General features: G+C 57.2%; 51 protein-coding genes and 1 riboswitch (1 of these 52 cut by a window edge). Of the genes, 24 read left to right on the forward strand and 27 right to left on the reverse strand.

Annotated features, from left to right (window positions below; all coding sequences use genetic code 11):
• Positions 1-198 precede the first annotated feature (198 nt).
• The 4 genes from B3075_RS00210 to B3075_RS00225 all read left to right on the forward strand — a co-directional run bounded on the left by B3075_RS00210 (position 199) and on the right by B3075_RS00225 (position 4,065).
• The gene (locus B3075_RS00210; protein WP_094136559.1) at positions 199-954 is read left to right on the forward strand and encodes a PEP-CTERM sorting domain-containing protein; all 756 of its coding nucleotides are present in this window, start codon (positions 199-201) and stop codon (positions 952-954) included.
• Positions 955-1,284: 330 nt separating this feature from the next.
• Positions 1,285-2,778: a sialate O-acetylesterase gene (locus tag B3075_RS00215; RefSeq protein WP_290488133.1), complete on the forward strand. Its 1,494-nt coding sequence runs from the start codon at positions 1,285-1,287 to the stop codon at positions 2,776-2,778.
• A gap of 254 nt (positions 2,779-3,032) precedes the next feature.
• Positions 3,033-3,524, forward strand: coding sequence for a transcriptional regulator NrdR (nrdR, locus tag B3075_RS00220; protein WP_012419886.1), 492 nt, complete (start codon positions 3,033-3,035; stop codon positions 3,522-3,524).
• A gap of 13 nt (positions 3,525-3,537) precedes the next feature.
• Complete coding sequence (locus tag B3075_RS00225) at positions 3,538-4,065, forward strand: hypothetical protein (protein WP_094136557.1); 528 nt, start codon at positions 3,538-3,540, stop codon at positions 4,063-4,065.
• 281 nt (positions 4,066-4,346) lie between these two features.
• Here the strand turns inward: B3075_RS00225 and B3075_RS00230 are convergent, their stop codons facing one another.
• The gene (locus tag B3075_RS00230; RefSeq protein ID WP_094136556.1) at positions 4,347-6,026 is read right to left on the reverse strand and encodes a SulP family inorganic anion transporter; all 1,680 of its coding nucleotides are present in this window, start codon (positions 6,024-6,026) and stop codon (positions 4,347-4,349) included.
• A gap of 136 nt (positions 6,027-6,162) precedes the next feature.
• The gene (gene argH / locus B3075_RS00235) at positions 6,163-7,530 is read right to left on the reverse strand and encodes an argininosuccinate lyase (RefSeq protein WP_290488134.1); all 1,368 of its coding nucleotides are present in this window, start codon (positions 7,528-7,530) and stop codon (positions 6,163-6,165) included.
• Positions 7,531-7,720: 190 nt separating this feature from the next.
• Between argH and B3075_RS00240 the strand changes: the two genes are divergently transcribed.
• Entirely contained in the window at positions 7,721-8,410 is a 690-nt protein-coding gene (locus B3075_RS00240; protein WP_290488135.1) for an SWIM zinc finger family protein, read from the forward strand.
• On the opposite strand, the gene B3075_RS00245 is transcribed toward B3075_RS00240, so the two are convergent.
• Positions 8,411-9,910 (reverse strand): hypothetical protein, encoded by a 1,500-nt coding sequence (locus tag B3075_RS00245; RefSeq protein ID WP_290488136.1) that lies wholly within the window; start codon positions 9,908-9,910, stop codon positions 8,411-8,413. It lies immediately after the preceding gene.
• 231 nt (positions 9,911-10,141) lie between these two features.
• Positions 10,142-10,975, reverse strand: a complete 834-nt coding sequence (locus B3075_RS00250; protein WP_290488137.1) for a deoxyribonuclease IV — start codon at positions 10,973-10,975, stop codon at positions 10,142-10,144.
• A gap of 283 nt (positions 10,976-11,258) precedes the next feature.
• On the opposite strand from B3075_RS00250, the gene B3075_RS00255 reads away from it, so the two are divergent.
• Together B3075_RS00255 and B3075_RS00260 are read left to right on the forward strand one after the other, a co-directional pair.
• A complete protein-coding gene (locus B3075_RS00255) occupies positions 11,259-12,314 on the forward strand; it encodes a 3'-5' exoribonuclease YhaM family protein (protein WP_290488138.1) in 1,056 nt (351 codons plus the stop codon).
• 114 nt (positions 12,315-12,428) lie between these two features.
• Positions 12,429-14,438, forward strand: coding sequence for a ComEC/Rec2 family competence protein (locus B3075_RS00260; protein ID WP_290488139.1), 2,010 nt, complete (start codon positions 12,429-12,431; stop codon positions 14,436-14,438).
• Here B3075_RS00260 and miaB read toward each other — a convergent pair.
• From miaB to B3075_RS00275, 3 genes are read right to left on the reverse strand one after another with little or no spacing between them, the layout of a single operon-like run.
• Positions 14,401-15,777, reverse strand: a complete 1,377-nt coding sequence (gene miaB / locus B3075_RS00265; RefSeq protein WP_290488140.1) for a tRNA (N6-isopentenyl adenosine(37)-C2)-methylthiotransferase MiaB — start codon at positions 15,775-15,777, stop codon at positions 14,401-14,403. The two genes, B3075_RS00260 and miaB, sit on opposite strands and share 38 nt — an antisense overlap.
• A gap of 8 nt (positions 15,778-15,785) precedes the next feature.
• Positions 15,786-17,009 carry a class I SAM-dependent RNA methyltransferase gene (locus B3075_RS00270; RefSeq protein ID WP_290488141.1) on the reverse strand — a complete coding sequence of 408 codons (1,224 nt, stop codon included), beginning with the start codon at positions 17,007-17,009 and terminating at the stop codon, positions 15,786-15,788.
• A gap of 15 nt (positions 17,010-17,024) precedes the next feature.
• Entirely contained in the window at positions 17,025-17,348 is a 324-nt protein-coding gene (locus B3075_RS00275; RefSeq protein ID WP_290488142.1) for a hypothetical protein, read from the reverse strand.
• 144 nt (positions 17,349-17,492) lie between these two features.
• On the opposite strand from B3075_RS00275, the gene B3075_RS00280 reads away from it, so the two are divergent.
• Positions 17,493-18,065: a thioredoxin family protein gene (locus tag B3075_RS00280; protein WP_290488143.1), complete on the forward strand. Its 573-nt coding sequence runs from the start codon at positions 17,493-17,495 to the stop codon at positions 18,063-18,065.
• Positions 18,066-18,234: 169 nt separating this feature from the next.
• On the opposite strand, the gene B3075_RS00285 is transcribed toward B3075_RS00280, so the two are convergent.
• Positions 18,235-19,704: a hypothetical protein gene (locus B3075_RS00285; protein WP_290488144.1), complete on the reverse strand. Its 1,470-nt coding sequence runs from the start codon at positions 19,702-19,704 to the stop codon at positions 18,235-18,237.
• Between the two features lie 154 nt (positions 19,705-19,858).
• Between B3075_RS00285 and B3075_RS00290 the strand changes: the two genes are divergently transcribed.
• On the forward strand, positions 19,859-20,131 hold the full coding sequence (locus tag B3075_RS00290) for an HU family DNA-binding protein (protein ID WP_094136544.1): 273 nt from the start codon (positions 19,859-19,861) through the stop codon (positions 20,129-20,131).
• Between the two features lie 129 nt (positions 20,132-20,260).
• On the forward strand, positions 20,261-22,414 hold the full coding sequence (locus B3075_RS00295; RefSeq protein ID WP_290488145.1) for an alpha-galactosidase: 2,154 nt from the start codon (positions 20,261-20,263) through the stop codon (positions 22,412-22,414).
• A gap of 156 nt (positions 22,415-22,570) precedes the next feature.
• Here B3075_RS00295 and B3075_RS00300 read toward each other — a convergent pair whose 3' ends face one another.
• The 3 genes from B3075_RS00300 to B3075_RS00310 are packed head-to-tail and all read right to left on the reverse strand — an operon-like array spanning position 22,571 to position 24,651.
• A complete protein-coding gene (locus tag B3075_RS00300; protein WP_094136542.1) occupies positions 22,571-23,002 on the reverse strand; it encodes a hypothetical protein in 432 nt (143 codons plus the stop codon).
• A gap of 13 nt (positions 23,003-23,015) precedes the next feature.
• Positions 23,016-23,504: a hypothetical protein gene (locus B3075_RS00305; protein ID WP_143245631.1), complete on the reverse strand. Its 489-nt coding sequence runs from the start codon at positions 23,502-23,504 to the stop codon at positions 23,016-23,018.
• 1 nt (position 23,505) lies between these two features.
• Entirely contained in the window at positions 23,506-24,651 is a 1,146-nt protein-coding gene (locus B3075_RS00310; RefSeq protein WP_290488146.1) for a hypothetical protein, read from the reverse strand.
• 27 nt (positions 24,652-24,678) lie between these two features.
• Between B3075_RS00310 and B3075_RS00315 the strand changes: the two genes are divergently transcribed.
• Positions 24,679-25,104 (forward strand): hypothetical protein, encoded by a 426-nt coding sequence (locus B3075_RS00315; protein ID WP_128154707.1) that lies wholly within the window; start codon positions 24,679-24,681, stop codon positions 25,102-25,104.
• Positions 25,105-25,129: 25 nt separating this feature from the next.
• Here the strand turns inward: B3075_RS00315 and B3075_RS00320 are convergent, their stop codons facing one another.
• The 10 genes from B3075_RS00320 to B3075_RS00365 all read right to left on the reverse strand — a co-directional run bounded on the left by B3075_RS00320 (position 25,130) and on the right by B3075_RS00365 (position 37,357).
• On the reverse strand, positions 25,130-25,456 hold the full coding sequence (locus B3075_RS00320; RefSeq protein WP_218824883.1) for a hypothetical protein: 327 nt from the start codon (positions 25,454-25,456) through the stop codon (positions 25,130-25,132).
• Positions 25,457-25,534: 78 nt separating this feature from the next.
• Entirely contained in the window at positions 25,535-27,148 is a 1,614-nt protein-coding gene (locus B3075_RS00325; protein WP_290488147.1) for an aspartate:alanine exchanger family transporter, read from the reverse strand.
• Positions 27,149-27,261: 113 nt separating this feature from the next.
• Positions 27,262-27,741 (reverse strand): response regulator, encoded by a 480-nt coding sequence (locus B3075_RS00330; protein ID WP_094136538.1) that lies wholly within the window; start codon positions 27,739-27,741, stop codon positions 27,262-27,264.
• The gene (locus B3075_RS00335; protein WP_179218410.1) at positions 27,728-29,170 is read right to left on the reverse strand and encodes an ATP-binding protein; all 1,443 of its coding nucleotides are present in this window, start codon (positions 29,168-29,170) and stop codon (positions 27,728-27,730) included. Before B3075_RS00335 ends, B3075_RS00330 begins: the two co-directional genes overlap by 14 nt.
• 67 nt (positions 29,171-29,237) lie before the next feature.
• Positions 29,238-30,977, reverse strand: a complete 1,740-nt coding sequence (locus B3075_RS00340; RefSeq protein ID WP_094136536.1) for an SLC13 family permease — start codon at positions 30,975-30,977, stop codon at positions 29,238-29,240.
• Between the two features lie 95 nt (positions 30,978-31,072).
• Entirely contained in the window at positions 31,073-31,807 is a 735-nt protein-coding gene (locus tag B3075_RS00345; protein ID WP_094136535.1) for an anaerobic ribonucleoside-triphosphate reductase activating protein, read from the reverse strand.
• 26 nt (positions 31,808-31,833) lie between these two features.
• Entirely contained in the window at positions 31,834-32,028 is a 195-nt protein-coding gene (gene nrdD, locus B3075_RS00350; RefSeq protein WP_012419909.1) for an anaerobic ribonucleoside-triphosphate reductase, read from the reverse strand.
• 55 nt (positions 32,029-32,083) lie between these two features.
• On the reverse strand, positions 32,084-34,180 hold the full coding sequence (locus B3075_RS00355) for a ribonucleoside triphosphate reductase (RefSeq protein ID WP_290488148.1): 2,097 nt from the start codon (positions 34,178-34,180) through the stop codon (positions 32,084-32,086).
• A 155-nt stretch (positions 34,181-34,335) separates the two neighbouring features.
• Positions 34,336-34,520, reverse strand: a riboswitch (cobalamin riboswitch).
• Positions 34,521-34,859: 339 nt separating this feature from the next.
• Positions 34,860-36,584, reverse strand: coding sequence for a phosphoethanolamine transferase (locus B3075_RS00360; protein WP_290488149.1), 1,725 nt, complete (start codon positions 36,582-36,584; stop codon positions 34,860-34,862).
• A 224-nt stretch (positions 36,585-36,808) separates the two neighbouring features.
• The gene (locus tag B3075_RS00365) at positions 36,809-37,357 is read right to left on the reverse strand and encodes a rubrerythrin family protein (RefSeq protein WP_290488150.1); all 549 of its coding nucleotides are present in this window, start codon (positions 37,355-37,357) and stop codon (positions 36,809-36,811) included.
• A 150-nt stretch (positions 37,358-37,507) separates the two neighbouring features.
• Between B3075_RS00365 and B3075_RS00370 the strand changes: the two genes are divergently transcribed.
• Positions 37,508-38,062, forward strand: coding sequence for a hypothetical protein (locus B3075_RS00370; RefSeq protein ID WP_290491987.1), 555 nt, complete (start codon positions 37,508-37,510; stop codon positions 38,060-38,062).
• A 226-nt stretch (positions 38,063-38,288) separates the two neighbouring features.
• On the opposite strand, the gene B3075_RS00375 is transcribed toward B3075_RS00370, so the two are convergent.
• Positions 38,289-39,416 (reverse strand): M42 family metallopeptidase, encoded by a 1,128-nt coding sequence (locus B3075_RS00375; protein ID WP_290488152.1) that lies wholly within the window; start codon positions 39,414-39,416, stop codon positions 38,289-38,291.
• 91 nt (positions 39,417-39,507) lie between these two features.
• Positions 39,508-41,064, reverse strand: coding sequence for a beta-N-acetylhexosaminidase (locus tag B3075_RS00380; protein WP_290488153.1), 1,557 nt, complete (start codon positions 41,062-41,064; stop codon positions 39,508-39,510).
• A gap of 222 nt (positions 41,065-41,286) precedes the next feature.
• Between B3075_RS00380 and B3075_RS00385 the strand changes: the two genes are divergently transcribed.
• Complete coding sequence (locus B3075_RS00385) at positions 41,287-42,477, forward strand: MFS transporter (protein ID WP_022197718.1); 1,191 nt, start codon at positions 41,287-41,289, stop codon at positions 42,475-42,477.
• 8 nt (positions 42,478-42,485) lie between these two features.
• Here B3075_RS00385 and B3075_RS00390 read toward each other — a convergent pair whose 3' ends face one another.
• On the reverse strand, positions 42,486-43,631 hold the full coding sequence (locus B3075_RS00390) for an alkaline phosphatase (RefSeq protein ID WP_290488154.1): 1,146 nt from the start codon (positions 43,629-43,631) through the stop codon (positions 42,486-42,488).
• An 89-nt stretch (positions 43,632-43,720) separates the two neighbouring features.
• Entirely contained in the window at positions 43,721-44,134 is a 414-nt protein-coding gene (gene mscL / locus B3075_RS00395; protein ID WP_012419919.1) for a large conductance mechanosensitive channel protein MscL, read from the reverse strand.
• Positions 44,135-44,322: 188 nt separating this feature from the next.
• On the opposite strand from mscL, the gene B3075_RS00400 reads away from it, so the two are divergent.
• The 4 genes from B3075_RS00400 (at position 44,323) to B3075_RS00415 (ending at position 47,572) form a co-directional block, all read left to right on the forward strand.
• Complete coding sequence (locus B3075_RS00400) at positions 44,323-45,579, forward strand: aspartate aminotransferase family protein (RefSeq protein ID WP_290488155.1); 1,257 nt, start codon at positions 44,323-44,325, stop codon at positions 45,577-45,579.
• A gap of 27 nt (positions 45,580-45,606) precedes the next feature.
• Positions 45,607-46,065: a hypothetical protein gene (locus tag B3075_RS00405; protein WP_094136526.1), complete on the forward strand. Its 459-nt coding sequence runs from the start codon at positions 45,607-45,609 to the stop codon at positions 46,063-46,065.
• Between the two features lie 123 nt (positions 46,066-46,188).
• A complete protein-coding gene (efp, locus tag B3075_RS00410) occupies positions 46,189-46,755 on the forward strand; it encodes an elongation factor P (RefSeq protein ID WP_012419922.1) in 567 nt (188 codons plus the stop codon).
• Positions 46,756-46,918: 163 nt separating this feature from the next.
• Entirely contained in the window at positions 46,919-47,572 is a 654-nt protein-coding gene (locus B3075_RS00415) for a GDSL-type esterase/lipase family protein (protein ID WP_290488156.1), read from the forward strand.
• Between the two features lie 129 nt (positions 47,573-47,701).
• On the opposite strand, the gene B3075_RS00420 is transcribed toward B3075_RS00415, so the two are convergent.
• Positions 47,702-48,643 (reverse strand): glycoside hydrolase family 16 protein, encoded by a 942-nt coding sequence (locus B3075_RS00420; protein WP_094136524.1) that lies wholly within the window; start codon positions 48,641-48,643, stop codon positions 47,702-47,704.
• 173 nt (positions 48,644-48,816) lie between these two features.
• Between B3075_RS00420 and B3075_RS00425 the strand changes: the two genes are divergently transcribed.
• Positions 48,817-51,066 (forward strand): heavy metal translocating P-type ATPase, encoded by a 2,250-nt coding sequence (locus B3075_RS00425; RefSeq protein ID WP_290488157.1) that lies wholly within the window; start codon positions 48,817-48,819, stop codon positions 51,064-51,066.
• Positions 51,067-51,100: 34 nt separating this feature from the next.
• On the opposite strand, the gene recN is transcribed toward B3075_RS00425, so the two are convergent.
• Positions 51,101-52,759 carry a DNA repair protein RecN gene (recN, locus tag B3075_RS00430; protein ID WP_290488158.1) on the reverse strand — a complete coding sequence of 553 codons (1,659 nt, stop codon included), beginning with the start codon at positions 52,757-52,759 and terminating at the stop codon, positions 51,101-51,103.
• A 64-nt stretch (positions 52,760-52,823) separates the two neighbouring features.
• Between recN and B3075_RS00435 the strand changes: the two genes are divergently transcribed.
• From B3075_RS00435 to B3075_RS00460, 6 genes are all read left to right on the forward strand, one after another.
• Positions 52,824-53,597 (forward strand): MBL fold metallo-hydrolase, encoded by a 774-nt coding sequence (locus tag B3075_RS00435; protein ID WP_290488159.1) that lies wholly within the window; start codon positions 52,824-52,826, stop codon positions 53,595-53,597.
• 25 nt (positions 53,598-53,622) lie between these two features.
• Positions 53,623-54,417: a WecB/TagA/CpsF family glycosyltransferase gene (locus B3075_RS00440; RefSeq protein WP_290488160.1), complete on the forward strand. Its 795-nt coding sequence runs from the start codon at positions 53,623-53,625 to the stop codon at positions 54,415-54,417.
• A gap of 149 nt (positions 54,418-54,566) precedes the next feature.
• Entirely contained in the window at positions 54,567-55,271 is a 705-nt protein-coding gene (locus B3075_RS00445) for an MmcQ/YjbR family DNA-binding protein (RefSeq protein ID WP_290488161.1), read from the forward strand.
• 104 nt (positions 55,272-55,375) lie between these two features.
• Entirely contained in the window at positions 55,376-55,702 is a 327-nt protein-coding gene (locus B3075_RS00450; protein ID WP_094136518.1) for a hypothetical protein, read from the forward strand.
• A gap of 78 nt (positions 55,703-55,780) precedes the next feature.
• The gene (locus tag B3075_RS00455; RefSeq protein ID WP_290488162.1) at positions 55,781-56,110 is read left to right on the forward strand and encodes a hypothetical protein; all 330 of its coding nucleotides are present in this window, start codon (positions 55,781-55,783) and stop codon (positions 56,108-56,110) included.
• A 55-nt stretch (positions 56,111-56,165) separates the two neighbouring features.
• Positions 56,166-56,188: the 5' end (the start) of a hypothetical protein gene (locus tag B3075_RS00460; protein WP_164907846.1), read on the forward strand. The gene runs 145 nt beyond the window's last position; 23 of the gene's 168 nt are visible here — the first part of the coding sequence; its start codon is at positions 56,166-56,168; its stop codon lies beyond the right edge, outside the window.

Genomic DNA, 56,188 nt, shown 5'->3' on the forward strand with positions numbered 1-56,188 from the left:
GACGAATAGCGGTTTTTGAATCCGCTGTCGAGCTAATTTTTTGAAAGAGAGAAATATTAACAGTTTCAGACAGAGAAAATAGGAGTTCTTCTGCGAAGTGAAACGCACTTAAAGAATAATAGAAAACTCTTATACGCTACCTATTGCATCCTGTGGACAGAAACAACCGGATTCAAAAACCGCTATTCGTCATGCGTCATGACTAGAGTGTTTTTTTCTATTCTTGGAACTATAGCTGCTGCCGGAGCTGCGTTAGGCGACACTACCCTTACTTATGATGCATTGTTGCAATCTTCGGATGGATGGGAGTTGTCTGTAGGGAGAAGTGGCCGCAATACGATTCAAATAGCTAATGGAACAGCTTCCTGCCCTTCCTCTAACTGGGGACAGGCCGCTGCCGTCACCACGCTGAGTGAAGGTATCCTGCTGGCAAATGAACAGGATACATTTACATTTTCTTTTGATATTACCACTAATGGAACTACAAATGCTGCCGCCATGGTGTCGTTTGTAGGTTCGGAAACGGCTGTCTGCCTGGGAACGAGCGCCTATAACGGAACAATTGGTTATGGCACGTCAGACAATGTTTCCGCCAGGGCTTACTCTTTCCAAGGCGCATGGGATGCAAACGGCAGTTTTGTATCACCTTCGAGCTCTTTAACCACGATAGGTTCTAATGAAACCGTTACCATTTCCGGAGGCATCTCCTGGAAAGATGGCCAGTTTGTGCTGGATTTGTCAGCAAATGGTGGCACGGGAAGTATAGAGTTGGGTGATAGCGTCTCCATTGATAAAGTGCTTCTCCAATTGGACGGTCCCAACTCTTCTGCCGTGCCTTCTATTTCCAATCTTTCCATGTCTGCGTATCTGGTCCCGGAACCGGCGACGGCTTCCCTGAGCCTGCTGGGCTTGGCGGGACTGGCCATGCGGAGGCGCAGAAGGCAGGAAGCCTGATCCGATAGAGGCGGGAAAGGGGAGCGGGAACGCTACCCATGCGCCTCTGCACCATGATCATTCAGAATATTATTTGACGAACCCCCGGAAGAAAATGATTCTTCCGGGGGTTCTTTTTCTTAATGATTCCTCGGAAACCTTGAATGGGACTTTTAAGATTACTGGTCTTTTCCCTCATCTCTTTATTCATTCTCTTACGGGTGATAGTTGACGGTTGAAAAAGAAAATTCCCGCAGCTATAGTCGCCCTTGGGCAAATGTAACTCAAATGATTCGTTTTCTATCCTTTTTATTCCTTCTGTGCTTTTCTTCTGTATGTTCTGCAAAAGAATTGAAGATTTTTTTGCTGACGGGCCAATCCAATTCCCTGGGAGCGGTGAAGGGCAGTCCTGCCGCTCCGGAGTTGTTAAAAAAGTATGAGCCGAAGGAAACACTGTACTGGCATGAAAATTTTGGGCAAAGGGAAGGCGTGTTTCCCGGCGCTTCCACATCCTGGGAACAGGTAAGGCCTGCTATGCCGCGTTATAACGGCAATTTATGCATGGGGCCGGAATACGGGTTTGCTTTTACTCTGGAGAAGAATGGCTGGTTTAAGGACGCGGACGTTGCGGTCGTAAAAGCTTCCCGGGACGGCGGCGACAATTCCCATTGGCGGAAAAACGGTCAGGCTTACAGAACGCTGGTGCAGGCCGTCAAAAATGCCTGTGCGGGTGTGGACAGGTCCAAGTATTCCAAAGTGGAGTTTGCCGGACTTCTGTATTTGCAGGGGGAAAGCAATGGCGGCGCTTCCGTTCCGGAGAGCGCCTCCCGTTTTCTGGAGCTTCTGGGCAATCTGGCGGCAGATCTGAAACCGTATGGGGATACGTCCGCACTGGCCGCGCAGAAAGCCGTTGTTGGAGAAAATGCCAATTGGGCCGGAAAGAATGAGTCTGATCCGGAAACGGGCAACCTTACCGGAGGCCTGGAAGGGCGCGACACGGAAGTTCAGGGAAAAACAACCCGGCAGGTGATGAAGGATCTGGCAGAATCCCGCCCATCCCTGGGCTATGCTCCTACCCGCGATCTTCCCAAGCTGACCGCGGGGGATCAGATGGGAGTGCATTACAACGGCCAGTCCCAGATTTGCATAGGAGCCCGTTTTGCTTATGAAGCCGCCCGGTTGGCCGGGAAGGATGCCGGCTCCGTACGCAGCGGCCGTTATGATCTTCCTCTGAGTTCTCCGGACGCGTGGATGAACCGGAAAATGCCGGGGAAGAACGTGTGCGTGTGGAACGTGGCTTCTTCCGTAAAACCCAGCCTGGTGTCGGGAGTGGTGAAATTGTTTGGAATTCGTGTGGAAGATCCGGCCGTCAATACCGTTATTATCCGGAGCAAGGGAGGGTCCGGAGACCGTTTGGTAATCGGCCCGGGAGGCATTCGTCTGGCGGAAGGAAAAAATTTGCAGTTGAGGGCAAATGTACAACTAGCGGGCCGGCAGTCCTGGAATATTCCGGGCGGTTCTGCCGTGGAGATTAAGCCCTCGCTGGTTCAGGAAAAAACCATGCCTGTCCGTTTGTCCGGCCAGGCGGAGGTGCATGTGGCCCGCGCGGAAGGCGGCGGAGAAACGGCGGAAGCGGCCCGCGTCGTATTGGAACAGGTGCTGCCCTCTGCCCTGAAATGTTCCTGGACGTTGTCCGGAAAGGTGGAAATGACTCTGAAGGGTATGGAAGGGAAGGCCGTGAATTTGGGCAAAATCCTCGTCAAGCAGGGCGCTGTACTGAATCTGAATGGCTCCAGACCTGTTGCGGGCAGTGTCGTTAATCAGGGCGGCACGGTGAATCCGTAATTGCGTGCCGGACTTTTTCCAGCGGAGGGCGGAGTAAAAAATGCGTTTTTTCTCCGGAGGGTTTGTGTGGGCTTTTTGCTTATTCACAGGGGAGATCCGGCCGGAAATCCGAGCAGAGGCGTAAACGGCGGCATTTTTGCCCCGGTTTATTCACAAGCAATTCTGGTTGGGGAATATTGATCATTAAGTCTACTGTACTATATTTGGCGTACTTTTTCCTTTATGGATGCGTTATGTGGTAGTATGGTCGCGCCATGAGATGCGTTCAGTGCGGTCATTTGGAAGATAAAGTCATTGATTCCCGTATGTCTAAAGACGGGACGACCATCCGCCGCCGCCGCGTCTGCCTGAGGTGCGATTACCGTTATACGACCTATGAGCAGATTGAACGCACGGAGTTGCGCGTAGTCAAAAGGGATAATCTGAGAGAAGCCCTGAATCGTGAAAAGATTTTACGCGGCCTGGTAAAAGCGTGTGAAAAAAGGCCCGTCAGCATGGACCGCCTGGACCGCGCCGTGGAAGAGATCATTTCCGAATTGCACCGTGACCATTTACGCGAAGTTCCTTCCAGCGAAATAGGCAAGAAGGTGATTGAAAAATTGTACGCCATTGATCCCGTGGCGTACATCCGCTATGTGTCCGTGTACCGCCAGTTTTCCAATGTGGAGGAATTTATTCAGGAGATCACGCAGATGCGCCACCAGACGCTCATAGATCCCCTGCAGCGCAAGCTTCCCATTCTTTGAAGTTCCCTGTTCCATGATTGGCTTCCGAAACAACAGACCGCTGCTCAAGCTTGGTGATTGCCTGATTACCGAGTACGGGGAGCAATGGCTGGCGGATGCCCTGGAGCATGCCGCCCGGCGCGCCGGGACAACCCTGCCGTTCAAGGAAGATCTGCTGGCCTCCGTGCGTTATTATCTGGAGCATGAGTGCGATTTGTCCGTCATGAAGGTGTCTGAGCTGTATGCGCGCCTGCGCCGCATGCTCACGGAAGTGGGCCTGGAGCACCTTGCAAGGGAGCTTAGGGAGGAGACGCCGCCCATGACGGTCTGCGTCGCGGAGATTGCCCGCAGCGTGCCGTTCTGGCTGTTTTTCGCCTGCGAGCTGAAAAAGCAGGTGGAGGAATTGCGGGGGCACGGCATTACCAGGTATTGCTTCACAGGCAGGAAGGAATGCGTGATGGCTCTCCGGGGCAGGAAGCGCTGGGACCGTTCCTGCCAGTCTCTGCTGGAAGACCTGGACTTTCTTCTTTCCCGCTATGAGGAGCAGGCGGCAGATTGTTAACGGGACTTATCCGGGCCGTATTGGAGTATTCAGCCGCGCAGCTCAGCAGGTTCCTCTTTCCCGGCTGACGGAGCCGGTTCGGAGCGCTGCGCGTTTCCGCTTTTCATGAGCATGTGGGGACATTCCACTTTGCCGGAATGACCCCAATAAGAGTTAACAGGCCGTATTGCGCCGCCGCCTGATCCCGGAGATGAACCGGATGAGGGAATGCAGGAGGCTTTCCCCCATTTTTCCCCAAGATTGTTATTTCTGGCGGTTTGCAACAGGGGCAACCTCACCCGTTACAGGTGTTTGGGCGCGGGGCCGTCAATGATTTTGCGGGCCCGGTTCAGGGCGGCGTCAATATTCTCGCAGATATTGTAGCGTTTCAGCTCCCGGTAAAAGGGCGCGTGGCGGATGACGTCCAGAGGCTGGGGCTGCACGCCGCAGACCAGCAGGGTGGAGCCGTGCTCCCGGCACTGGTGGCAAAAGTCGGAAAGGACGTTCAGGCCGGTGGCGTCCAGCGCGGGAACCAGGCGCATGCGCAGGATAACCACCTTGGTATCGTGCTCCAGCGTTTCCAGTACCTGGTCTTTGAATTGCTCTACGGCGCCAAAGAAGAAGGGGCCTTTCACGTCGAAAACTTCCACGCCTTCCGGGATGTCCAGCTTGGAAGCGGAACGGCCTTCATCATCTTCCTCATCATTTTCCAGCAATTCGTTTTTGATAGCGGAAACATCGCTGATTTGGGCCATGCGGCCCATGAAGAGCAGGGCGGCCAGCACCACGCCCACTTCCACGGCTACGACGAGGTCCACAAAGACGGTCAGCAGGAAGGTGATCACCAGCACCGCCGCATCCTGCCTGGGCCCTTTCAGCAGACGGCTGAACGTGTGTATTTCACTCATGTTGTAGCACACTACCGTCAGGATGCCCGCCAGGACAGCCAGGGGAATCTGCTGGGCATAGTGGGCGAAGGCCATCAGAATGGCCAGCAGGGTCAGCGCGTGAATCATGCCGGAAACCGGGCTTTTAGCCCCGGCTTTGATGTTGGTGGCGGTGCGGGCAATCGCCCCGGTGGCCGGAATGCCGCCGAACAGGGCGGAGCCGATGTTGCCGATGCCTTGTGCGATCAGCTCCATGTTGGGCTTGTGGCGTCCTCCGGTCATGCCGTCCGCCACGGAGGCGCTTAACAGGGATTCGATGGCCGCCAGCAGCGCGATGGTGAAAGCAGGGGCCGTCAGCGCCCCCAGAGTGCTCCAGTCAATGCTGGGCAGGGAGGGCAGGGGAAGCGTGTTCGGGAGGCTGCCGAAGGCTTGCCCGATGGTTGTCACGGGCAACGAAAACGCCACGGAAACGGCCGTCATGCCCAGCATGCCCACCAGCATGGCCGGTATTCTGGGCCAGAAACGGCGGCTCAGCATGGTAATGATTACGGTGCCGGCGGCCAGCCCCAGCGCGGCCCAGTTGATGGTGTGGAAATAATGGAAGTAACACGCCCATTTTTCAATGAACTCTCCGGGAATTTTTTCTGTGATGGTGAGACCGAAGATGTCTTTAATTTGCGTAGAAAAGATTACCACGGCGATGCCGGAGGTGAACCCTGTGGTGACAGGGAAGGGAATAAAGCGGATGAGCGCCCCCATGCGGCAGAACCCAAAGATGATGAGGAAGAGGCCCGCCATCAATGTGCAGACCAGCAGGCCGGATGCGTGGTATTGCTCCAGGACGCCCATGATGATGATCACAAAGGCGCCGGTGGGGCCGCCTATTTGATATTTGCTTCCGCTGAACAGGGAAATGAGGAACCCGGCTACAATGGCGGTGATGAGGCCCTGGGTTGGGGAAAGCCCGCATGCGATGGCAAAGGCCATGGCCAGCGGGATGGCTACTACACCGACGGTCAGCCCCGCAAAAAGGTCCGCCAGAAAGGTTTGTTTGGTATAAGTTTTGAGAGAGGAAAGAAGAGCAGGTTTGAACATGGCTGCCGGGATGGTTGGCCGGCTGCGGTGGATGCCGCCGCCAGCGGGGTTGAAGCGTCCCCTTCCTGCACCCGGAAGCGCGCCGCGGAGACGGACGGCAGGCTCTCTTTGTTCCCGTCCGCCTCCGCAGGCGGCGTTACTTGGAAAGGATGCCTTCCCAGTAGGCGATGCGGCGGCGGGTGCTGTCGGAATTGGGAGCCCCTGGGTTGGTACGCTGGGCGAAGGCTTTTGTCAATTCAAATACGTCGCGCGCGTCTGTTCCGTATGCATCTGAAATGGAAGCGAACTGTTCATCGCTCAGCTTGTTGAGCGGCGTGCCCGTGGAGATGCTCATGGCGACTGCCTTCCCGACCAGCTCATGGGCCTTCCGGAAGGGGACGCCGCGGCGTACCAGATAATCCGCCAGGTCTGTGGCCAGCAGCATGGGATCGGACGCCGCTTCCCGGGCCCGGGCCGTGTTCACCGTCATGGCGGCTATCATTTCCGCATTGACGTCCAGGGCCAGCTTGACCGTGTCAATGGAATCGAACAGGGGTTCCTTGTCTTCCTGAAGGTCGCGGTTGTAAGTCAGGGGAAGCCCTTTGACGGCCACCATGACGGCGGTGAGGTTGCCGTACAGCCGCCCCGTCTTTCCGCGGGTGAGTTCCGCGACGTCCGGATTTTTCTTCTGGGGCATCAGGGAAGAACCCGTCGTATGGGCGTCGGACAAGGATGCGAAGCCGAATTCCGCCGTGCACCACAGGATGACGTCCTCGCTCATGCGGGAGAGATGGGCTCCGACTACGGCCAGGTCAAAAAGGATTTCCATGATGTAATCCCGGTCGGCAATCGCATCCATGGAATTTTCTGTAACTGCGTCGAAACCCAGTTCCACGGCAATTCCGTGGCGGTCCAGGCAGATGGTGGAGCCTGCGATGGCTCCGGAACCGAGCGGGGAGATGTTCAGGCGCCTGCGGCAGTCCTTGAGGCGGTCCGCATCCCGGTCCAGCATTTCCACGTAAGCCAGCAGGTGATGGCCCATGGTGACGGGCTGGGCGCGTTGCAGGTGAGTATAGCCCGGCATCATGGCATCCGCGTATTCCTTCGCCTTCATGACCAGGGCCCGCTGCAGATGGCGCACTTTTCCAAGGATTTCATCAATTTCCGCCCGGCAGTAAAGCCGAGTGTCCGTAGCCACCTGGTCATTGCGGGAGCGTGCGGTATGCAGCTTGGCGCCCGGAGCGCCGATGCGCCGGGTGAGTTCGCTTTCAATGTTCATGTGCACGTCCTCCAGTTCCCGGCTCCACGAGAAATTGCCTGCTTCAATGTCTTTCAGGATGTCTTTCAGGCCGGATTCAATGGCGTTGAATTCTTCCTGCGAAAGCAGGCCTGCCTTGAGCTGGGCCCGCGCATGGGCGATGGATCCGGCAATGTCCTGGCGGAACAGTCTCCAGTCGTAGGAGACGGATTCGCCGTAGCGTTGAACCAGATCAGCGGTTGGTTTAGAAAATCTGCCTTTCCACATGACCCCCATGTTGTGCCCCAGGAGCTTCCGTTTTGAAAGCCTGAAATGGGTAATAGAAGCAGATTCCGTAGAGCTGGGAAAGATCCGCATGCCTGAAAAACTGGAGTGGAGCCGGGAAAAGAGAAACGGCGTATGGCTGTTTTTTCCCTGTGGTGGACGGGAGTGAATATGTTATTATAGTGCCGTGTGCATGGATGACGAAATGCCTCTGAAACGGGCGGATTTGCGGAAACGCGCGGAGAAAAAAGCCGCGGAGCTGGCCGCGAAAGGGGTGGAATTGCATCCCGTGACGGCTTCCGGGCGCACTCTGGCGAAAAGTTTCTGGGGGAAAGAATGGATGAAGAGCCTGTCCGCGTGCGAGGTGTACGGGATGCGGCTGGCCCCCGGCAGAACCTACCTGCGCTATGGCTGTGTTCTGGATCTTAAAACGCTTCCCGGCCGCATTGACGCGCTGGTGATGGGTGAACATTTGTATGAGGTCCGCATCCAGGCCTGCCCCCCGGATGAAGAGGCGCTTACCCGGCTGCGCGCACGGTGCGCCGGACAGATCGGTTCCTGGATTGATCTGTTGAAAGGGAATTTGTCTTCCGAGCTGCTGGAAATCCTGTGTGCGCCGGAAGGCGGCCTGTTCCCCGCGCCGGAAGAGTGGCGTTTTTCCTGTTCCTGCCCGGATTGGGCGGATTTGTGCAAGCATGCGGCCGCAGCCCTGTACGCTTTTGGCGTGATGCTGGATAAGCAGCCGGAATTGCTGTTTACCCTGCGCGGAATGGACGCCTCCGTTTTGATTCCGAAGGCTCCGGAACCCGTTCCCGGAGGAGAGGACGCACTGGATATGGATGCCGGTTCCCTTTCGGATATATTCGGCATCAGCCTGGACTGATTATTGCCGCCGTGATTGCGGCGTTATTCCGGTTTTGAATAGCCAGGAGGGAAGGGGGTGGCCGTCCTTTTTCATGAACTGGCGGCGGATGGGAGTGTCCGGGCTGCCAAGAATGCCGTCGGACGTCTGCCAATGTTTCTGCATGAGGTCGGGCCGGGTGGAGAATGTTCCCGCTTTTTCCATGGCACATTGCAGGTTCGGGAGGGCGGAAAAGCCCAGATAGAGAATCAGGAGGGTCCGGTATTCCACGCTTCCCCGGCGGAGGGCCCGGAGAAAGAGCAGGGAAAGGAAGGGATAGAGGACGGCCGGAGCTTTAAAGAGAAGTTCATTGTTCATGATGCCCGTGCGGAAAAAGAGGCTGCCTGCCATCATGCCCAGCGTGATGTAGTACAACGGGTTTTTCCGGCATTTGGGGTAGAGGAGCGCCCCTGGCAGCAGAATTCCCAGGGCCAGGGCCAGCAGGAAGCTGGCGTATTTGACGGAACCGGGATGGAGCAGAAGCCGTTGCTGCCCGTAGTGGTAAATTTCCGCATAGTTTGCGTCAAACAGGCAGGAGAACTGTCCTCCCCCGTCCAAATGGGAGTAAAAGACGGCCATGACGGCCGTGCACAGGGCGGCGAGCCAGAAAACCGGCTGGCTCAGAAGGGAACGGAGACGGGAAAGCGGTTGCCGTGCCGGCGGGCAGCGGAACAGGGTTTTATACGCCATATACGGAAGGAGCAGAAGAGCGCCCAGCGGGGAGGACGACAGCAGAAACGCCCCTGCGAGATAGTATCCGGAGGGAGACAGGGAGCGCGTCAGGACGAATACGGCGCACAATAGCGCCGGAACAGCATGGTTGAATGTGTTGAAGAGCTGGACGGGCATGCCGATCAACAGGACCATCTGGGCATTGTATTCCGTAAACAGGGAGGAGAGGGGAATTCCCAAGCAGTCCGGCGCCGCTGCCGGAGAGCCGAGGCAGAGGAGGATCAGCGCCCAGCGGGCCGTCTTCCGTATTCCCCAGCGGACGGCTGCCGCCAGCAGCGCCAGTTCCAGTCCAAGGAAGGTCCACAGGGCCAGCAGCCAGGGAGCCCATGAGGCCGGGCAGAAAGAAGCCGCCAGCGCCGGAGGCAGCCAATGGCCCAGGTAGTAGATGAAATGATGTCCGTCCTCCGTGACGAGGGGCCAGGAATTTGCTGCAAGGCGTTCATAAACGGCATTGCGGATGATAAAATCCGCGTGTTGCTGGCAGTGGCCCGTGAATCCGCACAACAGCACCAGCATCAGGCAGAAGAAGGAGAGGAGACCCAGCACGGCCAATCCGCGCCCGCTTAACGGAAGCCTTTGCGCCGGAAGATGCCGGGCGCAGGCGTACAGCCCGTATGCCAGTGCGGCGCAAAGCGGAGCGGAAAAGACCGGATATACCCATCCCTGCAGAAAAAGGAGTAGGGGCAGCGCCAGGTACAACAGTCCCGCGCATAGCGGAAGGCGTGCGGGCAGGAAGAAGCGGGCAGACATGGCGCGGAACGGGAAACTGGTCGGCAGGGAGGAATCCAAAAGGCCAGCATGGCATATTTTGTTCCAAAGAAAAGGATGCAGTTACCTCCGGAGAATGAAAAAGCCCCGCGCCGCCTCGCGGCGGCCGGGGGGGACGTTGCTTGATACCGGTTCCGGCAAAAGGGCCGGAACAGGCCGAATCCGTTGTCGTAGAATGGAGTTCAATCAGTACGGGAACACCTTGGCGGAGGGTCAGTTGAGGTAATGTTCCTTCAGCCACGTTATTTCTTCGCCGTGCCCGGCGTCGTCCCTGGGCGTTTCCAGGAAAAAGGGCAATTCCCGCAGAACGGGATGGTTGATGATGTTGATGAAGGCCTGTTCTCCCAGGGAACCCTTGCCGATGGTTTCATGGCGGTCCTTGAAGGAGGAGAAGGGCGTCATGCTGTCGTTCAGGTGGATGGCGCGCAGGCGTTCCAGGCCCAGCACGGCGTCGAAGTGTTCCAGTACGGAATCCAGTCTGTTGACGATATCATATCCGGCGGAATAAACATGGCAGGTATCCAGGCATACGCCCAGCTTGTCCTTCAGGTCTACCCGCTCCATAATGGCGGCCAGTTCTTCAAAGGTCCGGCCGACTTCGCTTCCCTTGCCGGACATGGTTTCCAGCAGAACAATGGTCGTTTGTTCCGGAGAAAGCACGCCGTTTAATTGGTCCGCCACCAGTTCAATGCCTTTTTCCGCTCCCTGACCTACATGGCAGCCGGGATGGAAGTTATAAAGATTTCCCGGCAGATGTTCCATGAGTTCCAGATCCTCTTTCAGCACTTGGGCCGCAAAACGGGCGACTCCGGAGTCTGCGGAACAGGGGTTCAGCGTGTAGGGGGCGTGTGCCAGCAGCGTTCCGAATCCGTTGTTCCGAGCTAATTCCAGAAAACGGGCAATATCTTGTTCGTCAATAGCTTTGGCTTTGCTCCCCCGCGGATTGCGGGTGAAGAACTGAAAAGTATTGGCGCCGATGGAGAGGGCAACCCGGCCCATGGCTTCATAACCTTTTGCGGAGGAGAGGTGGCATCCGATGTATGGCATGGCGGTAGGTTCGGAATGGAAAGGAAGTTTAGCAATGCCGCGGAGAGGAAGAGAGACTAAAAGGTCTGCATGACTTGATGGGAAAGAATAAGATCGGCAGGAACGTACGGGGAGTTAAAACGATAGTGATTATGGATCATGGATGTAACCCGGTTGACTACGGCAGCCATGTTGCCGTTGCCGAGCTGGACGTATTGGGAAAATAAGCGGTTTCCTTTTTTTATTACCGTAGTCCTCCCGCGTTTTCTTGACGGATGGAGGGAAGAGGGGCAAGATGGCACGCATGGAACAAGTCAGCCTCATGGAGTTGGGCAAGCTGGCCGCGGAAGGCCAGGTTGAAGCGGAAGTTTTTGCCCAGATCGCCCAGTGCGCGCAGAAGATGACCAAGAGCAACAAGCCATATCTGGATGTGTCTTTTGCCGATGCGGAAGGGACCATGGGATTGAAGGTGTGGGAGGATAAACCCTGGTTCCGGACGCTTGCTTCGCTGCCCCTCCGCAGTTTCGTGAGCCTGCGCGGCCAATGGGCCAAGGGAGGGTTCGGCATGGAGGTTTCCGACCTGGACGTGCGGTTGCTGGACGAACAGGAAAAGGAAAGCTTTCTGGCCGGTTCCGGAACCTTGAAGAAAAAGCAGGAGGCTGATCTGAAGGAAATCTGCATGTTCATCAAGGGCATGAATGATCCGCGCATACGCGCCCTGTGCATTGAATTCATTGAGCAGTTCGGGGAACGCCTCCAGCGCGCCGCCGCCGCCCGCACCTACCATCACGCCCGCCGCGGCGGACTGGTGGAACACGTGGCGGGGATGATGCGCACGGCTTCTGCCGTCTGTCAGGCGAATCCGGGGCTGAACCGTGACCTTCTGCTGGCCGGGTGCCTGTTCCACGACTGCGGGAAGTTGTGGGAAAACTGCTACCCGAAGGAGGATTTTACGATGCCTTACTCGGAGGCCGGGGAACTGCTGGGCCATATTCCGCTGGGCATTGAACTGGTCAACAATTTGTGGAAGCGCATCATGTCCATTCCGGAGGCGGATTCCTGGAAGACGCTGGACCCTCCTTCCCCGGACGTGCGCATGCACCTGCTGCACCTGATTGCTTCCCATCACGGGGAACTTGCCTTCGGCTCCCCCGTGTTCCCCAAAACGCCGGAGGCGGTGGCCCTGCATTACATCGACAATCTGGACGCCAAGCTGGAAATGTTCCGCGGGGCTTATGAGACGAGCGAGGCCCTGGCTCCCAGAGTGCTCCAGCGCAAGGCCCCCCTGCCTGCCAACGTTGTTCTCCCGCTGCCTTCCGTTCTCCCTCTGGAGCCGGATGGCGAAGACGCTCTGCCGTAAGGTTCCCCCTGCATGGAAGAGGTTCGGCGTGTTCTTCGTCCGCGGCCGGAGCGGATGACGGCATCTGCTCCCTTGCTGATTCCGGCTTTATCCCTGCTGTGCGCTTGCGCGGCCATGGATGTTTCCCTTTGGTTCTGGCTTCCATGTTTCTGTCTGGCGGCGCTGCCGTGTTTTTTACACGCGCCCTCCATGGGGTTGCTTGCCGCTGCCCTGGCGATGTGGGCCGCCATTTATCTTTTCGCGTATGAACGGGAATACGCAGGCGTTCCCGTGGAAGCGGGGAGAGCCATGGTGATGGAAGGCTCCGTTGAGGCTGTTTCCGGAAAATCCGTATTGTTTCGTCCGGATGGTTCCCGGTGGCTGTACGCGGTTTCCTCCCGTGACGGGGCCTGCCCTCTGGAGGCAGGGGAACATTACCGGATTAAAGGAGAGGCGTATCCGCTTCAGGCGCCGTGCGGTCCCGGCATCTTTGACCGGGAGCGGTGGGGTTACCTGCACGGCATCATCGCCGGAATCCGGCTGGATGAATACTGCCGGAACGGCCCCGGAGACTGGCGCAGCCGTTTCCGGGCTTTTTCCCTGCGGCTCCGGGAAAGGGCCGCCTCCCTGCTCAGGGAAGGCGCGCCTCCGGATGATGAGGCCCGGCAGGTGATGGTTTCCGCCGTGCTTGGGGACAAGACGGACGCGAGGCCGGAAACGATGGCGAAGTTTCTGGAAAGCGGCTGCATGCATGTATTCGCCGTCAGCGGCATGCATGTGGGCGTGGCCGCCATGCTGGTTCTGGGTACGCTGAAGCTTCTGCATGTGCGTCCCCGTGCGGCCCGGCTGGCCTGCATCCTGTTGCTGGCGGCGTATGTGTTCGTGACCGGGATGTCCGCTTCCGCCCTGCGGGCGTTCATCATGGCGTCAGTCTGGCTTCTGGCGTTCGTGCTGCGCAGAAAGGGGCATCCGGCCAATATTCTGGCGCTCGCTTTCATCCTCCTCTGCTTGATGAACCCGCTCCAGGTTTTCCAGCCGGGGTTCCAGCTTTCTTTCTGCGTTTTTGCCGTCATTGTCTGCCTGGCGGGATGGCTCAGCCGGGAAAAGCCCCTGTGGTCGCCGGACCCGTTCATTCCTCCCCGGATTTACCATGCGCGGGAAAGATTCCTGGCGCGGCTGGAAAAAGCATGCCGCGGCGCGTTGATTGTCTCCGTGGGGGCGTGGCTGGCTTCCATTCCCCTGACGGCATGGCACTTCGGGACCTGGAACCTGTATGCTCCCTTGACTAATTTGTGCCTGAGCGTGCTTGTCTTTCCCCTGATGGGCGTTTCCCTGTCCGGGCTGATGTTCGCGTGGTGCCCGTGGATGCTGCATGTTTGCAATACGGCCGCTTCCTGGTTGGCGTCCGCCATGCTGGCCGTAGCCGGGGAAGTGGCTTCCCTGCCGTACAGTTATCTTTCTTCCGCACCGCCTTCCGGGGAAAATGAAGCTGTGATCGTTCCCTTGCAGAAGGACGCCTGGTCCGCAGTCATTTCCAATCCCGCATTGGTTGTGGGAAGCGGGACGGAAGATGCGGTGCGGTACACCCTCCTTCCCGTGCTGAAGGCGCGCAGTATCCGGCCCTGCGGCATGCTGTGCTGCGGAAACGGCAAGGCGGAACGGGCCGGAGAGAAAGAACTGGAGAAGGAATATCCCGGAATCCGGAACTGGGGCGCGGAGTTCGGGGAATGTACCGTCCGGCAATGGAGGTTACGGCCGGGCAATGAACTTGTGCTGGAAGATTTTCCTGTACCGTTGCGCACGGGAATCCGTCAGGACCGGAGCCGGGTGTTGTCATGGAAATGCCGCGGGCGGCGGTTCCTGATGATAGGGAATGCCGGGTTTTCCTCCCTGGCGCGCGCGGAGGAAACACCGCGGGCGGATGTATTGCTCATCGGGCATCATCCGCGCGACCCGGTGGACAGCGCTGCGTGGATCAGGGCCACAGGTGCCCGCGCGGTCATTTTCGCGACGGAGCATGAATGCCCCGTTCCGGAGGGAACAGCCGTGTACCGTCTCCGGGAAACCGGAACCCTCTATCTGCGGATGGAGGAAAAGGACGTGCGAATCATCCCCTGGAGGGGCATGGAACGCCGTACAGGGTGAATCCCGTGCTTTCCTCAATGCGGATGGGAAGGAGTTCTCCCGCCAGGTCAGGGGCGGCATCCACCATGACGGGCTTGTTCTGGGAGGTCCGGCCGGAGAGGCGCGCCGCATTCGTTTTGGACGGCCCTTCCAGAAGAACTTCCTGCACGGTGCCTACCAGATCCCGGTTTTTCCGGATGGCTATTTCATTGACTACGGCCAGAAGGTCCTGGTTGCGCGCTTCCTTCACTTCCTCCGGAATCTGATTCTCCATAACGGCGGCGGGCGTGCCGCGGCGCGGGGAATAGCGGAAAATGAACGCGTTGTCAAACTGGACCTGTTCCACGGCCTGCCTGGTCAGCAGGTAATCCTCCTCCGTTTCTCCCGGGAAGCCCACGATGATATCCGTGGTGATGGACAAATCCGGGCGTGCCTGTTTCATCCGGGAGCAAAGGTCCAGATAGGTTTCATTCCTGTACGGCCTGCGCATCATTTTCAGAATGCGGTCGCTGCCGCTCTGCATCGGGAAATGAATATGGCTGCACAACTTGGGAAGATAGGTGAACGCCTGCACCAGATCCTGGCGGAAACCGATGGGATGCGGGGAGACGAAGCGGATGCGCCGGATGCCTTCCACTTCATGCACGGCTTCCAGCAGCTGGACGAAGCCGCCCTTGCCGTCTGCCGTTTCCATCTGCCTGCCGTACCGGTTGACGATCTGGCCCAGCAGCGTGACTTCCTTCACGCCGGCGTCCGCCAGCATCTTTACTTCATCCACCACGTCCCGGATGGGGCGGCTGCGTTCTGCGCCGCGGGTGTAGGGGACGATGCAGTAGGCGCACTTCATTTCGCACCCCTGCATGATGGAGACATACGCCGTGGAGCGCGCGCCGGGATTCAGGTGGTCCCGGATGCAGTTCTGGGAGTCCGCCTCTTCCGCCACATCGCACACATGCGTGCCGGAAAAGGCGGTTTGCAACTCATCCATGCGGCGTTCCTGGCGCGCGCGCAGAATGCCGTCCACATGTTCAAACACGCGGTGGTATTTCTGGGTGCCGACCACGAGATCCAGCCGCGGCAGTTCCTTGAACAGTTCCTCTTTTTTACTTTGGGCCATGCAGCCCATCATGCCGTACACTACATGCGGACGGTGCCGTTGCTGCTTGGCCAGAAGCCCCATTTTCCCAAGCGCCTTTTGTTCCGCCTGCTCCCGGATGGAACAGGAATTGAACAGGATGACGTCCGCCTCATCCTCGCGGTCCGTCATGGTGTAGCCCTTCTGCACGAACATGCGGGCCACCTGCTCGGAGTCCCGTTCGTTCATCTGGCAGCCGTAAGTTTTGATGTAAAGCTTGGGCATGGAAAAAATCAGGTATTTTTTTTCAGGGTGACCACGCATTCCAGATGCTTGGTCTGGGGGAACAGGTCAAAGGGCTGGACGGCGGTGACGGCGTACCCGGCTTTGTCGAATTCCGCCAGGTCCCGTATCTGGGTGGCTGGGTTGCAGGAAACGTAAACGACCTTTCCGGGGCCGAAGGCGAACAACTGGGTCAGGAATTCCATGCTGCACCCTTTCCGGGGCGGGTCGATCACCACAGCGGTTTTTTCCGCGGGGAAATCCACCCGGGCAAAAATGGCCCCGGCGTCCGCCGCCAGGAATTCCGCGTGTTCAATTCCGTTGCTGCGCGCGTTGCTGCGCGCCCAGTCCGCAGAAGTCTCACTGACTTCCACGCCCAGCACTTTTTTAAATTTCTTCGCCAGGCTCAGGGCGAACAGGCCGGAACCGCAGTAAGCGTCCACCAGGAATTCCTCCCCGTCCATACTCGCCTGTTGAGCCACGTAATCCGTAAAAAGCGGAAGAATGAAAGGATTATTCTGAAAAAAGTCTCCCGCCAGAAAATGAAACTCCAAATTGCCCACCCGTTCGCACGCCACAGCGTTGTTATTGGTGATGACGGTTCCTTCCGAGGCCCGGAGCAGGATGGTGGCTCCCCGCTTGAACCGGGCCGCGGCCTGGTAAACGCTTTTGCGTGCCAGGGGCAGAGCTTCATTGATGCACTCCATGGCAATCGGGCATTGCGGCACGTCCACCACATCCCTTCTGGAGCCTGCTTTCAGAAAACCGATGGCCGGCTTGCCTCCTTCCTTCGGCTTGTCAAAGTGGGGCGTAATCTTGGAGCGGTAATAGTATTGGCGGGGAGAGGCTATGGCCGGATTGACGGGCAGTTCCAGCCCTGCCTTCAAGCGGAGCAGATCCGCTACCTGCCGGGTTTTCCAGAGAAGCTGGCGGTCATAGGAAAGATGCTGGTACTGGCATCCACCGCAGGTGCCGAACAGGCGGCATTCCGGTTCCACGCGGTCCGGGCTGGGGTTAATTATTTCCACCAGATCGGCGGAGGAATAGTTTTTGTCATTACGCCAGACGCGGGCTTTGACACGGTCTCCCGGCAGGGCGAAGGGGACGAAAACCACCCATCCGTCCACGCGGCCGATACCGTCTCCCGCATTGGAAAGGGTGTCAATATCCAGTTCAAGTTCCTGATGGTAGGAAAAAGGTTTGGGGTGGAAGCCTTTGGGAAGGGTCGCAGTCATGGTGGTGGGAAAAGATTATGGGGCGGAAGGGGTAATCAGCTTGCCGTCCAGATCGTACAACAGGGTTTCCGGCAGCCGGGGGGTGCGCAGTCCGGGGCGGAAATCGCCCGGCAAGACAGACGGCCCCGGAGCGGACTCTTCATTCTCATCCTCTGGAAGAATGTCCTGTTGCGCCGGAGCGGGCGCCCAGGGAGCGGGATGGTCCGCCGGGGCGGTTTGTTCCGGCTGAACGGCTGGAACCGGGGCGGGGTCCTGAGGTGCCGTTTCCTTGTTGGAGGTGCAGGAAGAGGTCCAGGCCAGCCCGGCAATCAGACAGGAGCGGATCAGGAGCTTTCTCATGGCGCGGATTCTTACAGCTTCATTCGGACTTGGCAAGTGAATAGCCCTGCTATGGTTCATGTAAAGGGCATTTCTTTTTTCCTGGAACCCGGAGAACGCTTGCTGTTTGACTATCCCCGGATAGTATTTATAGTAGAAACACGTATGAGGTCTTTCCTTTTTTTATGTTGTTCCGCAGCGGTGTTAGGACTGTTCGCCCCCCAGGCCGGCGTAGCTCAACAGCGTCCTCCCATCTTCGGTTTTGCCAATAAAAACAGGATACCTGAAGTCAATAAATCGGGCAGCCCCATTTTTGATAAACTCCGCAATGGAGCTATTAAGAAAAAGCTGCCGCTGGTGATTTACCTGACCGGTTCTTCATGGTGCTCTCATTGCAATATTTTTACTCGGGAATACATCAAAACAGCGAATTTCAAAAATGCCGCCGGGAAGAAATTTATATTTTGGCTGGTGGACACCAAACAGGTGCCGGGAAATTCCCCGGGGACATTTAATTTCAAAATGGTTCCGGAAGAAGCCGCAAAAATCGTGGGATGTGCGGATTCCCCCCGTGCGCCGTATGTGGTTCTTGGCCCTCCCGCCGTGTTTATCATTGACCCTGTTTCCGGAGAATTGATCAAGAGCCTGTTTACCAAAAGTGAAGTGGACAAGTATGGGAAACCTCTTGCCGGAATTATTGAAGAAGCCTGGAAGGAGTTTTCCCGCAAGGCCAAATAGGAAACGGAATATATGGAGGGATTTCCGGTTGTCCATGACCCAGCCGGTATAAAGAAGAACGGCTTTAAAAGTTCTTTTGTTTTATAGGAGGCGAAAAAATCCGTCCGGCTTTTCTCCAGCTTTTTTGGCAGAAGGTGTTGTACGAAATCCTTTTCCGGGGCAGGTTCCGTTAAAAACGGTAAATGCAGCGCAGCCACGGCTGGGGAGTACCGGAATAGTAGGGATACCACCGGTGTCCGGGGTGGTGCATAGTGTAGCCCCAGCCATCCTGGCGGCGCGCCTGGGGCGCATAGAAAAGCTGTTTCCACTCCCGGCTGGCGAAGGAAGAAGGCTCTGTTTCCGAAGCCGGAGGCGCCAGAAACGCCTGGAGGGCGCTGGAAGAACAGCAATAATAGGGAATGTTGAACCGGGGCGCCATTCCGAACGCCAGCAGAAGCCATATCCAGACGCGGAGACCGGGATGCCGCGTCCAGGAGGAAGCCAGAAAGGCAAGCAGGCAGGCCATGACCGGAACGCTTCCTTTGCAAAGCAGGTCATTGACGTCTCCGTTCACATAAAAAAAAGGCAGAATCAGGCCGGTTGCCAGAGTACAGATGAAGAGGGGATTCTTCCGGAAATCCCGCCAGCAGAACAGAGCATACAGCAGGAATGAGGTTGCCATAAGCAGGAAATCCCCCCGATGCGTATAGAAAGGCCGCATGCCCATGTGGGAGGATGGCGCGTTTACCGCCCCATAATAAAGAAGAAAACACGCTCCCAGCAGAACGGCGGCTGAAAAGGAGGGGTGGAGCAGGACATCCCGGAGAGGGAGGATGCCTTTCCATTGGCGGCGCCACTGGCAGGCCGCCAGGGGCAGCCCTCCAAGGGCTGCGAGGGGGGAATAAAAGGCCGTGGCTGCGAACAGAAGAGGGATCCAGTACAGGGGCATGCGTCCTGAAGCCAGGAAGATGAAAAAAAGCAGAACAGGAATGGATGCGTTTGCGCTGCACATGATTTGTTCCGCCGTGCCGAAGTAATGCAGACGAAACAGATCCAGCCCCAGCCAGCACTGGAAATTCAGCAGAGAGCCGAATGCCGCCATCAGCAGGGCGAGCAGCAGGGAGCGGCGTCCGGAGAAAACGCAGAGCCACAGCCAGGAAAGGAACAGGCCCCAGGTTCCCCACAGAACGACAAGCACGCGCGCGGCGTCCAGCCCCGCCAGTTTTCCCGCCAGGGCTGGGACCAGCCAGAACCCCGTGTTGTAAATAAGCACGTTCCCGTCCGGAAAGATGACGGGCCACGGGCTGGCGACCAATTCACGAAGGCAGGCATTTCTGACGATATGGTCAGGGTGCTGGTTGACCCACTCCCCCCAGCCGGAAAATATCATCAGGGCGGCAAACGCCGCCAAGGCGAGAAATGAAGAGCGGGTGAACAGGGGGAAGGCGGGAAGGGAATTCTTTTTCTGCGGTTCCTTGCGTTTTCGGGGCGCCAGCCCCGCCGCCGTCAGGAGCGTGAGAGGGAGGGCAGCGTACCAGTGCATCCACCCGGCCAGGAACACCAGGACAGGCAGCAGAAGCCAGGCGCAGGTGTGCCATTTCAGCGCAGTTGCGTTGAACGCTTGTTCCGGGCACGGGGCATCAGCGGCTGGGGGAGGCATCTCCCCGGAACCTTAATGGGGCCGGTCCGCGGGGGCAAGGAGGAAACTCGCAGACCGGAATGGAAGGGGGCGTTTGTACGGGTATGGTGGCAGGAATGAGCGCACGCCGTTGCCTCTTTACCGGAGAAACGGGGCAGGTCATGCTGGGCGGCCTATGAATAAAACACAATTTATCAGGGAGCTCCAGCGTGAGCTGGGGAAGGATGTTACTTCCCGGCAGGCGGAACACGCGTTGAACGCGGTGTTGGATACGATTGCGCGGTCGGTCCGGAGGCGGTCTCTGGTGAAATTCCGGGGCTTTGGCACTTTCCGCGTCAAGCGCCGCCGCGCCCGCATCGTACGCCATCCGGAAAACGGCGGCAGGCTGCTGGTGCATGAATCGAAAACCATGAAATTCCGCCCCTCTTCCCTTCTGTGGAAGGAGTAGGGAAGCCGTTCGGCAGCTCCTGTCATTTTGCCATTGACTTCCCCGTCCGCGGAGGCCCTTAATGTGGATAAGGCAGGAGCGTTTTTGCCTGCCTGCATAAGTAACTGGCCCCTTCCACGTTTGCCGATCATGATTCCGGATTCCGTTCATCTGCTGACCCGTTCCTCCCAGATGACCCTGTACAAAGATGAACAGGGCCGTGTGCGCCGCGCCTATTACGGCCCGAGGCTGCATCAGCCGGAGGATGCCCTGGAAAACGCCGCGGATGCTCCTCTCCTGTATTCCTCCCTGGCGGATTCCGTAACAGGGCTTCCCAATGCGTCCGGCGAGTACTGCATTTGCGTGACCCAGGCGGACGGGGCCCTTTCCCTGAGTCTGGAATGCCGGGGTTGGGAAGTGCTGGAACTGGATGACGACCGGGAAGAAGCCGTCTTCTATGGGAAGGACCCTTCCTACCCTGTGCGGGTGGAAATCCACGTGCGCTCTCACAGGGAATCGGACACCTTTTTGCAGTGGGCGGTTGTTCGGAACGAAGGGAAAGAAGGCATCCGCCTGCACCGCGCTGCGTCCGCACAACTGGGTTTGCGCGCAGAACGGTATTTCGTCACCAGCTTCCGCGGCACCTGGGGCGGCGAGTCCCTGATGAGTGAGGAAGAAGTGGCCCGGGGGCATGAACTTGCCCTGGTATCCGGAACCGGCGCCCGCACCGCCCAGGAGGGAAGCCCCGGATTCATCATCTCTCTGGACGGTCCGGCGCGGGAGGATTCCGGGGAAGTGATTCTGGGGGCGCTGGCATGGTCCGGCAATTACCGGATATGGTTCCGGCACAGCCCGTATCATTACCTTTTTGCCGGGGCGGGGCTGGATACGGCTCCCGCGTCCTATCTGCTGGACGGCGGCGGCGTGTTTGAAACGCCGCCCCTCATTCTGGCGCACAGTAAAGACGGCAAGGGAGAGGCCTCCCGGCGCATCCACCGCTGGGCGCGCCGCTATGGCCTGCGCGGCGGAGTAACAGAGAGGCCAACCTTGCTGAATTCCTGGGAGGGGGTGTATTTTACCTTTACGGAAAAAGTGCTGCACGGCATGATGAAACGTGCGGCGGACTTGGGGATAGAGCTTTTTGTGCTGGATGACGGCTGGTTCGGCAACCGGTTCCCCCGCAATGACGCCCGCGCGGGATTGGGGGACTGGCAGGTGAACCGCGCTAAATTGCCCCATGGGCTGGAAGGCCTTATCCGCCATGCGGAAAAACTGGGGATACGCTTCGGCATCTGGGTGGAGCCGGAAATGGTGAACCCTCATTCGGAGCTTTATCAGAACCATCCGGAGTGGGTCATCGGTCTCCCAAACCGGGAAAACAGACAGGAACGCAGCCAGTATTTGCTGGATCTGAGCAATCCTCATGTATGCAGGTACATTCTTGACGCCATGCGGAAGCTGCTTGGAGAACATCCGGGCATTTCCTACGTCAAATGGGATTGCAACCGCAAAATTTCCGACCCCGGCTCCCTCTGGCTGGACGCCTGCCGCCAGGGGAATCTGCCCATTGACTATGTGCGGGGCTATGAACACGTTCTTGATACGCTGGCGGCGGAATTCCCGGATGTGACATTCCAGGCCTGTTCTTCCGGCGGAGGCCGCGCCGACTATGGAACCATGCGGAGGCATCATGAATTCTGGACATCCGACAATACGGACGCTTATGAACGCGTGTTCATGCAGTGGGGCATAGGCCACCTGTTCCCGGCTCTTTCCATGGCCGCCCATGTGACAGCCTCCCCCAACCACCAGACGGGCCGCTCCACGCCGCTCAAATTCCGGTTTGACGTGGCCATGTCCGGACGGCTTGGCTTTGAACTCCAGCCGTGCGACATGACGGAGGAGGACATAGCCTTTGCCAAACGTGCTCTGGCGGAATACAAGCGCATCCGTCCCGTAGTCCAGTTTGGGGATTTGTACCGCCTATCGTCCCCGTATGAAAGCCGGGTGGCCTCCCTGATGTATGTATGCGGAAAACGGGCGGTTGTTTTCGCCTGGTTGATGGATAAATGGCTGGCGGATTCCCCTCCGCCCCTGCGCCTGAAAGGCCTGAATCCTGCCGTCAGATATCTGGTGCGGGAAATCAACATGAATGAGGACGGCTCTCTCACGAACGTTCACGAACAGGTGCTGGGCGGCGATTTCCTGATGGACGCCGGCATCCGCATCCGCTGGAAAAAGGCCTTCCAGTCCGTCTGCCTGGAGGTGGCGGAAACAAACCCTGATGCTCCGGCTTCATCATGAAATCGGCGTTTGGCGTGGGAGCCATAGCCGCCTTACTGATGTGATGAGTTAGGAGTTCTCTTAGAGGTGAGGGTATACAGCCAATGCGGCAGAAGACAGGCGCATTCCAATGCCGGTTTGCCGATATTTCTCTCTTTTTCTACAGGAAAAGGCCGATCATTCAATCTTGATGAGGCCCTCCCTGATGAGCCGGGCCGCTTCCCGTTCTATTTCCTTTTGATGTTTTTTCATGTAGGCCTGGTACGCTTCCTCAATATCGAAACGGATGGTCAGGACCCATTCCTCATCTTCGTTTTGTAAATCAAACTCCGAATAGTGACGGCTGTCAAAATAATCCTGCTCTTGCCCCTCTATGACGATTTTGTAATCCGGATAATGTTTTTTTATATATTCCCGCTGTTTTTCCAGGAGCTTGTCCAAATCCTTCTCATTAAACACAGCAGGGTTGGTGATGACAGGGGTATCTTTTTCTTCTTCCTGCTGCTGTGCGTCCGGCTGCCGGGGATGTTCTTCCTGTGCCTCAATCTGGCTGATGAGCCCCAACATGCAGGAGAAGAATATGGCGAATATGTTTGATATGGATTTCATGTTTCTGTTCAGGTTATTGATGGTTTTTGCAGTCTTCTTTTAATTGTTTTTCCAAGAGATTTTTAATTTTTATTTTTCCTTCCTTTACTACATAAGGAACATCTTTTGGAGGATGGTAGTCCACTCCGGACCGGGATATATTGGTCATGTGGCCTATTTTCCATTCTGATTCTACCTTTCCGTGATGGACAAACCGATAGATATAAACGATATGCACGTGGCGGAAAGCTTTATCCGTTTTCAGATTTTCAGCCAGGGTAAGGAGGCCGCTCGCTTTTTTGATGGCCTGGAGGGCAATTTCGCTCAATACTTTTTTGGAAATTTTGCCTAATCCTTTTTCTGCCGCGCTCAACGTAGCCGGTTTGGAACCGCTGGCGGTAGTATAGGGAATATACTTGTCTACCTCAACTTTGCAATCCGCCGAAACGGGCAGGAAGCTGAAAGAGCAAAGGAGCATTGCCGCGATATATGGCCATATTCGTATGGATGGTTTCTTCTTCATATCAATTTATTTTCGTGGAGCCGGGTTTCATTTCCGCGTTCTTTTCCGTTGAGGTGGAAATTTTTTCAATAAACTCTTTTCCCTCTCTGTTTAACTTCCTATCCCCCCAGATGCTTAACAGGGTTTGATAGGTTTCCACATAGTATTTTTGCGTCTTATCCCTTTCCGTCAGCGCTTCAATGACTCTTTGCATCACTTTGACCGAATATTTTTTCATTTTAGGTGTCCATACGGCGTGTTTTCCCTTTTGGGTCCATAAGGACAGATGTTTTCCGGTAAAGCCCGGCTTGTATTCGGCGACGCCTTTGATTTCAGGACAATCCCCCATTAATCTGTTCCAGACCAGGCGGGTAAAAAGTTCTTCCGCATGGGGCGTGCAGTCGGGGCCGAGCGCGCAGGCATAGAGTTCATAGGGATTCACCCTGTTTTCCCGGATATTCAGCACGCTTTTCGCCGCGTGCCAAATGAGATTGTGCTCATTGGGCATCGCTTGAGCCAGTTCCCTGAGCAAGGCGAGTTTTCTCCGGTCGCTGGCGTTTTTGGCCTTGATATCCAGATAACGCTGCCACGCAGGATAATTGAAGGGATTGAATTGACGCGCTTCCCGCAAGAGCAACTCCACATGTTCCTGTTTTTGTGTGCAGAAGGACAGATAATACGTTAAAGCCGATTCTTCCGCATGAGGATGATGAATGAATGAATCGTAAGCTGTCACCAGTTGAACAGGGCCTTTCCAGGGAATCTGAGCGCCGCCGCTGGCCCAATTCCAGCCGCCGAGATTGTTGCCGATTTGCCAGTGGCCATTGGGGTGTTTCCATACGAAGGCGCAGTGTCCCGGCTGTCCAATCGGGTAAGCGGGAACTCCTTTGGAACGCAGGAATCCAGCTGCGCCTTTGGAGACGGCGCCGCATACTCCTCCGTATTCCGTGTAAAGTTTCAGCGTGATGGGTTTGTGGTCATAAAAAGCGCTTCCGGCATGGACGCTGACGCCTTTGTCATTCTTTTTACGGTAGGGAATGAATCCGGGAAATCTGCTTCCGGCTTTCTCCGGCCTGATTTTTTTCCCTGCGATAAATTGCTGTGCCCATGCCAGATCTTCAAGACCTTCTTTTCCCCGGAATACGATGGCCCATTCCCAGGGTTGCAAGGTTTCTGCCTGTGGATAGCATTTGGCGTGGTGATGAGAATCCCGGTAGAAGTTAAATTTGGCGATGCATTCTTCAGGAGAAAAGATGTCTGCGACAAGGCCGGCTCCCAATGCCATGCTGAGTTCAACGGGATTGAAATTCTGATCGCTGGTATTCCAGATTTGGTAAAAAACGGAAAGAGTACTTTTGCCGGCTGGACCAGATTGGGCGAGCATGTTGAATACTTCCGGGTGGCTGGAAAGCCATTTCCTGAAGACCTGATCCTTGAGTTCCTCCTGAGTGAAAGGTTTCCCTCCTTCGGCAGTATTGAAAAACTGGTGCAGGCAGCACAATGCCGCCACTTGAGGGGATTGAATCAGTTTTCGTATTTTGTCGGAGGTAAGCGGGCCGGAATCAAGCCGGCTGCGCAGGACTTCCCGGATTTTACCGGCAATGAAGGAGGACCGCCCTGAAGAAAGCAGTGTTTGTATGTCTGCTTCAGATGAAGCCAGAGCGCCAAAACTCTCTATAGACATGAGCATGCTGAAAAGGAAAAGCCAGAGGATGTTTTTCATAAGGTATGAAAGACAGACTTAAATGCATGGCAACATAAATTGAAAAAATGTCAATAAAATATGATTTTTTTGAATATGAAAAATACATTTCATATTTCGCTTTTATATCAAAATGATATTGACGGCAAAAGGATTTTTTCAAATGGAAAATTGGGGTCATTGGCTCTGAGAGACATTGGATTTTCGGAGCCGAATCCGGGATGATTTTTGTGTCTATCCCTCCCGCAAGATGATGAAAACGGGGTTCCATTCGGAAAAAGAATGGAACCCCGTGCTGAAGCGGTAAAACAGAGATAATAGTTTTCAGGTCAGATGATCTCTGCCATTGTCAAATTCCCACCACGCCGCCGATGGTCTGGATGATGACCTTGGCGACGATAGTCATCAGGATAAGGGCCACGGGGTAGGCGGTGGCGTAGCTGACCACGGGGGCCTGGGAGTCCGTCTTGCTGGCGATGGCTCCCAGGGCCGGGGTGGAGGTCATGCCGCCGCAGATGCCGCCCAGGCATTCCAGAATGTTCATCTTGAAGACTTTCATGCCCACGAAGTAGCCGGCGAACATGCCGGAGCAGGTGACGATGACGCCCATGATGAAGACGGCGGCGCCGTGGGTGGCTACCGTATCCACCAGGTCCGCTCCGCCCTTGATGCCGGCGTCAGCCAGGAAGAAAACCAGCCCCAGATCCTGCAAAAGAAGGCGGGTGGGGCGTGGGATGTAGCCGACGATGGGGCCCAGACGTCCGAAGTGGCCGAGCAGCAGAGCGACGATGAGGGGGCCTCCCGCAATGCCCAGGGAAATGCCCGCGCCGTTGCCGAGGCTGAAGTTGACCAGGCCCAGAATGATGCCCAGGGAGAGGCCGAAGCCCAGGGAGAGCAGGTCCGTCTGGTTCATGTCCTGGCTGCGGTGGCCGATTTTGTCCCCGTATTTGGTAAGGTTTTCCGGGGAACCGACTACAGTCAGCACGTCGTTGCGTTCCAGCGTGGTTTCCCCCGTAGGGACGAAGGTGAAGCCCAGGCGGGAAATGCGGGAGATAATGACGCCGTCCGTACGCAGGGTTTTCAGGTCGCGGAGCTTGTGCCCGGCATAGTTCTTGTTTGTCAGAATCAGTTTGCGGCGCTCCTTCTGGGAGTCCATGGGGTAGGGATTGTCGCATACCTCCCCCAGGAAGGCGATGTCGTGGCGCATGGTGTCGCTGTTGCCCACAATGAGGACTTCCGTTCCTTCCCGGAACGTGTCTTCCGGCGTCAGGGGCATCAGCCTGTCGTTGCGAACCACGCGGGTGACCATGCAGTGCAGGCCGTCCAGCAGCTTGCAGTCCGCAATGTTCTGGCCTATCAGGTTGGGCTGTGTGACGCGGACAAGGCGGGAAATGATGCTGACCTCCTGTCTGGAATGCATGGCTTTGGCCTCCTTGTTGAGGTCAAAATGCAGCAGGCGCGGCAGAAGCTGGACGAAAAGGACCACGCCCACCACTCCGAACGGATAGGCGATGCCGTAACCGATGCTGACGCCGCTGCCGGAGGCTCCCGGCAGGCTTTCCGTGGCGGCCGCCAGCGCCGGGGTGCTGGTGCATGCGCCGGCAAAGATGCCGGAAGATATTCCCGCGGGAATGTTGAACCAGATGCCGAAGAGGCAGGTGAATAAAGCTGACACTCCCACAATCACCGCAGACATGATGGCCAGCTTGCTGCCCTGCTTGGCAATGGCGGAGAAGAAGCGGTTGCCCGCGCTGAGGCCCACGCAGTATACAAAGAGAGCCAGGCCCAGCTGCCCTACGCCGTCGGGAATGGCCAGGCGGTAGTGGCCGGCGGCCAGCGCCACGAAAAGAACGCCGGAAAGACCCAGGTTCAGTCCGTATATTTTAATGCTGCCGAGAGCGATGCCAAAAAAGATGATTCCAAAGAGAACCAGGGTGTTATGTTGGAGCAGAATATCAAACATGAAGGCGGTTAGCGGTTTTGTTCCCTTCCTTGGCGCAGGGCAGGGGAATGCCCTGCGCGGATGGGGATGCGTGCTTTGAAAAAGCGGAGGGGCGGCGTATTTCTTCCGGCCCTTCAATTTCTCCGCAGGTAATCCAGCAGAGTGGCCTGGTCCAGGCAGGACATATAGGGAGTATGGTCGATGCCCTTGTCCATGATAAACCTGGTCAGCAGTTTGCGGGCGGTCGTAAGGAGAACGGCGGGATCCCAGGGCTTTTCCAGATAGTTGTCAATGTGCGCGTCATTGACGGCCTGGATGGTGTCCGCGTGGGTGGCCTGGCCGGTCAGCAGGATTTTGCGCGTCCCGGCAAAACGGTCGTCTTTGGCGATGCCTCCAAGCAATTCTACTCCTGAACCTCCCGGCATGACGTGGTCGGAGATAATCAGTCCCGTCAGTTCTCCGTCCTGGTCGAATTCTTCCAACAGTTCGCGGCATTCGGATGCGGATTCCACCCCTTCCAGGCGGAAGCAGGAATTCAGCGGACGAAGGTCGCGCAAAACGCTGTCCAGGACTTCCGGCTGGTCGTCCACGCAAATGATGTTAATTTTTTCCATGATTGTTGATGGTTGGTATGATTATCGTAAAAACGGTATGGCCCGGAACGCTCTCCAGGCGGATGCGGCCGCCGTAGCTGTCCACAATGCGCCGGACGATGGTGAGCCCCAGCCCCAGGCCGAAGGAAAGCCCTTTCTTTTTGGTAGTGAAGTTGGGACGGAAAATTTTTTCATGCAAGTCCTTTGGAACGCCGGGGCCGTTGTCCGTGACGGAGACCAGAATTTCGCGGGTGGTATGGGATGTCTGGTCCTTGCTGCTGATTTTTTCCACCCGGCATTCTACATGGATGGAAGGGTTGGGGGTATTTTCTATTTTCAGCGCGTCGCAGGCGTTCTGAAGCAGGTTGATCCAAATTTGAACGAGCTCCGTCATATCCGCGAAAATGCCGGGCACGGCGTCCCTGGGAGGCAGGACCATTTCAAAATCAACGCCGCGCAGACTGGACTTGACCAGCGCAACAGCTTCCGTAAGGGAATCCGTCACGTTCACCCCTTCTTCCCGTCTGGTGTTGCCTCCCCCCAGCAGGCGAACGGAGCGGACAATGGCTGTAGCGTGCCGGACAGCCAGTTTCATGTCATGCAAGTCGTGTCCCAATTCCCAATAAGGGAGGTTTTGTTCCAGCTGGCTGAGGAATGGCTTGTCCAGCAGTTCCGGCTGATTCTGTATGTCCGGAATCAGGGCTAGGGCCTTGGCCACGTCCTGGGAAAGCCCGTAATTTTTTTCAAACTGGCGCGCCAGCCTGCGCTGTTCGGAAGTGGACGCGGAGGAAGACCCTTCCAACCCTTTATTGTACAGGGTGTACCGGAAGGCGTTTTCCTGGCGGAACATGTTGTCCAGAGATTCCAGAACAAAGTCCGTTTTACGGGACAGAACTCCCAGGGAATTGTTGAGCTCATGGGCTATTCCGGCGGATAACTGCCCCAGGGTGGCGGCCATTTCAGAACGGTGGAGCATCCGCAGCGCTTCTTCCTTTTCCGCAGTGCGGTCAAAGACACGGGTATTGCGCGCCGCCAGTTCATGGACAATGGCGGGAACAAACTGTTCCAGAAGCGTTCCGTAGCGTTCCTCGTCCACGGCGGGGGTAGCGGTGTCGATATAGGCCAGTTCCAAATCAGTTTCCGCAATGAGATCGGAGGAGCTGCGGAACCATCCAGAGAAGAAACTTTGCACTCCCAAATAGTCTCCGGGGCCTGCCCGGAACGCCTTATAGATTTTATGGGACGTGGAAGCTGTTTCCGGGTCTTCTTTAACGACGTGGCGGTAGGAGACCACGCTGCCGGATAAAATCAGGTAAAGCCTTTTGTTCTGTTCCCCCTGGCGGACGACGCTGTTTCCCTTGCTGATGGCAATAATGCGGTCCGGATCGGAAAAATACGCCAGATTGATGCGTTTTAATTTTTTCTGGAATTCCTCCTGTTCAATGATCATATGGCGCTTTTCCCGTTGATGTTGACCATGCCGGGGCATGTGGCCCCGGCGTGGAACATTATCTTATTTAAAAAGCATGGCATTGGGCAAGAATCATCATCATGACATAGGTCAAAATCATGCCCAGGATGCCCAGAATGACGCCGGAAACGGCCATCCCCTTGGAACTGACCAGGCCGGTGGCATAGGCCAGGGCGTTGGGGGGAGTGCTGATGGGAAGGCTCATGCCCAGGGAGGAGGCGAACGCCACGGATACCAGCAGGGCGGTAACGCCGCCCATAGGGGCCAGATTGTCGCCCATGTTGACGCCGACGACCGCGATAATCGGAATGAGCAGGGAGGCCGTAGCCGTATGGCTCATGAAGGTGGCCATGAACAGGCAGATGATTCCCGTGCCCACCATGAGCGGGAAGGGGGACCATTCGGCAAAGGGAATGGAGCCGATCAGATTTTTTGCCAGTCCGGTGTCTTGCAGGGCCAGCCCCAGGGCAAAGCCGCCGGCTACCAGCCAGAGCACGTCCCAGCCCATTTTCTTCAAGTCTTCCCTGGTGATGGTTTCCGTAATGGCAAAGACGGCGATGGGAATCATGGCGATGGTATTGGAGTCCAGCCCGTGCACTCCCTTGCCCGTTACCCACAGCAGGACGGTAACGGCAAAGGTAACGTAAACGATAATGGCCTTGGGGGTTCTCAGGAATTTACCACCCACCTGCAGTTCCAGTTTCTTTTGGGAGATGGGGAACAGCCACAGCAGGAGAAGCCACGCAATCAGAATCATGACGATGACGAAAGGAATGCCGAACATGAGCCATTTGCCGAAGGAAACGTCCAGCCCCATACCCTGCAGCGCCTTCAGCGCGATTGCGTTGGGGGGCGTGCCGATAGGCGTTCCGATGCCGCCGAGGTTGGCGGCGATGGGGATGGCCAGGGCAAAGGCGGCGCGGCCTTTGTCTTCCGGAGTAAACAGGGACAGCACCGGCGTCAGGATGGCGAGCATCATGGCGGCCGTAGCCGTGTTGCTCATAAACATGGAGAAAAGGGCCGTTACGGACATCAGCCCCAGAAGCACAAATTTGGGATTGGTTCCGAAGGGTTTCAAAAGTACTTTGGCCAGGTTCATGTCCAGCCTGTATTTGGTCGCGGCCGCAGCCAGGAAAAAGCCGCCCAGGAAAAGCATGATGATGGGATCCGCAAAGGTGGCCATTGTGGATTTTTGCTGCATGGTGTTGACAAATTGCAGCCCCTGGATGCGCGAGGTTATTTCCTTGCTGTACAGGCGTCCGGCCGCGGTCTTGAGCTGGGCGGCTATGGATTCCTGCCTGACGGCTTCTTCCGTTTTTCCTTCACGGGACAGTTCCTGCGCGTTCAGATCTATTTTTTCATAAGCGTCCATGAGCTGGAACCCCAGGGTCATCCTCACTTCTTCCGCGTCCAGCTTGGTTTTCTTATTTAGCCGGGTTTCAACATTTTCCTTCAGTTTACCGACTATCTCCGGATTGATCCCTTTGCCTATGGCGTCATCCAGAATGGAGGATACCGCCGCCTTGTCATAACGCTCCGGCATCAGGAATGAGAGAGAGCCGTTGGAGACGCACAGCAGGGACAGGGTAATGACCATCACGGAGGTGGTCCAGATAGGGATGGGTTCCAGAATCCAGAAAAGCGCCGCCATGACGAACATGGCGATAACGCGGATTTCAATAGGGCTTAATTGGATTCCCCATGAAGCGAAAGGCAGGAAGAAGACGACTCCTGCGGCGGCCAGGCTGATAGCTGCCTTGAGCAGCTTGTTTTGGGTTTCACTCATGAATAATAGTTGGTGATATGGTTGGCGGGCGGAAGGGTACTCCCGATTTTACAAATAGAAACTTTTATTTGAAAAAATTATGTCAGAGGGGACGGCTATTGTTTTCCAGAGTTGGAGCCGGGCGTTTTCTCCGTGATGGGGAAGTTGCGCAACCCTATGGGGATGTGCGTATTTAGCAGGGATAAGTCAATCATCCGTTCAGGAGCACCGATTTGGCCGAGCGTTTCCTCTGTATTAAAAAAGTTCTGGAGGTAGTAGGTTCCTTTATAGCCGCGCGACGTCAGATCCCCGCTGATCTGGTTGATTTCCTTTTCCCCGAGAAGGCCGGAGTGGATTGTCGTCCGCACCTCAAACGGGAAATTTCTGTTGATCAGATAATCCAGCGTTTGAGTGAAGAAGGGAAATAAGTCCGGACGCCCGGTAATGGAGCCGAACAGTTTTTCCGGCGCTTTGTAATCCAGTGCAATATAGTCGCAAAGCCCTTCTTCCACCAGCGTTTTCACCACGCCGGGCCGGGTGCCGTTAGTGTCTATTTTGACTGCGAAGCCAAGCTGCCGTATATTGCGGCAGATAGGGATGAGGTCGGGACACAGCGTACACTCGCCGCCGGACAGGACTACTCCGTCCAGAAATCCCACCCGATCTCTGAGAAAATCAAGGTAGTCCGTCCGGTCTCCGGCGGGAGAATCCGTTCCCCTGACCAGAGAGACGTTGTAACAGTACTGACAAAACAAATTACAGCCTCTCAGCCAGAAGATGCAAGCCACCTTATTTGGAAAATCCAGCAAGGTGAGCGGCGTGATGTCTGCTATGCCCCGACCCGTTCCCATCGACTTCGCATATGTTGTTGGGAGAATTATCGCGGCTGTTCCGTTTGGGCGGAGCAGGAGCAGGGGCGGCCCGGTTCCACGAAGTGGACGCGGTCATGGAACTCGCCCTGTTTGCCGGCATTGAAAGTTTCCACAGGGCGGTGATAGCCCATGACGCGCGTGTAAACGGTGCAGCGGGTCCGGTCCTGTGCGTACTTGCTTAATATTTCCTGTTTGGTCATTGTCGTATTGATGGTTGGGTTTTGAAAGTCGGGCGTCTATTGGGAAAGAGGATTTTTATTCATGCCTGTGGATATGAAGCAGCTCCTCATCGCAGAAGGGGCAGTATTCGTGCTCCCCGCGCAGGTAGCCGTGCTTCTCGCAAACGGAGAAGAGGGGGGTGACGGTGAGGTACGGCATGCGGAAACGGGTCAGCACTTTGCGGACAATGTCCCGGCAGGCTTCCGGGGAGCTGATGGCTTCGTTCATGTACATGTGGAAGACGGTTCCTCCCGTGTAGCAGCATTGAAGTTCATCCTGAAGCTGGAGCGCCCGGAACAGGTCGCTCGTGTGGTCCACGGGAAGCTGGGAACTGTTCGTGTAATAACGCTGCCCCACGGGGCCGGCCTGGATGATGTCGGGATAGCGTTTCTGGTCTTCGCGGGCGAAGCGGTGCGTGGTGCCTTCTGCGGGCGTGGCTTCCAGGTTGTACAGGTTGCCGGTTTCTTCCTGGTATTCCTGCATGCGCAAGCGGATGAATTCCAGAATCTCTTCAGCAAAGACCCTGCCTTCTTCAGAGGTGATGTCCATCGTGTCGTTGGAGAAATTGCGCAGCAGCTCGTTCATGCCGTTGACGCCAATGGTGGAGAAATGGTTGCGGAAGGTGGGCAGGTAGCGTTTGGTGTAGGGATACAGGCCGCGGTCATACATTTCCTGAACGAAGGCCCTTTTCTTTTCCAGGCAGGATTTGGCCAGGTCCAGCAGTTCTCCCAGCCTGGCGAACAGGGCCTCCCGGTTTTGTTTGAACAGGTAGCCCAGCCGGGCCAGGTTGATGGTCACCACGCCGATGGAGCCGGTCATTTCCGCGGAGCCGAAAAGGCCGCCGCCGCGTTTAAGCAGTTCCCGCAGGTCCAGCTGGAGGCGGCAGCACATGGAACGCACGGCATCCGGCTTGTAGGCCCGTTCGTCAGGCACGCGTTCCCCGTGTTCATTGACGGTGTACTGGCTGCCGATGAAGTTCTGGAAGTAGGAGGAACCGATTTTGGCGGCGTTTTCAAACAGGAGAGGCACATTTTCCCCTTCCCAGTCAAAGTCTTCCGTGATGTTGACGGTGGGGATGGGGAAGGTAAAGGGCTGTCCGGTGCTGTCCCCTTCCGTGAGAACTTCGTAAAAGGCCTTGTTGATCAGGTTCATTTCCTTTTGGAAATGCTTGTAGGTCAGCTCCGTCAGCTTGTTGGCGCCGCGTTCTCTCGCCAGGGCGAGCAGGTTCGCGTCTTCTATTCCTTTAAAGAGGTGTTCCCCTCCGCTGAAGGGGGCCTGGTCCCGCAGGTCGCGCGGCACAGTCCAGTCAATCGTGACGTTGGTAAAGGGAGACTGTCCCCAGCGTGAGGGCACGTTCAGGTTATAGACGAAACTGCGGATGTCTTTCTTGATGCGGGGAAAGTCTGTCTGGTCCTTGAAAACGTAGGGCGCCAGGAAGGTGTCAAAGGAGCTGAAGGCCTGGGCGCCGGCCCATTCGCTTTGCAGGATGCCCAGAAAGTTCGCCATCTGGCCCAGGGCTTCCCGGAAGTGGCGGGGCGGCCTGCTGTTCACGCGGCTGCGCACGCCGTTGAATCCTTCATTGAGCAGGTTGCGGAGGCTCCATCCGGCGCAGTATCCGGTCAGGCAATCCAGGTCATGGATGTGGTAATCCCCTTCCCGGTGCGCGGCTCCTTCCCGTGCGGAGTAAACCTGGTCCAGCCAATAGTTGGCGATCACTTTGCCCGCCGTGTTGTTGATGAGCCCCGCATTGGAATACGTGGTATTGGAGTTGGCGGCAATGCGCCAGTCGCTTTGGCCGATATATTCCTCTACCGTCTGCTTGCAGTCCACGTAGGTATTGCCGGAATAAAGGCCGCCAAGCTGTTCGCGCTGCATCTTGTGCAGGAAACGGTAGGTAATGAAGGCCTTGGCCGTGTCAAAATATCCGGAGCGGAACAGGGCGCGTTCAATCATGTCCTGAATCTCTTCTACATGCGCGCTGTCCTGATGGCTCAGCTTGGCTTCCACCTCTTCATAGATGGAACGGTTGTAGGCGGTCCCGGAGCTGTGGAAGGCTTTTCTAATGGCCTCTTCAATCTTATAGCCCTGGTATTGTTCCTTTTTCCCGGAACGTTTGATGATGCTTGTTGCCATGGTGGATGTCTCGCTTGGAAAGAGTGGTGACCGCTCATCCGCGAGCCTGGGCAAAAGCCTGGAAAAACCATAGGCAGGGGCCGGCTGCATGCGCGCATCCCCGGAAAGGGGGCATGCTGGAGACCTGTGCGTATGTTCATCCTGTCCGCGGGATGGGGATACGGCAGCATCAGGTCGTCTTCTGGCTTCCGGTGCGACATGTGATGGGGACTTCCCGGCTGCCTGGGCAGCCAGTGTCCGGTCCATCGTCTACCGGTTACAGCGGCGCGTCCGCGACGGATTTTCACCGTCTTCCGTTACCTGCGCTGGAACGCAATGAACCACAGAAAGAGACATCCCGCAAGAAAAATGTATAAATAATGTGTTAAATAATTATTTATATACTATATATAGTATATGAAGGCAGAAAAATGATTGATAACACAGCTTTCTTTTCCGTCATGGCGCCATAGATGCCCCGGCGTTCCTTTTCTGGTCCGGGGGAGAGCGGGAAAGCCGTCAACGGAGAATCTTTTGAGTGGTATGCGGGGCGGTTTGGGACGAGGCTTCTTCCATTCGGTCCGCTGCCGGCTGGGAAGCGGAGGCGCGCCGTGTGCGGGAGTGCCTCGGCCCTTCATTGCAAGTCCGGGTACGGTGGAAGCCTCCGCCTCCTGTTGTTTCTCGCGTGGCGGCCTCTTTTTTACGGATGCGGTTGCGGCGGTGCGGGAACGGGCAGCCATTCCGCCAGCGTTTCCGGCTGGAGGGGGACCGGAGTTTCCCGCGCGTCCGGAGAAGCCAGGTTCAGCTCGTTTCTGACGATTTCCGACCGGATGGAAGCCAGGGAAAGAAGGGTATGGAAGATGTGGTCGTGGGAGACGGCTTTCAGCCGGTTGGCTTTCAGGGCGCGCACCATGTCCGGATAGCGTGAGGCGAAAGCGTCCGAATACCAGATGAACATGGCAGGCCGGTAAACGGGCGGCAGAATATGGCCCTGGAACATTTTTCCTTCCTCGCCCAGCGCTACGCCGTGGTCGGAACAGTAAAAATAAATGGCGGGCCTGTTCTTCAACAGTGCAATCATGCGGTGAATGGAGGCATCCAGGTCCACGATGGAATTATCATAAGCATTGACGGTTTCTTCCAGATGGGCCTTGGGGTCGTCCATATTGCAGGATGCCGGGGTAAAACGTTCCGCCTGCGGGGGGTAGCTGAACGCCATATGGCTTCCGTTATTGTAAATGATGTAGAGCTGCCTGTCGAGGCCGTGGCGTTTCAGGGATTTCTCCATGACCAGGGAGGTGCGTTCCTGCATCATTCCGGGCGTCTGGTGCTGGGGCGGCGTCTGTTCCCGTCCGCGGCAGCTCCGTGTCAGGATGCCCAGGGAATAGTCATGAATGGAATCTCCGCTCAAATCCATGATGCGGACAGTATGGAACCCGTGTTTGTTGAACAGGTCAATGAAGGATGAGTGACCGGGGGCGCGGCGGCGCAGTTCCGCGTCCGTAAACATGCCGATGGCTGAAATTCTGGTCACAATGCCGAAGGAGGTGGCGTGGGGGAAGGAGACGACGTTGGACTCTCTGGAAAGCCGGGGCATCGTATTCCGGTGGTACCCGTTCAGGGGAAGATGGTCCGCCCGGACGCTTTCCCCCATGTGGAAAACCACGGCCAAGTCATCTGGGGCTTCGCAGCGGGAAAGGGGTTCCGCGCTGGACGGCAGATTCCGCAATGTGTTGAAACGCCCCGCATCCTGGGTGATGTATTCGTCCACCAGTTTGTACGTCATTGTGAAATCCACGAGAGGCCAGCCTTTTGCTTTGTCGGACGTATAATAAAGATAAAGGGGTTCCGAGCTGTAGGAGGCTGCCGGAATGCTCAGCAGCAGAAGGGCCCCGTACAGGCTCCAAATGCATGTCAGTGCGCCCCATGTGGCTTTTTGGCGCAGGGAACGGCGGCTCCAGTAGATGGCCAGGTAGATAAACCCGGTCAGAAGCAGTGTCCCTGCAATGGATGCGGGGGTACAGAAAGCACAGGCTTCCCGGAAATTGGTCTCCGCCATGCTGGAAAGCACGGAAAGGTTCAGGGTCAATCCGTACCGCATCTGCATCATGTACAGGCCCGCATTAAACAGGATAATGACCGGAAGAAGGACATAGGCGGTGAAGCGGTATTTCAGGCAGAAAAGAATGGTGCCGCAGAGCAGGGATGCGGAGCAGGCGATGCCCAGGCAGCTCATCAACAGGCTCTGGCCGTCGTTGAGCACATAGGGATTAGCCGCCAGAGCCGCCGCAAGTCCGGCCGCCCAAAGACATCGCATGCGGCGGGGAATGAACGCGGAGCGCAGAGCCTGGCAGATAACGGTCAACAGGCCGTATGTGGACGGATACCGTTCTGCGGAACCGGCGGATGCATGGGGAGGGATCATCGCAAAGAAGGGATAAAATTCTTCCTGCTTAAAGCGGGGAGATATTATAAGGGTTTCAAAATGAATCGCAAGCAGAATATGGGAGAAGCTTTTCCCGGAGTGCCCCGCCTCCGTAGAAAAGAGAAGTTTTCTTTCATGGACTGCTCTGGAAAAACAGAAAACCGCCCGGGATATTCCGGGCGGTTTTCAGGTGCCGTGGATGGTCCCCGGCATTCAAACGGAGTTTATCCGATGACAAGGAATTTTTCAGCCTTGGCGCCGCAGAGGGGGCATGCGTCCACGCCTTCCAGAGATCTGAAGGTATCTCCGCAAACCAGGCATATCCAGTATTGCCTGGGCAGGGAACTGGTGTCTCCGCTTTCCAGGGCTTTCAGGGCGACGGAATAAAAATCGGCATGTTCTTTTTCCGCTTCCGTGGCCCACGTGAAGGAGCGGACGGCGGCTTTCTGCCCTTCCTCTTCCGCCACAGCGATGAATTCCGGATACATGCTCTCGAATTCATGGGTTTCCCCGGCAATGGCGGCTTTCAGGTTTTCCGCGGTGGTCCCTACATGGATCTGGATATCGATGGGTTCCATGGTTGCCCCCAGCTTTTCCAGAACCTTGTTGTGGTTGGCGGCGTGGACGGATTCCGCCTTGGAGGCGGCTTCAAACAATTTCTGAATAAGGGGCTGCCCTTCCTGGGCGGCTTTGGCGGCATAGGCCGCGTAAGTGGCGGAGGCGGTGCTTTCGCCCGTAATGGCAGCTTTCAGGTTTTCTATGGTTTTAGTCATCGGAGGTGAATTTATAATAATTCTAAAAAGATGCAACTGAAAAAATCCTTCGCGGGAGGAAAAAATGCAAATCTTTCTGCGGCATCACGGGAAGCCGTTACACAATGATTCATTGACGCATGCATGGCGAGCCTGTACAACAGAAACGTTATGAAGAGCATTGTAACAATTAGTTCGGCATGTGCCCTGGCATTTGCAGGTATGGCTTCCGCCCAGGATGCCCCGGCTCCGGCGCCCGCGCCGGCCGCTGAAACCCCTGCCGCGCCCGCTGCGCCGGCTGCTGAAGTTTCCAAGGAAGCGAAGGAAGCCGCCGATCAGATGCTGGCGTTGATGAAGGAAATGTCCGCCACGCTCAGCACGGTGAAGGACAAGGCTACTGCAGACGCGGCTGCGGAAAAGATGGCGAAGATTAATGAAAAGGGAGAAGCCCTTTCCAAGAGCGCCCAGAAGGTCCAGGCTGAAATGGATGCCGCCATGCAGGCGCGCCAGGCCGAGCTTCTGCCCATTTTCATGGGCATGATGACCGACATGCAGCGTTTGCAGCAGGCCGACTTTTACGGAAGCCAGGCTCTGAAGGACGCCATGAAGCAGACCGGCGCTGCCGGTCCGGAAGAAGATGTGGAAGTGGAGGAAGAGGTGGAAGTGGAAGCAGTTCCGGCCCCCGCTCCCGCTCAGAAGGAAGCGTCTGCCCCCGCGGCCAAGTAACTTTCTTTTTCAGGATTGTTTCTCCTCCGGCATTGCAAGATGCCGGAGGATTTTTTTATGGCAGGGCCGGCTGAAAAGGCCACCGGAGGTATGACTCAGGCGCCTGCGGTATGACTGGCTGAATGGAGGGCCGTGCCCGGAACACCTGAAGGCGGTTGAAAACAGGCAGGCCGCCTCCGTTTCCGGGGCGGCCTGCCGGGTGATGATGGATTAATGGCCAGATTTGTTATTTGGCCTTTTTCTTCTTGGCGGCGGCTTTGGTAGCTTTGGCAGGTTTTTCCGCCGGGCATTCGTTGACGGAGTTCCAGGACCAGTCCCATTTGTCCACGTTCATGGCACAGGCAGTCAGGAGCGCTACGGAAGCGTCCAGGTCGTCCTTGTGAGCCATTTCAATAACCTGGTGCACATTGCGGGTGGGTACGGAAATAGCCCCGGCAATGGAGCCGCCCGGAACGAATTTCTGCATGGCGCCGGCATCCGTGCCTCCCGCCGGCAGCATTTCCGTCTGCCATTTAATTTTGTGGGCGTCTGCCATGGCCTTCATGAACTTGACCATGCGGCGGTCTGCAATGACGGAACCGTCATACAGCTTGATGGCGGCGCCTGCGCCCAGGTGGGAAACCTGGTCATGCGCCGGGGTTCCGGGAATGTCACAGGCGATGGTGACGTCCAGGGCAATGGAGAAATCCGGCTGGATGTCCAGCGTGCCGGCCTGCGCGCCCCTCAGGCCCACTTCTTCCTGAACGGTAAAGGCGGCCACGAAGTTGCAGGAAGGCTTTTTCTTGGAAGCTTTGATGGCGCGGAGGGCTTCAATCAGCACGTAGCACCCGGCGCGGTTGTCCAGGGATTTGACGTTCACGCAATCCCCCATTTCCACCAAATCCCGTTCGCGGGTAACGGAGTCGCCCACGGAAACGTATTTTTCCACTTCCTCCTTGCTCATGCCCAGATCAATGAAGAAGTCGGTCACTTCCGGCAGCTTGGTGCGTTCCGCCGGGGACATGACGTGGATGGGTTTCACGCCCATGACGCCGATGAGGTCTTTTTTGCCGTGGACGATGACGCGCTGGGCCGTCAGCGTCTTGGCGTCAAAGCCGCCCAGAGGCAGGAATTTGATAAACCCCTTGTCGTCAATGTGGCGGACCATAAACCCGATTTCATCCATGTGGGCGGCGGCCATCATGGTCTTTTCCGTGTTCTTGCCTTCCACGATGGCAATCACGCTGCCCATGTTGTCTACGCGCACGGCGTCCACCAGCGGGGCCACTTCCTGAATGATGAAATCGCGGATTTTGTCTTCAAACCCCGGAGCGCCCGGAGTCACGCAAACCTGACGAAGCAGTTCCAAATTCATAATGCCGTCAATGTAATGGTTTTCATGAAGGTTGGCTAGCCCATAATGCGGCCTTCGGAATGGAGACGCCGCAGGAGACCGTCCGCCGCGCTTAACGGCATTCCCGGGTAATGACGGCATCCGGCCGTGCGGGGGCTCCGTTATCCGGCCTTTTGTAGTTGACGTTATGGGCGTCCAGAAAAGGAAGCTGGCGGTCGAGGCGCTTACGGAAATCCTTCTCGTTTTTCTGATCCTTGGGGGTCCAGGCTACTTCCGCAAGCGCCAGGGCGCGGGGGAAGACGTGGTATTCCCATTTCGGCAGGTTAGGGATGTATTCCGCCCAGATGTTCGCCTGGCAGCCCAGCACCTGTTTTTCCCGTTCCCGGGGCGTTCCCTGCGGGACGGGGTCCAGCCCGTAAACGCGCTGCCAGGTCAGGTTGTCGTTATTGATGGTTTCATACTCCGGCGCTGAGGGTTTGCCGGGCCCCTGGTCATAGTCAAAGTACAAGTGGCTGTTGGGCGTCATCACCACGTCGTTGCCCTGTTCCAGAGCGTGCCGCGCGCTGTTCGGCATCCAGCTGCGCCAGACCATCATGGTGGCGGTGGGGGAGAGGCCTCCTTCCTGGATTTCATCCCAGCCGATGAGCCTTTTTCCGCGGCTGTTGATCATTTTTTCCACGCGGCGGATAAAGTAGCTCTGGAGTTCATGCTCGTTGGCCAGGCCGTTGTCCCTCATGACCTGCTGCGCCGTGGGGGACTGCTTCCACTGGTCCTTGGGGGCTTCATCCCCGCCGATGTGGATATAGGGGCTGTCCGGGAACAGGGCGCACACTTCGTCAATGACGTCTTCCAGAAAACGGAAGGTTTTTTCCGTGGGAGCGAAGGTGTAGGGATGCACGCCCCAGGTCTCCTGCACCTTGGGCGCATAGCCCGGAATGTCCGTGTTGCCCAGTTCCGGATACGCGGCAATGGCGGCGGAGGCGTGGCCCGGCATTTCCACCTCCGGAATGACGGTAATGCCGCGGTCTTTGGCGTACCGCACCACTTCCCGGATTTCTTCCGGAGTGTAATGGCCGGAGTAGGGCGCGCCGTCCGCCTTGTTGCGGTTGCCGATGACGGGGGACTGCGCCCGGGCGCCTCCCACGGTGGTCAGCCTGGGGTATTTGGAGACCGGGAGCCTCCATCCCTGGTCGTCCGTCAGGTGCCAGTGGAGGGTGTTGAATTTGTACCTTTCCATCAAATCCAGAATCTTTTTGATGTCCCGCACGGGCATCATGTGGCGGCAGCTGTCCATCATCAGGCCGCGCCATGAGAAGCGGGGCCGGTCCTCCACGTCCAGCCTGGGCAGGGCCGGATCTCCATTCCTGTCGGCAGCGACGCTTTGCACAAGGGATTGAAGGGCATACAAAGCGCCATTCACGGAACTGGAGGCAATGGAGATGGAATCCGGCGTTACGGCAAGGCGGTAGCCTTCCCTGCCCAGGGACGCGTCTTCCGTAAAGATGATGTCCGCTTTGTTTTTAACCAGCACTGTATTGATTCCATTATCGCGGAAAATCCGTTCCGCCTGCCTGGAAAGCGGATTTTCTTCCGGGAGCCTGACGCCGTTTTTCAGGGAAAAGCCGCTTTCTCCGGTTTGGGCGCGCAGGGCGGCGGGCCGGGGAATCATATGGGGCGTTTCGAGAACCGGAGCGGACGGGGCGCCCCAGCAAACAGAAAACAGGCTGACAACCGTGGCAGGAAAAATACACTTGGAAATCATAGCGTACGTAAATACGCGGCATTTTCCGGAAAAATTCCGTTTCGGGGTTATTTTTGCAAATGCAGAGAAAACCGGCATATGAAAATAGCGGTTGTTCCGCCCGGGCGCCTGTGAGAGTATTCCCGCGCTATGAATGAAGCCGCTTCCCCCCGCATCAGGAAGACGATGGTATTTGTGCTGCTGGCGCTTTTTCTGGGCCAGTTCGGAAGCGGTGTGTATGATCTCATTTTCAGCAATTTCCTGCGTGATGCCCAGCATCTTGACGTGGAGATGCGCGGACTGATTGAATTCCCCCGGGAATTGCCCGGCATCCTGTCTCTTTTTGTGGTCAGCCTGCTTTTCATGTTTAATGAGGTCCGCATGGCCGGGGTGGCGTGCCTGCTGATGTTCGGCGGCATGTACGCGCTGGCTTTCTGCGGCGCCGGAACCAGCCTGTGGACTTTGTCTGCGTGGATTTTGACGGTGAGCCTGGGTCAGCATATCCTGATGGGCATGATTGACACCATTGTCATCCATACGGCGAGGCCGGAAAACCGCAGCCTGCGGCTCGGCCAGATGAAGGCTCTGGGAACGGCCGCCGCGCTGCTGGGCGCGCTGTGCGTGTGGATCAAGTGGAAATTCAATCAATCTTTTGCCGTGGACTTTTTCGTCACGGGGGGCGTGTGCCTGTTGGCGTCCCTGTTCCTGAGCCGGGTGAAGACGCCCGTCTTCCCGCAGCGGCGCGGATGGAGGCAATGTTTCGTCTTCAAGCGCAGATATGCCGTTTATTATGGATTGGAAATTCTGCACGGCATCCGCAAGCAGCTTTATCTGACCTTCGGTTTCTGGCTGATGGTCAGCACGCTGGGCCAGTCTCCCGGATATATCGGAAAAACCCTGCTCATGGCCGGCGTCATCGGGCTGGTCACTCAACCCCTGATCGGCTGGAGCATCAAGCGCTACGGGGAACGGAAGGTGACGATTTTCGACAGCGTGGCGCTGTCCCTCCTGTGCCTGGCATACGCCTTCGCTCCGGAACTGCTGCCCCTGCATTGGGCCGTGGGGGTAGTGACCGCCTGCTTTGTCCTGGACAACCTGCTGTTTGCCCTGGGCATGGCCCGGAGCACCTACGTGGCCCGCATCTGCGAGAAGCCGGAGGACATTACGCCAAGCATTTACACAGGGCTGGCCATCAATCATGTGGCTTCTATCGCTTACGGCGTGCTGGGCGGCGTGATCTGGATGAATACGGGCGGCCCGCAAGCGGTGTTCCTGATAGGCGGTGCGGCTACCGTCGGGGCCGGGCTGGTGGCGCGGCGAATGGACAGGCCGCAGCCTTGACCGGGCGCCTAACGCTCGGGTTTGTCCGCACCTTTTTTAAGGGCGTTCATAATCTTGTTGAAGATATCCGTATTTTCATAAATGCCGGTGAAGTCGCCGCTTCCCGCGCCGAAGGCATACACCGGAACAGCCACGCCGTCATGACTGCCGGAACCGAACCGGCCCGTTATTTCCCCCTGTTCCCGGCTGCCGCCCGTGAGAGCGAACGCGCCCGTATTATGGTCCGCCGTGATGACGACCAGGGTGCCGGGGTGTTTGGAGGCCCAGTCAAGCACGGCTCCCGCAGTCCGGTCAAAATCAAGGAGCTCTTCCATCATTTCTTCCAGATTGTTGCTGTGGGCCGCCTTGTCAATGTTGGACCCTTCAATCATCAGGAAAAATCCGTTGGGATTCCGGGAAAGGGTATCCAGGGCTTTCACTGCGGCCTGGCGGAAAACGTCGCCCCGTTTGGAGGGAGGGGGAAGATTACCCGGAGCGGCGACAACCAGCGTTTTTCCGGAAGGCAAGGCGCCGGCTTCTTCCCAGGAGCGGGCGACACGGTAGCCCTGCGCCTGCATTTCCTGGAAAATATCCCTGCCGTCCGGCCTCTGCGTGAAGTATTTGCCGCCGCCTCCAAAGATGAAATCGGCTCGGGAACGGGGGTAATCCCCGATGATGCCGTAAGCATCCGATCTTTTTTCATTATTGGCGCAGAAAGATGCCGGGGTGGCGTCATTCAGCTCGCAGGTGGCGATGACGCCGGTGGATTTGCTCATGTCCGCAGCCTTGTCCACCAGGGAATCCAGCTTGTTGCCCCTGGGGCATACGGCGACCCGATGGTAAAGCGTCTTGGTGCCTGTCGCCATGGCGGTGCCCGCAGCGGCGGAGTCCGTGACCAGCTTGTCCGCGCACCATGTTTTGGAAATGCCCGTAACAGGACAGTTTTCAATAAACAGGCGGCCTCTGTTGGCCGCCCATGCCGCAGAAAGGTGATGAATGCCCATTCCGTCCCCAATCATCAGAATCACGTTGGTGACGGGAAGGCTGCGGTCAGGTTCCGGGATTTCCGTCACCGGATAGGGGCGTTCCAGAATGAAGCGCTGGTTTTCCGCCGCCGGAAGCAGGGACGGGGCAAGAAAGAGGGCAAAGGCTAAAAGGCGCAGCGGAGAAGTCATGCAATCACTTTCCCGTCTGCGGCGGAACAAGTAAAGAGGAAAAAACATGCCGGTCCCGCATGGAACCGGCATGAACCGTTCAAAAGAATTTATTTGGCGTCCGCCTGTTTTTGCAGGATGTCCCGGATCTGTTCCAGAAGGACGACGTCATCCGGCTTGGGAGCAGGGGCGGCCGGAGCTTCTTCGCTCTTGCGCCTCAGGGCTCCGATCAGCTTGATGGCTACAAAGACGGAGAAGGCGATGATGAGGAAGTCAATGGTCGCCTGGAGCAATTCACCGTATTTTAATTCCACATCGCCCAGTTTCAGCACCAGGTATGCCAGGTTGACCCCGGAAGTAAGGTAACCGATGATGGGGGTGATAATGCTGGAGACGAAGACGGAGACGATTTTATTGAATGCGCCGCCGATGACGACAGCCACCGCCAGGTCAATAACGTTCCCTTTAAGGGCGAATGCCTTGAATTCTTCCAGAAAGCCTTTGAGGTTGAAAAAATGAGCCATAGTGAATTATTACTGGTTGCGGTGATTATTCTGCCTTTAAAATGATAAAAGAAAAGAAAAATGAATGGTCGCCGGACAAAGATATGACCGTCTTCCGGGATAAAATGCGGGAATCATGACGTGGCTCTCAAAAAAATCATTTACAGACGGGGCCAGAAGCGCAAACTACGCCCATATTACCTTAACTTATGAACACAGAAGAAAAGCTCAACCAGTACGTACTCCATTCCTATGGCCGTTATCCCATGGCTGCCGTCCGCGGGGAAGGCTCCCGACTGTGGGACAGCACGGGGAAGTGCTATCTGGACTTCTGTGCCGGCATTGCGACCTGCGTGCTCGGGCACTGCCACCCTGCGGTGACGCAGGCCCTGCAGAAGCAGGCCGCCACCCTGGTACATTGCTCCAACCTGTACCAGATCCCCCAGCAGGCGGATCTGGCGGAATTCATCGTGACCAAATGCGTGGAGCGCCCGGGGAAAATCTTTTTCTCCAACAGCGGTGCGGAATCCAATGACGGTTTAATCAAAGTAGCGCGCCGTTACGGGCACCGCAAGCCCCAGCCGGACGGCAAGCCCCGTTATGAGGTGCTCACGTTCAACAAATCCTTCCACGGGAGGACGCTGGGCAGCATGTCCGCCACGGGGCAGGATAAAATCAAAATCGGCTTTGACCCCATGCTGCCGGGATTCCGCCATTTGCCTTTCAACGATCTGGAAACGGCCCGCGAAGCCATCAGGCCGGAAACGGTGGCCTTCATGCTGGAGACCGTCCAGGGAGAAGGAGGGGTCAACTGCGTGACCCCGGAATTTCTGCGCGGACTGGCGCAGTTGTGCAGGGAGCACGATCTTCTGCTGTTGATGGATGAAGTGCAGTGCGGCTTTGGCCGCTGCGGCGACATCATGGGATGGCGCGCCGTGGCTCCGGACGTGGAGCCGGACGGCGTTTCCTGGGCCAAGGCTCTCGGCGGCGGGTTCCCCATCGGCGGCTTCTGGATTTCCGACCGCGCCATTGACGGCCAGGGTACGGAGCTTTCCTCCATCATGGACCCCGGTTCCCATGGCTCCACATATGGAGGCAATCCGCTCGGCACTACGGTAGGCCTGGCCGTGCTGCGGGAGGTTGTTTCCCAGGGGCTCCCGGAGAGGGCGCGGCGCCTGGGCGCGGCAATTCGCAAGGAAATAGAATCCTGGAACCTGCCTGTTGTCCAGGGCGTGCGTGGGCTGGGCCTGCTGCTGGGCATTGGCCTGAACCCGGAAATGGTGGCCGCGCCGGAGGGCAAGACGATTGCCTCCGTAGTGGTGGAGGCCCTGCGGCAGGAAGGGCTGCTTTCCGTTCCCGCCGGGCCGGAAACCGTCCGTCTGCTGCCGCCGCTGAACGTAAGTGAAGAGGAAATCCAGCAGGCCCTGGCCATCATCAGGCGCGTGCTTAAAACGTACGCCAAATAGAACGCCGCCCATATTTGCTTTATTGTTATGAAGGAAGAAGCCATTAAAGCCCCCGGCAGCACGATAAAGCAATATTCCATCATGCTCCAGAACCGGGTGGGGGCCCTGACCGCCCTCCTCGGCCTGCTGGACATGCACGGCATTTTCTGCCTGGGATTCAGCATGCAGGACTGCCATGAGGCGACCATTGCGCGCCTGATTGTCAGCGATCCGGAACGGACGTCTGAAATTTTTCTGGAGAAGGGTATTTGCTATACGGAATCCGGGGTGCTGGTGGCGGTGCTCCGCCATGGCCCCGCAGACCTCAAAAAATGCCTGGATGCGCTGTACGCCGCGGAAATGAACGTCAACTTTCTCTATCCCCTGCTGCCTTGCGTGAGGCGCGGGTCGCTGGTGGCTCTTCACGTGGAGGATCTCAACTTCGGGCGCACCGTGCTGAATTCCAGCGGCATCAAAGTCCTGTTCCAGCAGGACCTCAGCCGGTAGGAATGGCCGTTTTCCCTTTCTTCCCCGCTTCCCTGTTCAGGAGCGTTTTCCCCAAGCGCCTCAAGGGGTTGCCCGTTTTTTTCGCCTTGACGGGAGGGGAAAACATGGTATGGTACGGGCCGCATGGCAAAAGTACCCGTAATCAATCTTCGCAAGGGACACGCGGTCAATTACAACAATGACGTTTGCGTTGTAGTCAGCATGGAGCACAAGTGCCCCCCCCGCATGGCTTCCTATGTGCAAATGAGCATCCGCAGCATTTCCACTAAAAAGGTATATAACCTTCGCCTGACTTCCAATGAATCCCTGGAAGGCGTCAACCTCGCCCGTGAGGAATATGAGTTCAGCTACATTGACGGCATGGGTTATCACTTCATGAATCCGGATACATACGAAGACATCACCGTGTCTCCGGAAATCGTGGAACCCGTCAAGGATTATCTGATGGAAGGCAATATCTACATCCTGCTTTTCACGGATGAAACGGTCGTTTCCGTGGAACTCCCCGCCGCCATCACCATGGAAGTGGCGGAAGCTCCTGAAGGCGTCAAGGGTGACAGCGCGAACAATGTTTACAAATCCGCCACGATGACCACCGGACTGGTGGTGCAGGTGCCCCTGTTCATCAAGCCCGGTGAAAAGATTTCCGTAAAGACGGAAGACGGTTCCTATCTGGGCCGCGTAAACTGATCCGTCCCTCTTTCCGTTATTTGAAGGGCCCCGTCCGGTTTGTCCGGATGGGGCTTTTTTCATGCCGGAATTCCGCAGGAAAAGACCAGCGGACGGCCCGGAGTGAAGGCTTTACTTTCAGAGGCGTTTCCAGTAAGCCATTTCCATCAGATTATTTTTCGCCATGAAAAATCTTATTGTTTTGTTGTGGATGGGGCTGCTGGCCGTTTTTCTGCCGGCGGACGGCTTTTCCGCTGTAAAGCTGGCCTGTCTGGGAGACAGCATTACTGCCGGGTTGGGAGTCAGGAAAGAAGAGTGCTGGGTGTCCCGTGCGGCGGAGGTTCTGGGCAAGAAGGCGGAGGTGGGCAACTTCGGCGTATCGGCCCGTTGTCTGCTGTTCAAGGGGGATCGCCCTATTACGCGGGAAAAGGCTTATCGGGATGCTTTGGCTTTCCAACCTGACATTTTATTGGTGGGGTTGGGCACCAATGACAGCAAAAAAGTGAATTGGAGCCACAAGGAAGATTTTGTAAGCAATTATAAGGAAGTCATCGCAGAATTCCGGAAGCGGAACCCCAGGCTGAAAGTGTACTGCCTGCTTCCTGTCCCTTCACAGGAAGCCAGGGCCGGGGGAATCAGCAGGGAATGCATTGAAAAGGAGGTTATTCCTCTTATCAGGCAGGCGGCGAAAAGCACCGGATCCAAAGTGATTGATCTCAACAAGGTGATGAAGGGCCGTGAAAGCCTGCTGGCGGATGGCGTGCATCCTAACGCAGAGGGCCATGCCCTTATGGCGGAACATGTTCTTCTGGTTCTCAAGGGGAAAGCTAAAGAATAACGGCTGGCTTCCCGTTCCCGAAGGATGGAAACCGAGGGATAGAGGCATCATGCCTGTGGGAGTATTTTTGCTCCGGCTATCCCATGCGCCGCAATTCCTGCTCTTGTTCCCGTTTCCGGAAAAGGACGGTTACTTTTCCGTCCGGTATGGAATGGTTCCCTTATGGGGGGAGTCCTTTTTCTGGTAAATGCGAACGTAGTCTATTTCATATTTCTGGGGAAGCGGCAGTTTGCCCAGATCTCCGCCGGTGGCGCCCAGGGCCAGGTTCAGGATGATGTAGTGCGGCTGGCGGAAGGGGTTGGCGATTTCCTTGTAAGAAGCATTGACGATATTATCCAGGGGAGTCCGGTTCAGCAGAATATCGTCCGCATACAGGCGCACTTCCTGTTCGTCCCAGTCCATACGGAAGACATGGAAGCTGTCCGCCCAGTCCGCGTGTTTTTCCTGAAGCCATTTGAGCGGCGTGTAAGTGGTGCTCCATTTGCCCACGTGTTTTTTGGGGGAACCCCAGCAGAGATTGGCCAGATAGGTGGACTGGTAATACTCCATGATATCTATTTCCCCGCACATGGGCCACTTTTCCTTGACGCCCAGGGTCCAGAAAGCAGGCCACATGCCTTCCCGCGGGCTGAATCTGGCCCGGATTTCAAACCGCCCGTACAACCAGGAAAATTTGCCGCGCGTCGTCAGGGAGGCAGAGGTGTATTCCGCCTCCTTCCGCGTCGTCTGCCAGTTTTTCCCCGCCGGATCGTAATGGGGATTGGCATGTTTTTCCTTCCTGCCTTCAATAATCAGCATGCCGTCTTTGCAACAGGCGTTTTCCGGCTGGTACCATTGCGCTTCCTTGTTGCGGACGAAACCGTGTTCATAATTCCATTTGGCGGGGTCCGGACGGCCGTCTTTATCGAATTCGTCGTGCCAGACAAGTTCGTAATCGGAATAATCCGCTTTTTCCACGACTCTCTCCGTTTTTTTGACGCCGTCTCCGTGGAGGGTGTAAAGCTGGGCGTGGAGGGGGGTGGACAACAAGGCCGCGCTGGCCAGGACTTTGAATAAAGGAGGCATGTTCATGGGGGAAAATAAAGGTGTTTGTTACTGGTACGGGGCTGCGGGCGTTTTTTTGTCATTTTTTATCAGAAAGGGCTGAAGCCGCGAAAGCGGCTTGAGAAACGGAATAGATGTGTTAGAGCCAACTAACAGTATGGGGCCTTATCTGGACCCGGAACATCAGACACTCCGTTTTAATGACAATGGAAGAAAAGAACTATCTTGTTTCCGGCATGCATTGCGCCGGGTGTGCCGCCAAGGTGGAACGCGCCGTGGAGGGACTGGAGGGGGTGGAGCGCGTCGAGCTGAATTTGCTGACGGGACGGATGACCGTTTTGTTTGAAAAGCCTGATTCCCCCGCCCTGGAGCGGATAGCTCCGGTGGTGGAGAAAGCCGGCTTCCGCGTGGCGGATTGGAAGGAGCAGCCGTTTGCCGGAGCGGAGAAAGAGGAGAGGCAGGAACAGGAGGAAACGGGCGGCTCCCGCCTCGTCTGGTCCATTCTGCTGCTGGTCCCTTTGATGTATTTGTCCATGGGCCCCATGTGGAACTGGCCCGTTCCGGGAGGAAGTTGGGGCCTCTGGATGAATTGGTGGACGCAGTGTATTTTGACGGGCGCCGTCCTGTGGCTGAACCGGCATTATTTGATAAACGGCGTGCGGCAGCTTGTTGCGCTGTCTCCCAATATGGATTCCCTGATCGCCATCGGTTCCGGCTCCGCTTTTCTGTATGGGCTGTATTTGTTGGTTGCGGGGATGTGGCAGGGGTTCAGTGTGGATGGAATGGAGCTGTATTTTGAATCTGCGGCCATGATCGTCACCCTGATTTCCCTGGGGAAATACCTTGAACGCCGCTCTTGCCGGAAAACGAATGCCGCCGTAAAAGGGCTGGTGAAGCTGGTTCCCCAGGAGGCGCTGGTATGGCACGGCGGCGCGGAGCGCGCCGTTCCGCTGGATGAAATTCGTTCCGGGGACCTGGTGGTGGTGAAAACCGGGCAGCGGATTCCGGTGGACGGCATGATTGAAGAGGGGCAGGCGGCTCTGGATGAATCGGACCTGACGGGGGAAAGCATGCCTGTGGACAGGACGGCGGGGGACCGGGTAATCAGCGGAACGTTCAACCGGGCCGGGTATCTCAAAATCCGCGCGGAACGCGTGGGCGGGGATTCCACGCTGGCCCGCATGATCCGCCTGGTGGAGCAGGCCGGCCAGTCCAAGGCGCCCATTGCGCGTCTGGCGGACCGGGTATGCTATTTCTTTGTCCCTGCGGTCATTGCCGTTGCCCTGGTGTCGCTGGTTGGGTGGATGGCCGCCGGGGAGGGTTTTTCCTTCGCCCTCGCCAGGGCCATTGCGGTGCTGGTGATTTCCTGCCCCTGCGTCCTGGGGCTCGCCACGCCCATCGCCATTATGGTGGGGACGGGCAGGGGCGCGCGGCTGGGCATTCTGTGCAAGTCCGCCGGAGCCCTGGAAGCCCTGAGCCGCGTGGATACCGTCGTTTTTGACAAGACGGGCACCCTGACGGAAGGGGAGCCGCGGGTAGTGGCCGTGCTGCCGGAGGAAGGCATGGATGCGGATGAGCTGGTGGAAATGGCGGCGGCTTTGGAACAGGGTTCGGAACATCCGGTGGGAAAGGCTGTTTATGAACACGCCAGGCTTCTGAATTTGCCCGTCCGCGCCGTGGCGGATTTGTCCGTGGTTCCTGGCCGCGGCATTGCCGGAACGGTGGACGGGGCGCCTTGCGCGGTGGGCAATTCCGGATTCATGCGGGATAAGGGAATCTTCTGGAAGGAGGATGAAAGCCGCCTGCGGGAATTCATGCGGCAGGGCGCGTCCCCGCTGTATGTGGGCCGGGGGGGCAGCCCCGCCGGCGTCATCATGGTGGCGGATTCCCTGAAACCGGACAGCCGCGCGGCGGTGGACAGTCTGAAGCGGATGAACCTGCGCGTCGTCATGCTGACGGGGGACAACGCCTCCACGGCGCGGCATATGGCCGGAGAACTCCGCATTGACGAGGTGGTTTCCGACGTGCTTCCGGATGAAAAAGCCTCCCATGTGATGAAGATGGAGGAACGCGGGGACAAGGTGGCGATGGTGGGGGACGGCGTGAACGACGCCCCGGCGCTGGCCTGCGCCCGGGTGGGCATTTCCATGAAGTCCGGAACGGAGCTGGCGATGGAATCCTCCGACATCGTGCTGATGAAAAGCAACCCCGCTGGCGTGGCGGAAGCCCTCCAGCTGGGCCGCGCCACGCTGCTCATCATCAGGCAGAACCTCTTCTGGGCTTTCTTTTACAACATCATCGGCATTCCGCTGGCCGCCGGGTGTTTATATCCCGCCTTCGGCCTTACGCTGAATCCCATGCTTGCCGCCGGCGCGATGAGTTTGAGTTCCCTGTGCGTGGTATTCAACTCCCTGAGGCTGCGCAGGTTCAACCCGCGCCTGGGGAAATAGGGCAGTTCTCCCCTCCCCTCCGGCGGTTTCCCGTTCATGAGGGCTGCAGCAGGGCCTGGGCCAGCGTGCGTGCGTGGTCTCCGCCGCCGCCCAGCATGCGGACCAGTTCATCCACCCGCTCTTCATGGCTCACCTCCCGCAGGCAGGAGATGGTGCGGTTGCCCGCGGAAGCTTTCTGAACCAGGTAATGATGGGAAGCCAGGGCCGCCACCTGCGGAAAGTGCGTGATGGAGATCACCTGGTGCCTGTTTCCAAGCTGCTGCATCTTGAATCCCACAGCCCGCGCCACTTCCCCGCCCACGTTGGCGTCTATTTCGTCAAACACCAGCAGGGGGGTGGAATCCTTGTGGGCCAGGGCGCTTTTAATCGCCAGCATGATGCGCGCCAGTTCTCCGCTGGAGGCAATCAGGCGGAGAGGTTTGGAGGGTTCCCCGGGATTGGGGCCAAACAGGAATTCCACCGTTTCCATTCCCTGTGAGCCCGGTTCCTGAAGGGGGGAGAGGCTCACTTCAAAGACGGCCTGGCGGAATCCCAGCTCCCGGGAGTGCCTGACGATGGAGGCCGCCAGCCTGGGAGCGGAGTCCTGGCGCGCTTTGGTCAGGGCCTGCCCGGCGGCGTCCATTTGCCTGCGCAAAACGGCGATGGAGGCCCTCAGCTCTTCCAGGCGTTCCGTGCGGTGTTCCATGCGGTCCAGGCGGCCGGCCGCCTCCTCCCTCCGGGAGCAAACGTCCTCAAAGGAAGGGCCGTATTTCATTTTCAGTGATTCCAGCAGGTTGATGCGTTCCTCCAGCTGGAAAAGCTCCCGGGGGTCGCAGTCCAGTTCGGCGGAATAATCCGCCAGGCGTCCCTCGATTTCCTTGAGTTCCAAATTCACTTCCGCCAGCGGGGCCAGCCACGCGGCGGTGGAAGCGTCCATGCGTTCCAGCTCATGGGCCGCCCGTGTCAGTTCCCTTAATTGGGTCCCCAGGCCGGGCACATCCGTTTCCTCCAGCATGGAAAGCATTTTGGAGACCTGTTCCCGGAGCCGGGTGCCGTTGCGGGCGCGCTGCCAGCGCTCTTCCAGCGTGAGCACTTCCTCCGGAGTGAAGGCGGCGGAATCTATTTCATCCACCTGGTGGCGCAGCAGTTCTATTTCCCGCGCGGTGGCCGCTTCCGCATGTTCCAGGTCATCGTAGGCCCGGCGCGCATCCTGCCATTGCCTCCAGGCGTCCGAATAGGCGTGCATCAGGGGGGCGTGCTCTCCGAAGGCGTCCAGCAGGGAAAGCTGCCTTTCCTGGGAGACCAGGGAGCGGTGGTCGCTGGGGCCGTGCATGTCCACCAGGCAGGCCCCCGCTTCCCGCAGCAGGTTCAGGGTGCACGGGCTGTCGTTCAGAAACTGGCGGTTGGCCGTGGAGGAAATGAGGCGCTTGATGATCAGGTTGCCGTCTTCGCAGGGCGGGACGCCATGCTCGTTCAGAATGGCGTGCACGGGGGAGGATTCCGGCAGATGGAACACAGCTTCCACGCTGCATTGCTGTTCCCCGGAGCGGATAAGCGTTTTGTCCGCCCGCTCTCCCAGCGCCAGGCGTATGGCTCCAATGATGACGGATTTCCCCGCCCCCGTTTCCCCCGTGATGCAGATGAATCCGGAACTGGGTTCCCAGAGCAGCTGGTCCACGAGGGCCAGGTTTTTAATTTTCAGCAATGTAAGCATTCGGGCTTTGGATTTTGAATGCATTATGGCATCATTTGCTCTAAACGCAATCATGACCTCTGTGATGAACATTCTCTTTTTGGGCACAGGAACGTCCACCGGAGTGCCGCAGATAGGCTGCTCCTGCGCGGTCTGCACGTCTCCGGACCCCAGAAACAGGCGGTTGCGTTCTTCTGTTTATGTAGAGGCCGCGGGCGCCCGCCTCCTGCTGGATTCCTCCCCGGATTTGCGGCAGCAGGCCCTGCGGGAACATATCACGGACGTGGACGCCGTCCTTTATACGCATGCCCATGTGGATCACGTGGGAGGTTTTGATGATTTGCGCGCCTTCTGCTGGCGCCGGTCCGGCGGCCTGCCCATGTATGCTTCCCCCATGACGGTGGACGCTCTGCGGACCATGTACGGCTGGGCGTTCGTTCCCAAACCGGGGCGGAGCGGCTACGTCAGGCCGGAGCCTCATGAGGTGACGGCTCCGTTCCGTGTGGGGAACGTGCTGGCGACGCCCCTTCCGGTGCTCCATGCCGGGGTGGAGACATATGCCTATCTCCTGGAGGCGGAAGGCCGGAGCCTGGTTTACATGCCGGATGTGAAAAGCATCCCGGCCCCGTCCCTGGAGAGGATGAAAGGAGTGGATCTGCTGATTATTGACGGGCTGCGTTATCATCTGCATCCCACGCACATGTGCCTGGAGGAAACGTTGGCCGCCATTGCCGCCGTACGGCCCCGCCGCGCCGTGCTGACCCACCTGTCCCATGATATGGATTACGGGATTCTTTCCGGCAAGCTGCCGGAAAACGTCATGCCCGCGTACGACGGGCTGAGGCTGTCCCTGCCGTAATGCTCACGCTGCATGTTCTCAGGCCATGACTATTCCAGACAATTCTGACCGCCCCGGAGCGCGGATACCGTCCGAAACCAGAAACGTATTCGGCTTTTCCGTAGCCGTCAGTTCCGTGGAAGAGATGTCCGCCGCGCTGGCGGAACGCGCGCTGGAGGCGGAAGCTCCGTTTCTGGTGGCCGCGGCGGACGTCCATGTGGTGACCCGCGGCGTGCATGACCGGGACTACGGGAACGTGCTGGAACGGATGGATGTGATTTGCCCGGACGGTATGCCGGTGGTGTGGAAGCTGAACAGGGGCCTTTCCCCCGGGGAAAGGGAAGCCCGCCGCGTGAGCGGGCCGGATCTGATGGAAGCGCTGGTGCGTTTGAATGTGCAGTATCCGGGATTGCGCCATTTTTTGCTGGGCGGGGATGAGAAGTTGCTGGAAGCCCTGTCTGGGGTCTTAAAGGAAAAATACCCCGGTTTTCAACTGGCCGGGGTGTATTCCCCTCCGTTCCGGCCTTGGACGGAGGAAGATCTGGAAAACATGCGGGAGGCGGTTGCTTCAAGCGGGGCCAATGTGGTATGGGTGGGGCTGGGCTGCCCGAAACAGGAACGGTGGATGGCGGAGCAGAGGGAGTTGCTGCCCCCCGCGGTTTATGTGGGCGTAGGGGCGGCGTTCGCTTTTCATGCCGGTACGGTGAAACGGGCCCCGCGGTGGATGCAGAAGAACGGCCTGGAATGGCTGTACCGCATTTACCGGGAGCCGGGAAGGCTCCTCAGGCGGTACGTGAAGCACAACAGCCTGTTCGTGTGGTATGTGCTGACGGGCAGATGAAGCCGTTTTTCCGGCGCGCGTCTCGGAGCTGCGCCGCAGGGTATTTTATCCTTGTGCCGTTTTCGTGCGGTTTTATCATGATTCCGTCTGAATCTGAACGGCAACGGAGGGGGGGCTTTCCCTTTTTCGTCTTTAACCCTGTTTTTCTTATGTTCTTTCGCCGTATTCCCCGGGAAAGCTGGTATGAAAAAGCTGTGGAACGCGTTTTCAGGGACAGGAAGCCGCGCATGGAAAAGCTGCTTTCCTTCGGCTGCGTTCGGGTGGAAAACGGTTTTCTGCACAGGGCGGCATTGCTGAACGGGCAGCTCTGCATGGAATTGGAAATACGCGCGGACGGTTCCGTTCATGCAACGGTGCATGAGGAGGACGGGAAAAATATCCGGCATGCCGCCCCGGCAACGGAGGACAGGTTGCGGACAAGAACGCTCCGCAGGGAATATGAGGAAGAATTGTGGCATGTGGCGGAATGCTGCTTTGAACCTGATTTTTTCAAGGCGGCTCCTGCCCGGAGTCTCATCGCGCACATCCGGAAAGCTTACGGGGAGGAACTGGAATTCCTGTGGAGGAAGTTTCCGGGGAACGCAGTAGTGCGGCGGAAGGATACGGAAAAATGGTACGCCGCTTTTCTGGCTGTGCCGCGGTTGAAGCTGGGGGGAAGTTCACGGGAACGGGTTGAGGTGTTGAACCTGCGGGTTTGTCCCGGTGAATCCGGGGGGCTTGTGGATCATCACAGCCGTTTTCCGGCCTACCATATGAATAAGAAAAACTGGGTGAGCTTTTGCCTGGATGGAACTGTTCCCTTTGAGGAACTGGCTGCGCGCCTGGAAACCAGCCGGAGGCTTGCCGGAAAGTAAGCTCCTCCGGGGCGGGATGCCGGGAGGAACCGCTTTCCCCCTTCCGGCCGGATGGCCGGGAAGGGGGTCTTGACCCGGAAAGAGAAGGAGCCTACAGTAAGGGCATGAACGTAGAGGAAAAAGCTCTGTCCACCTTCCGCACGGCGCCCTGGCGCCACAACTGCGCCCAGGCTGTCTGCGCGGCTCTGGGCAGGGAGGATTTGCTGGAAACCGTCTCCGCTTGCGGTACCGGAAAGGCTCCGGACGGCCTGTGCGGCGCGCTTTACGGGGCGCTGCTCTGTACGCCCGTGGAATCCAGGGAGGAGCTGAGGCGGCGGTTTGTGGAAAAGCTGGGTTATTCCTATTGCAGGGAATTGAAAAAAGAGGGGGCCGTGCCATGCCGGGATTGCGTTGCCGCTGCGGCGGTTCTGGCTTTTAACTTGAGGGAGTGAACGCAGAATGACACTGCCGGATTCATGGTTTTTCATGAAAAAAGAGTCTATTGGAATGAAACCAAATAGAATAACATCATGAAAAAATTGATCTATATGATAGCGGCAGCGGCCGTTGCGATTCCGGTGGTAGCTCTGGCCCAGGGAGCCTGCGGCAGCGGCTCCTGCTCCAAGGGAGACAAAGACATGGCTGAAGCCAAAGAGCACATGAAAGAAGGCGCCAAGGCCGCCAAAGACGCCGCCTCCGAAAAAATGAAGGAAGGCAGGCAGGCTGCCAAGGACGCTTACGAAAAGGGCAAGGAAGCCGCCAGGGATGCTTATCAGGACACCCGGGACGCCGTTGACCATGCGGCGGACAGGGCTGCCGATAAGGCCGAGGCCGTAGGTGACGCCGTGAAAAACGGTTAATTCAAATGATCGACAATAAAAATATTTGCTTATTATGTGCGAATCCAAAGATCATATGAATAAAGGCTGCGGATGTGC

This window comes from Akkermansia sp. UBA7090 (assembly GCF_002493465.1).
Classification (GTDB): Bacteria; Verrucomicrobiota; Verrucomicrobiia; order Verrucomicrobiales; family Akkermansiaceae; genus Akkermansia; species Akkermansia muciniphila_A.

What these genes read in the sequence shown, in the direction of transcription:
- B3075_RS00270 (WP_290488141.1), bottom strand. Translation starts at nt 17,009, where the DNA reads ATGACTGCGACCCTTCCCAAAGGCTTCCACCCCAAACCTTTTTCCTAC.
- miaB (WP_290488140.1), bottom strand. Translation starts at nt 15,777, where the DNA reads ATGCCCAAGCTTTACATCAAAACTTACGGCTGCCAGATGAACGAACGG.
- B3075_RS00240 (WP_290488135.1), top strand. Translation starts at nt 7,721, where the DNA reads ATGGATGACGAAATGCCTCTGAAACGGGCGGATTTGCGGAAACGCGCG.
- B3075_RS00225 (WP_094136557.1), top strand. Translation starts at nt 3,538, where the DNA reads ATGATTGGCTTCCGAAACAACAGACCGCTGCTCAAGCTTGGTGATTGC.
- B3075_RS00435 (WP_290488159.1), top strand. Translation starts at nt 52,824, where the DNA reads ATGAACATTCTCTTTTTGGGCACAGGAACGTCCACCGGAGTGCCGCAG.
- recN (WP_290488158.1), bottom strand. Translation starts at nt 52,759, where the DNA reads ATGCTTACATTGCTGAAAATTAAAAACCTGGCCCTCGTGGACCAGCTG.
- B3075_RS00250 (WP_290488137.1), bottom strand. Translation starts at nt 10,975, where the DNA reads ATGCCATACATCGGATGCCACCTCTCCTCCGCAAAAGGTTATGAAGCC.
- B3075_RS00230 (WP_094136556.1), bottom strand. Translation starts at nt 6,026, where the DNA reads ATGTTCAAACCTGCTCTTCTTTCCTCTCTCAAAACTTATACCAAACAA.
- B3075_RS00260 (WP_290488139.1), top strand. Translation starts at nt 12,429, where the DNA reads ATGGATGTTTCCCTTTGGTTCTGGCTTCCATGTTTCTGTCTGGCGGCG.
- B3075_RS00400 (WP_290488155.1), top strand. Translation starts at nt 44,323, where the DNA reads ATGAACACAGAAGAAAAGCTCAACCAGTACGTACTCCATTCCTATGGC.
- B3075_RS00380 (WP_290488153.1), bottom strand. Translation starts at nt 41,064, where the DNA reads ATGATTCCCCGGCCCGCCGCCCTGCGCGCCCAAACCGGAGAAAGCGGC.
- B3075_RS00355 (WP_290488148.1), bottom strand. Translation starts at nt 34,180, where the DNA reads ATGGCAACAAGCATCATCAAACGTTCCGGGAAAAAGGAACAATACCAG.
- B3075_RS00390 (WP_290488154.1), bottom strand. Translation starts at nt 43,631, where the DNA reads ATGACTTCTCCGCTGCGCCTTTTAGCCTTTGCCCTCTTTCTTGCCCCG.
- B3075_RS00375 (WP_290488152.1), bottom strand. Translation starts at nt 39,416, where the DNA reads ATGAATTTGGAACTGCTTCGTCAGGTTTGCGTGACTCCGGGCGCTCCG.
- B3075_RS00325 (WP_290488147.1), bottom strand. Translation starts at nt 27,148, where the DNA reads ATGTTTGATATTCTGCTCCAACATAACACCCTGGTTCTCTTTGGAATC.
- B3075_RS00345 (WP_094136535.1), bottom strand. Translation starts at nt 31,807, where the DNA reads ATGGGAACGGGTCGGGGCATAGCAGACATCACGCCGCTCACCTTGCTG.
- B3075_RS00385 (WP_022197718.1), top strand. Translation starts at nt 41,287, where the DNA reads ATGAATGAAGCCGCTTCCCCCCGCATCAGGAAGACGATGGTATTTGTG.
- B3075_RS00210 (WP_094136559.1), top strand. Translation starts at nt 199, where the DNA reads ATGACTAGAGTGTTTTTTTCTATTCTTGGAACTATAGCTGCTGCCGGA.
- B3075_RS00360 (WP_290488149.1), bottom strand. Translation starts at nt 36,584, where the DNA reads ATGATCCCTCCCCATGCATCCGCCGGTTCCGCAGAACGGTATCCGTCC.
- B3075_RS00420 (WP_094136524.1), bottom strand. Translation starts at nt 48,643, where the DNA reads ATGAACATGCCTCCTTTATTCAAAGTCCTGGCCAGCGCGGCCTTGTTG.
- B3075_RS00455 (WP_290488162.1), top strand. Translation starts at nt 55,781, where the DNA reads ATGAAAAAATTGATCTATATGATAGCGGCAGCGGCCGTTGCGATTCCG.
- B3075_RS00415 (WP_290488156.1), top strand. Translation starts at nt 46,919, where the DNA reads ATGAAAAATCTTATTGTTTTGTTGTGGATGGGGCTGCTGGCCGTTTTT.
- B3075_RS00450 (WP_094136518.1), top strand. Translation starts at nt 55,376, where the DNA reads ATGAACGTAGAGGAAAAAGCTCTGTCCACCTTCCGCACGGCGCCCTGG.
- B3075_RS00365 (WP_290488150.1), bottom strand. Translation starts at nt 37,357, where the DNA reads ATGACTAAAACCATAGAAAACCTGAAAGCTGCCATTACGGGCGAAAGC.
- B3075_RS00320 (WP_218824883.1), bottom strand. Translation starts at nt 25,456, where the DNA reads ATGGAACCCCGTTTTCATCATCTTGCGGGAGGGATAGACACAAAAATC.
- B3075_RS00275 (WP_290488142.1), bottom strand. Translation starts at nt 17,348, where the DNA reads ATGAGAAAGCTCCTGATCCGCTCCTGTCTGATTGCCGGGCTGGCCTGG.
- B3075_RS00255 (WP_290488138.1), top strand. Translation starts at nt 11,259, where the DNA reads ATGGAACAAGTCAGCCTCATGGAGTTGGGCAAGCTGGCCGCGGAAGGC.
- B3075_RS00290 (WP_094136544.1), top strand. Translation starts at nt 19,859, where the DNA reads ATGAATAAAACACAATTTATCAGGGAGCTCCAGCGTGAGCTGGGGAAG.
- B3075_RS00305 (WP_143245631.1), bottom strand. Translation starts at nt 23,504, where the DNA reads ATGAAGAAGAAACCATCCATACGAATATGGCCATATATCGCGGCAATG.
- nrdR (WP_012419886.1), top strand. Translation starts at nt 3,033, where the DNA reads ATGAGATGCGTTCAGTGCGGTCATTTGGAAGATAAAGTCATTGATTCC.
- B3075_RS00405 (WP_094136526.1), top strand. Translation starts at nt 45,607, where the DNA reads ATGAAGGAAGAAGCCATTAAAGCCCCCGGCAGCACGATAAAGCAATAT.
- B3075_RS00340 (WP_094136536.1), bottom strand. Translation starts at nt 30,977, where the DNA reads ATGAGTGAAACCCAAAACAAGCTGCTCAAGGCAGCTATCAGCCTGGCC.
- B3075_RS00280 (WP_290488143.1), top strand. Translation starts at nt 17,493, where the DNA reads ATGAGGTCTTTCCTTTTTTTATGTTGTTCCGCAGCGGTGTTAGGACTG.
- B3075_RS00440 (WP_290488160.1), top strand. Translation starts at nt 53,623, where the DNA reads ATGACTATTCCAGACAATTCTGACCGCCCCGGAGCGCGGATACCGTCC.
- B3075_RS00425 (WP_290488157.1), top strand. Translation starts at nt 48,817, where the DNA reads ATGACAATGGAAGAAAAGAACTATCTTGTTTCCGGCATGCATTGCGCC.
- efp (WP_012419922.1), top strand. Translation starts at nt 46,189, where the DNA reads ATGGCAAAAGTACCCGTAATCAATCTTCGCAAGGGACACGCGGTCAAT.
- argH (WP_290488134.1), bottom strand. Translation starts at nt 7,530, where the DNA reads ATGTGGAAAGGCAGATTTTCTAAACCAACCGCTGATCTGGTTCAACGC.
- B3075_RS00370 (WP_290491987.1), top strand. Translation starts at nt 37,508, where the DNA reads ATGAAGAGCATTGTAACAATTAGTTCGGCATGTGCCCTGGCATTTGCA.
- B3075_RS00300 (WP_094136542.1), bottom strand. Translation starts at nt 23,002, where the DNA reads ATGAAATCCATATCAAACATATTCGCCATATTCTTCTCCTGCATGTTG.
- B3075_RS00330 (WP_094136538.1), bottom strand. Translation starts at nt 27,741, where the DNA reads ATGGAAAAAATTAACATCATTTGCGTGGACGACCAGCCGGAAGTCCTG.
- B3075_RS00445 (WP_290488161.1), top strand. Translation starts at nt 54,567, where the DNA reads ATGTTCTTTCGCCGTATTCCCCGGGAAAGCTGGTATGAAAAAGCTGTG.
- nrdD (WP_012419909.1), bottom strand. Translation starts at nt 32,028, where the DNA reads ATGACCAAACAGGAAATATTAAGCAAGTACGCACAGGACCGGACCCGC.
- mscL (WP_012419919.1), bottom strand. Translation starts at nt 44,134, where the DNA reads ATGGCTCATTTTTTCAACCTCAAAGGCTTTCTGGAAGAATTCAAGGCA.
- B3075_RS00335 (WP_179218410.1), bottom strand. Translation starts at nt 29,170, where the DNA reads ATGATCATTGAACAGGAGGAATTCCAGAAAAAATTAAAACGCATCAAT.
- B3075_RS00245 (WP_290488136.1), bottom strand. Translation starts at nt 9,910, where the DNA reads ATGTCTGCCCGCTTCTTCCTGCCCGCACGCCTTCCGCTATGCGCGGGA.
- B3075_RS00295 (WP_290488145.1), top strand. Translation starts at nt 20,261, where the DNA reads ATGATTCCGGATTCCGTTCATCTGCTGACCCGTTCCTCCCAGATGACC.
- B3075_RS00285 (WP_290488144.1), bottom strand. Translation starts at nt 19,704, where the DNA reads ATGCCTCCCCCAGCCGCTGATGCCCCGTGCCCGGAACAAGCGTTCAAC.